The following is a 57,671-nucleotide window of genomic DNA, read 5'->3' as shown; positions in this document are numbered from 1 at the left end:
TCGCCGACCGGTACGGGACGGCCGTGCCTGTCGACCTCGGGGTCGATGGGCATCCGATCAGGGGCCCGGGGCGGCCAGAGCGGCGGTGACTCGGGCACCGGTGAGGACGCCGAGGAGGCGTCCGTCCTCATCGACGACGGGCCACGGGTCGAGGTGTCTGACGTGCATGGCGACCGCGGCGCGGGGCAGGGCCAGGGTCGGCCAGGCGAGCGGGTCGCACCGGCGCATCGCGTCCTGGACCAGGGAACGGGCGCTGTACCAGGTGCAGGCGAGGAACGGGGCGAGCGAAGCGGGGGTGACCAGTCCCTGGCAGCGGTCGTCGTCCGTGCACACCAGCAGGCAGGCGGCGCCGGTGTCGGCGAGGAGGCGTTCGGCCTGTTCGATCCCGGCGTCCACGGCGATGCGCGGCCCGCAGGGCTCCATCGCGTCCGCGACGGTCAGCCCGCGGCCGTCGGCGGCAGCCGGGACGGTCGGGTGGTTCCGGGCAGTCATGGCGTCACCGAGTCCTGCCCCAGCGCCGCGCCCGTCGCCGGTACCTGCGTGCACGGGACGAGGCCGGCATGGCGGCCGGGATCGACGAGCCCCGAACACTGCCACCAGCCTACGCCGCTCCCCCCACCCCGGCCTGCACGGTTCATCGCCTCGGACACGGACGCCGGCAGGAGATCACCCCCCGGGCGCTCCCGGCCGGGGGACTCCGCCCCGCCGACGCGCCGAAGGAGGCGAGGGCAGTGAGGAACGCATGCGCCGGGGCACGCACCGGCGGCGCCGGCGGCCGCCGGTGCGTGCCCCGTGAACGGCCGCGTTCAGGCCGCGATCTCGAACTCCGGTGGCCGGAGACCCGCGAGGCACCGGGTGTCGGGTGCGGTCGGGGTGTCGAAGAAGGAAGTGGTGATCGACTGGGCGCAGGGCGAGTCGGCGAAGACCACGTGTGCGACGTAGGGGACGGTGACCTCGGTGGACCGGCTCAGGGTGCGGGCGGCGTACGGCCCGCTGCTGGGTGCGGTCTGGGAGTCGAAGCCGCCCGACAGGACGAGGGTGGGGATGTCACTGCGCGTCACGTCCCGGACGGAGCGCGGGGCCGCGGGAACGTCCCAGGCCCGGCAGTCCGCGTGCAGCCAGGCGAGCCCCGGTGCGTTGGCGAGCACCGACTCGGGGAAGGACGGGAACGCGCGCCGCCCGGCCCGGATCACGTCGGCCTCGCTCTCGAACGGGGTCCACTCGCTGCAGAAGACGCCGTAGGCGAGCCCGTGCGAGAGCCTGCCCATGGCCTGCGGGCTGAGCCTGCCGCCGGCCAGCTGCTCGGCGATCCGCTGCGGATCGCCGTGGGCCAGCTCGTCGATGGAGCGGGGCACTCCGGCCGCCAGGTGGCTGGCGAAGGTCAGCCAGTTCACCAGGGTGCCGCCGTCCAGCACGACCTTCACCGGATCCGGGTGGTCCGGGAGCGTGACGTCGGTGGTGACCGGCCGGGCTTCCAGCTCGCGGACGAGGCGCTCGAAGGTGGCCTTCAGGTGCGGGTAGCGGGCGTTGCAGGCGGTCTGCTGCGCGCAGGCGTCGAAGATGCCGTCGAAGCCCTCGCGTGCGGCCTTCCAGGTCACGGCTCCGCTGGCGAGGGACGGCGGCAGCACGCCGTCGATGCCGACCGACCGGATGCCCTGCGGGTGCTCGCGCAGGTAGAGGAGCGCCAGGTCGGTGCCGTAGGAGATGCCGAACACGTTCCACTGCCGGATGCCCAGGGCGACGCGCAGGTCCGCGTAGTCGGCGGCGCTCTCGGTGCTGTTGTAGGCGCTCAGGTCGGCGCCGAGGCCCTCCAGCCGGTCGCGGCAGGCCCGCGTCGCCGCGACGTGCAGGCGCCCGGTGGACGGCGCGCCGTGGACGAGTCCGAGGGCGTCCGCGTTGAACCGGTCGATGTTCGGGCAGGTGAGCGCCGGGTCGGCCGAGTAGGTGCCGCGCTGGGACATGAAGACGACGTCCCGGTCCCGGTTCAGTCCGCCGTTGAGCGCCAGCTGGATCTCGGAGTTCGCGTCGTCGCCGGGACCGCCGGCCAGCCACACGATCGGGTCGGGTGCCCGTCGGTGCGCGGCGGGCACGATCGCGACCGCGAGGGTGATCCTCCGGCCGGTGGGCCGGGCGCGGTTCTCGGGCACGGTGAGCGTTCCGCAGCGTGCCGTCTCCAGGGCCGGGGTCGGGTCCGCCGTCCGCGGGCAGGGGCCCGGGGTGAAGCGGGCGTGGCCCGCCGTCCGGGCGGTGGTGCCGAGCGGCTCCTGTGCACCGTCCGCGGCCCGGGCGGGCAGCGCGGCGAGGCCGAGGAGGACGACACCGGCCGTGGCTGAGGCCAGGGTGGTTCGGAGCCGTCGGGCGGTGCTCCGGCGGCGGGTCGGGCGGACGGTCGTCATGGGGTCTCCGGCTCGGGGGTGATGGTGAACGGTCTGGGTGCGAGTCCTGCCACGCAAGCGGTGTCGGGCGCGGTCGGGTGCACCAGGAAGGAGGTCAGGACGGCCGCGGCGCAGGGCGACTGGGGCACCACCCAGTGGCCGATGCCGGGGATCAGCACGGCGGTCGAACGCGGCAGCGTCCGCGCCGTGTAGGCCCCCCAGCTCGCTCCGGTCTTCGCGTCGAAGGTGCCGGAGAGAACGAGCGCCGGCACCCGGCTGGAGGTGGCGACCCGCTGGACGGCCGTGCGGTCGGGGACGTTCCAGACGCGGCAGACGTCGTGCTCGAAGGGGAGCTGCGGTGCCTGGGCCAGGACCGTGTCCGGCCAGCCGGGGAAGGCCCGGCGCCCGGCCCTCAGCACGTCGGCCTCCGAGAAGCCCGGCACCCACTCGCTGCAGGCCACCGACTGCGTCAGGCCGTGGGCGAACTCGCCGACGACCGGCGTCGCACCGGCGGCCTGGGCGCGGGCGAAGCGCTCGGGGTTCCCGTGCGCGAGCTCGTCGAGCGCCGCCGGGACGTCGACGGCCTTGACCGCGTTGGCGACCAGCAGGTTCACCAGCGCGCCTCCGTCGAGGACCACCTGCACCGGGTCACCGCCCGCGGGCGGCTGCGCCGTCAGCCTCAGCGGATGCGCCTCCAGCCGCCGGACCTGTTCCGTCAGCAGGTCCGGGAGGTCCGGATAGCGGCTCGCGCACGGAGACTGCGCCGCGCACGCCGCGAGGATCGCGCCGATCCCCTCCCGGGCGCTGTCCCAGGTCCACGGCAGGCTCACGACCTGCGGCGGCGCCACCGAGTCGATGGCCACCGAGCGGATCCCCTCGGGGTGCAGGCGCAGATAGGTGAGGGCCAGGTCGGTGCCGTAGGAGTACCCGTAGACGTTCCACTGCCTGACGCCCAGTGCCCTGCGCAGGTCGGCGAAGTCCGCGGCGTTCTCGGTGCTGTTGTAGGCGCTCAGCTCGACCCCGTCGGCCGTCAGGCGGTCCCGGCACTCCTTCGCCGCGCGCACCAGCCGCCGCCCCGTGGAGGGCGCGTCGTGGACCAGCCCCACCGCGGTCGCGCCGAACCGGTCGATCTCCGGACAGGCGAGGTTCGGCTGCGCGTGGAGCGTTCCGCGCTGGGCCATGACGACGAGGTCGCGGTCCCGGTTCACGCCGGAACCGATCAGGAAGGGAATGCTGCCGAACGCGTCCCCGCCCGGACCTCCCTCCATGAACACCACCGGGTCGGCGGCCGGCCTCGCCGAGGCGGCCGGGACGATCGCGACGGCCAGCCGGACGGTCCGCCCGCCGTGCCGCTCGCGGTTCTCGGGCACCTCCAGGTACCCGCACCGCCCGGGGACCGGCTCGGGCGTCTCCGGGCAGGCAGCGGGCACGAACCGCGCCGGACGTGCTGACGCGCCTTCACGAACGGCCGACGGCACGGCACCGCCCGGCGCCGGGCCCGCCGCGCCCACCAGGGCCAGTACGCCCGCGACGAGTGCCGCACAGGTCGTCGCACCCCTGGACCGACCCCGCGCGTACCGGTGCTGCGCCCACCGCCGGACCGACCTGCCGGACCCGCGCACGGGCGGCGGGCACCCCTGGTCACCGACCTGTTCCACCATGTGGTTCCGTCCCTCTGACGTCCCGTCCGCCCCGATCCGGCGACGCCGCATGGATGCGTCCGCCACGTGGTTCGGGCGGCCACTGGCCAGCCTGCGTGGGCGGGCAGGCGTCCACCACTCACGGGCTCCACCTGGAGCAGACGGCGACGGAACGGTCCCCCGTTCGGCGCTGCGCCGGGCCGGTGAACCGCTGCGACGGGGGCCGGTGCGCGGAGAGCGGACGAGCTCGGCCGCGTGCCGGCCGCGGCGCACGCCCAGCCGTTCTGCACCGGGCGGTCCGGGCGGGTGTCCGCGCGGGGCTGCTCCGGGCCCTGAGCCACCCCCGTGCCCGCACCCGTCACCGCCGCAGCGTGAACGCGAGGCCTGTGCTGCGGTAATGATCAAGCCCATCGAACTCGTCATATTCGACTGCGACGGCGTGCTGGTCGACAGCGAGCGCATCGCCGCTCGTGTCCAGGTCGCCCTCGGAGCCGAACTGGGATGGCCGCTGACCGAGGACGAGGTCGTGCACCGGTTCATCGGGCGCTCGCACGCCGCCATCCATGAGCAGATCGCCGCCCGACTCGGCCCGGACACGGCCGCGATCTGGTCGGAGAGGTTCGAGCAGCTCCACCGGGAGGCGGTGGACGCCGAGCTCGCCCCGGTCGACGGTTTGCCGGAAGCACTCGACGCGCTCGCTCTGCCGACGTGCGTCGCCTCCAGCGGCTCCCACGACAAGATGCGGCACACCCTGGGCCGCACCGGCCTCTACGAACGCTTCGCAGGCCGCATCTACAGTTCTACCGAGGTCTCCCGCGGCAAGCCCGCCCCCGACCTGTTCCTGCACGCCGCCCAGCAGATGGGCGTCGATCCCGAAGCCTGCGCAGTTGTCGAAGACAGCCGGCCCGGCGTCCAGGCTGCCCGCGCCGCCGGCATGCGCGCCTTCGGCTACGCCGGCGGACTCACCCCGGCCGAACGCCTCGAAGGCCCCGACACCGTGGTCTTCCACGACATGCGCCGGCTGCCGGACCTCATCGCCGAACGGCAGCCGACTCTCCACCAGGCGCTCCCCATCCACAAGATCTGACGGTTACTCACGGACCTTACGGGCAGCTGGAGCCGGACACCCCCGTCCACGCGCAACGCCTGCACTGAAGCGCACACCCACCTGCCGGCGGTGCCTACGGGCGGGCTTTACCGTCAGCCCCTCCGGCTCCCGCAGCTTCTGCTCGGCACGCCGCTGATCGGCGACCGCGTCGATCCCGTGGTCCACCGCCTTCGCGTACGCGGCGCCCCGGCGCCGGGCGAGGCCGAGGAACTGCTCGCGCGGCCAGGGGCTCGCCACGGCCGGCGGCCTGGTCTCCAGGAAGTACCCGGGGTCGCTTCGAGGAGCCGGGCGATGGCTCCCCTCGGGGCCGGCGGGTGTGAGTGGGAAGGGCGACCTGGGCCGATCAGCGGGGACGGCCTGCTCCCGGCGGGGCCGGGCCAATAACGTCTGGCAGCGGACCCCCGCAGTGGGGCAAGGTGCCGGGTGATGAGTGATGACGATGTGATGTCCTACGCCCGCTTCGACTCCGTCGAGGGCCTGCTGCAACGGGGCCGTGGCCTCGGCGCCGTACGGGCGATGCAGGATCCCCGGGCGGCCGCTCCTTTCGTCTACGACGGGGTCCGGCGGGACTGGCGATGGGACGGCACCGACGACCGCTCCCGCTACCTCGCCCGGCTGCTCCGGGACCTGGGACTGCCCCCGACGCCGGTCGTGGACCTGCTGGCCGGGAACGAAGAGCAGTGCGGGCGCGCCGTCGACGTGCTGGCGCTGCTCGCCCTCGGTGGGTGCGACGAGGCCAGAGAGGCTCTTCGCGCCTACGTCCGGGAGGGCGCGCACTGGGTCCCCGCCCTGGAGTCACTCTCCGACCTGTGGCCCCTGGCGTGGTGGGAGGACCTGGAGGAGGTGGCGCGCGTCCGGATCGGCGGGGAGCCGGAGCTGCCGTGGTTCACCGAGCCGTGGACCCGGTTCGGGATCGAGGTCCAGCGGCCGGCCCCGGGCCCGGCCCCTCTCGATCTGACCGGCCTCGCGGACAGCGAACTGCTCGACCTGCTGGCCGGCCCTCGGCCCGGTGCGGCCGGCAGGGTCGACGCCCTGCGCGAGCTGTCCCACCGGGGTCCGGTGGAAGGGCTGATCCCGCTCGTCCCCTCGCTCGGAACCCCGGACGGACTCCGACCCCTTCCACTGCTGAGACGGACTCTCGCGCGCCTCGGCGCCTCGGCCGTACCGGCTGCGCGTCGCTGGGTGTGCGACGAGCGGGAGTGGCTGGCCCGGCTCGGCGCGGATGTCCTCGCCGATCACCTCGGCCCCGAGGTGATTCCGGAGCTCGTGGCCGAACTCGCCGACCAGTGGCGGGCCCGCGCCTGGTGCGGACCCGACACCACGGCCAGGCGGCTGGCCCGCTTCGGTCCTGCCGCCGCCGGGGCGGTCGTGGACCTGCGCCGGTTCTGGCTGCGAACCCCGCACTCGTACGAACGGGCCGCCTACCTGGAGGCGCTGGCCGCCATTGACACGGGCGGGCTCGACCAGGCCCACACCGAGTCCCTCTGGGACTGCGAGGAGAAGGCCCGGCTGCTGGGCATCGCCCACGCCCCGGACCACGCCGAAACCCTGGAGCGGATCGCGGCGCTGCGCGACGATCCGATGGAGGACCCGGAGGTTCGGGCCGCCGCCGAGGCGCGGCTGGCTCCGCTCACTCCTCGGCGGGAGTGACAACGTCCGGCCGGCTGCCTGTCCCGTCCGGCCGACTACCGCGTCGAACAGCGCCGGTACGGCGGTGAGAGCAGTGGACAGCGCACGGTCGCGTACCTGGCGCCCGCCGCACCCGCCCGACCTCACGGCCGTGATCTCGCCGCTGCGCCGCGGAGCAAGCACGGAGTGGCGGGCGTCGCGCACCCCGGCGGGGCTCGGGACGCTGCGGATCGTGGCCCGGCCTGCCGACGGCGCCGTCGCCGCGACCGCGTGCGCCCCGGCCCCTGGCTACGACCGGGTGCGAGCGGGCTGGTGATGGACTCGCTCGTACCGTCCCCCCTCGAACAGAAGGTCACCGTGACCGAGGCGCACCGCGCCCGGCGGTACCTGCTGCGCCGTCACGGACCTGTGGCTGCGCTTCGTTTCGGGCCAGGTCTTCTGGACGGTCGGCCGGGCTGTCCGCACGGCGGGTGACCGGGCGACGTTCGGCAGGAAGTGGTGTCCGGTTCGGTGCCGGCGGGGCCGGAGGCTCTGCGATGGCGAGGCGGCGTCTCACCGGCGCCGAGATGCCGTGGGCCCGGTCGGCGAGATCGCACGGTACGGAGGAACGAACGTGCCCGGGGTCGGCTGCGGTGTCAGTCCTGCTCCGGTGCGAGCGCCAGTTGACTTGATGCGCGGGCCAGCAGGTCGATCAGCAGGGCGCGTTCCCCGGGACTGAAGCCGTCGGCGATCCGTTGTTCGATGGCGAGGGCCTTCGCGTCGGCTTGCGCGAGCAGTCGGCGTCCGTCGTCGGTGAGGCGCACCTCGGCCACCTTGCGATGCCAGGGGTGGGGCTGTCGGGTGATCAGGCCCTTCGCCTCCAGGTTGGCGAGCACGGTGGCGACGGTCTGCGGGGTGACCAGGCAGGCACGGGCGAGCGCGGCGGCGGAGAGCCCCGGCTGGCCGTCGAGCGTGTACAACGCGACGTACTGCGGAACCGTGAGCCCGAGTGGCCGGAGTGCGGCGTGCTTGGCCGCCATCAGCTCCTGCTCCACCCGCTTGATGTGCAGTCCTAGGCGCTCCGTGACCGGCGTGTCCATGAGGGGGATCGTACGTCACCAGCTCGCACCCCGACTGTTAACAGAGCTCTGGCACATAACAGAACTCTGTTATCTTGGGCATTGCTCAGCCACTCACAGATGGAGGCACCCTTGACCAGTCGTGCACTGCTTGACCACGTCGTCGCCGGGTCCGGCCCGGGCCTGGTCCTGATCCACGGCACCGGCGCGGATGCGACCTCGAACTGGGGGGCTCTCATCGACGCGATGCGTGACCGGTACACCGTCGTCGCCCCGAACCTGCCCGGCGCCGGCGGCACCCCGGTCGACCCCGCACCGATCGACCTGGACTCGCTCGCCGACCGCGTCGCCGCCACCGCCCGGTCCGCCGGACTGGAACGGTTCCACCTGGTCGGCCACTCGGTGGGCGCCGTCGTCGCCACGGCCGTGGCCGCCCGGCACCCCGATGCCGTGACCTCGCTCGTCCTGCACGCCGGATGGGTCAGGACGAGCCCGCGCGAGGCGTTCATGTTCGACCTGTGGGCACGCCTGCTGCGGACCGACCCCGCCCTGCTGGCCCGCCAGTTGATCCTCACCGCCATGGGGCCCGGATTCCTCGACGCCCTCGACGACGCGCAGTTCACCGACATGGCCGCGGGTTTCACGGCCATGCTGGACCAGCGCGTCCTCGGGCAGGTAGAACTGGACACCCGGATCGACCTGCGCGGTGCGGTGGACCGGATCACCGCGCCGACACTCGTGCTGGCGAGCGCCGACGATCGGATCATCCCGCCCCGTCACCAGCGCGAACTGGCCGCCGCCATCCCCCGGTCCGACTACCTCCAGGTCCCGGGCGGCCACGGCCTGCCGTTCGAGGACCCGGCGCGGTTCTTCTCGATCATCACCGAGTACGTGGACAAGCGCCAGGCGCAGGGCCAGGCCTGAGGCAACGCAGGACTCGGGCACGCCACCTCGGGCACACACGTTGCGACTGTGCGCTGTAGACGCCCGGTTTCCGCCACCGGCCCACCGGGGCCGACCTCCTGGGCACGGCGGTCACCGCTGTCGCGGCCGCCCGGCCGGTCCGGCCCACCTCGCTGCTGCGCCATGCGTCGCGCCCGCGGTCGCGGCACCGGCGGGGCGCCTTCAGCCGAGAGTGCCTGGACCTGGGCTTGTAACCTCGTTCGGGTGACCGCCGGCCGTTGAGACTACGGATCGACGAGGCGCGGATGCTCGACGTGGACGATTCCTGGTGGGAGCGCAGAGGGGTCGGCAGGCTCAACGGACGAAATCACAGATCTTGCTGGGCGGGCACGGCTCACTGGGGCTGTCGCTGAGCGACCCGAGCAGTAACAACACCGCCGCCAACAACAGCAGAAAGCCGCCAATGATGATCGTTCCCGAATGGCGGCCGTACCGAGCAGCCGACCAAGCCGCTATCTTCTGGCGCCGGGTGCGGCGAGTCGGGCCGGCCGCACCGTGACGGTCACCCGTCATAATCCCCCCAGGATTGCTCGCCCTGCGGACATGAGTACCTGATCTGTTCCCGCCTCTGCCCGACCGCATGCCGGCCTGCTGGGCGGGCCGCCGGAAGCGTGGAGCGGTCGGGCGCTCGTGGTCCTGGGAACGGCTGCGGGGCGGGCCCAGGGTGGCTGCCGGGGGCGAGGGCACCGCGGCTGCCGGCCTGAGCGTGGACTACCTGGACCAGACGATCTGGGCGCGGGTGGAGGCGCAGTCCTTTCCCCGGCGCACGTTCCTGCAGCTGCGCCGGGGCGGCTACAGGGGCCGTCCACGGCAGATCCGCGAACGCGGGCTCCGCGGCGGACACTCGACGCGCACGCCCTACCTGCGAACTCTGAAAGCCGGCACGGCCCCGGCCGTACCAGCGGAAGTCCCGAGCCCGCGCCGGATCACCTCCTGGATCATGCGCAACCGCGAGCGCCCCAGCACCGAAGGGAGCGTCAACCGCGCCAAAACGATCGAGAGGGCAATGTACGGCCGGGCCTCGTTCCGTCTCCTGCGGATCCGAATCCTTGGCCGGCGACACAAGGCCTGAGGGCCACCAGACGTGTGTTCTATGCTGCTGCCCGACATGCCCCCGAGGAGTAGAGATGGCAGACGAGTACGCCTGGCTGGTCTGCGATCAGGGGCCCATTTCAGTGGTTCTGACCGACCCCGGGCCGCGCCCCGTCGAGGCCGTGAAGGTGGTTCGCCGGAGGGCCGGGCTCAGCCTGTGGCACAGCAAGTCCCTCATCAGCCGCCTGCCGGCCATCGTCCTCGAGGATGTGACACAAGAGGTGGCTGAAGCCACGGTGCGCGAACTCCTCGAAGCGGGAGCCCACGCTGAAGTGCGGGAGTAGAAGCGCCCACAGACCGCCGTTCACGGAGGTGCGGCCAGAGCCCTGAAACTCCCCGCTCCCCGCCGGCAGCTCGCCGCCGACAGCAGGGCGCAGCTGCGCCCGACCGCCGCGGTGCTGAACCAGCGGGCCGCGAGCAGCCAGAACGGCGCGCCCAGGCCGGCCGCCAGCACCGCGCTCGCGGCCAGGATCCGCCCGTTGCGCACCAGCGCCGTTCCGCGCCCGGACCCGGTCCCGCTCTGGAGGCGCTCCCGCAGCTGGGCGAGCGGCCCGCCGAGCTTCTCCATCACGACCGCTGTGCCTTCCCGGGCTGCGAGCGGCCCGGGCGGGCCTTGCGACCGGTCGGAGCGGCCAACCGCCCCGGGTGCGGCACGGTCGCCGCCGGATCGTCCGGCCCGTACGGCGGTCGGCCCGTCGGAACCCGCCGCATCGTCCTGCAGCACCTGCAGCACAGCGTGCCGCCGGGCTCCGCCCGCGTGTCCTGGGGGTCGCGCCCACAGGCCGGGCAGCACGGCAGAGCGAACACCGGAAGAAGCGGACCGAACAGTTCAGGCATGGACAGACCCCGCCAGGCCTGGTGCTGCCCGGGCGGGAATCCACGCCCGGGCAACCCGTCCGGTCCGCGAAACGGTGCCCGGTCGATCCCTGCCCCGATCCCCCGGGGCGCAGCCGGCCGGGACGGCGGGCGTGTAACGGCGCCGTCGTCCCGGCCGGCCGGGCGGCGGCCGCACATTGGCGCGACCGCTGGGCACGGTCGCGCCGGCACGGGGGATGAGAGTGCGACCGTGCCGGGAATGGTAGACCGCCTGAACTGCGTGCCGCAGGGCTTTGACCAGGAGGTTCATGGCCGTGCACGGACCGTGCCGGCGGCCTGCGGACGGCACGCGTACGGCCTGGCCGGCACGCGAGGGGGTGGCCGGGGCGGGGGAAGCGGGAACGGCCGGCGAGCCGACCTCTTCGGTCTCGCGGCCGGAGCGTCGGAGGCTCGGCCGGGTCGCGGGCGGGGGAACGGGTTCCGAGTGGGGCGTTAGGGGCCGCAGGGTCAGCAGTTGTCGTCCTGGCAGTCGGGACAGGCGATCAGTCCTCGTCCGTTCGGCGCGACCAGGGTGCCCCAGCCGTTGCAGCTGTGGCAGTCCCGCGCCGGGGCAGGGCTGGCGGGGTTGTTGCTGAAGGCTCGGGTCGCGGGGACGATTCGCATGGATATGACCCTAAAGGTTCCATCTTGGACTAACCAGGACATTAGGAATAAGCGTGGCCTAAGTCATAGGCGATCACGGCCGGGCCGCTTGGCAGCCGTGTCCAGGGTGGCGTACCGGAGCGGGCTGTCGACGTAGTGGGTGTCGTACAGCTCGGAGGAGTCCTTGATCTCCTGCGGGCTCGCCTCGCCGCGCATGACCCGGCCGAGCAGGCGCAGACGGTCGAAGCGCGGCATGCCGGGCGTGAAGGTGAACAGGACGTCGACCGTGGAGCCGGGGGTGCATTCCTGCAGAGCGGTTCATGGGTCGGCCGGTCGGGCGGGGTGGGGCCGGGCGATCGTCTGCGGCGGCTTCACGCGGCGGCGGGCCGTAGCCGGTCGGCGACCAGGGGGCGGACCTTGGTCAGCATGAGGTGCAGGACTGCTCGGGGTGACGGAAGGAGGCGAAGTGGCCGGCGTCCTCGATCAGGGCGAAGTCCCGCGCCGCCGAACCCGAACCACACGCCGGCCCCGCCCCACCTGTCGGCCCGGCCGTATCCGGGAACCGGTGCCGGCGGTGCCGCGGCGGGTGAGAGGATCGTCGCGGCTCCCCGGGCTCATGCCAATGCCTCCCGGGGAGCCGCTGTTCGTTCGCCCTGCCCGGCCGACTGTGGCTGCCGTCGCCCGGGCGCCCTTCTCTGCCGGCGGTGGGGAGTCGGGCGAGGTGCCGGTCGAGGGCCATGCGCAGCAGGGTGAGGGCGAGGGGTGCGTCAGGGGGAGAGCCGGGGTTCGCTGTCGGTGGCGTCGATGACGAGGCGGCCGTCGATGTGGGTGGCCCAGCCGTCGGCGGTACAGGAGATCCGGCCTGCGAGGGTGCGGCCTGCTCGGCGGACCCGCACAGGTACGGGTCCCGGTCCCAGCCCTCGGCGGCCAGGTCGCTGCCGGGGACGGGCCGGGGCCCGTGGCCGCACAGGCCGGTGGCGGTGACGACGGCGATGAGGGTGTCGGGAAGGCGTCGGCGACGGCAGGGCCGAGATGGCCGTCGCGAAGGGGTGTCCGTTCGACGAGAGCGGGCCGGGGCAGCCGGGTCAGGGCTTCCAGGTGCCGGTGCGCTCCGGGCGGCGCGGTTGCTGGGCCGCGGTGGGCACGTCCAGGGCGGTGCCGCGCTCGGTGAGCGGGCGGTGTCGGTGCGGTGCTCGACGGGCCTGTGGTCGTCGTACTTGAACTTCGCCCGCACGTCGGTGACGTACGGGCGCACACCGCGGATGCCGGAACCGAGACCGACCTGGTCCTGCTTGTCCACCCCAGCCCGGAACGCGCTGTGCGCCGCCAGCGCCGGTCACCCGCCGCGTAGGCCCGGTGCTCCTGCTGCAGGCACGGGAAGGGCGCGGCACGGGCACCGGCCCGTGCGGCCGCGCGAGCGGTCGCTGTCGGTGCCACGCTGGGACTTGCCAGGGAGACCTGCCTCTGGAGGAGTCGCAGATGAGCACGCGGATGCGCGACCTGCTGACCGAAGGTCTGGGCGAGCTCCGGCACGAGCCGATCGGCAAGCGCATCCGGGCCGTCCTGGGCGGGCGCACGGTCGTGGACACCACGAGGGCCGTGCTGGTCTGGGAGCCGCGTCGGATCGTGGCGTCCTACGCCGTGCCGGTCGGCGACATCTCGACGGAGCTGTCACCGGCCGGCACGGCGGAGACGGCCGCCGCGGACGGTACTGGCGCGCACATGCCCGACCTGTTCGCCCGGCCGGTGTTCGACCCGCCGGTTCCGTTCACCGTGCACAGCGCCGAGGGCCGCGCAGTAGACCTGAGAGCCGACGGGCAGGATCGGTGCGGAGCCGGGTTCCAGCCCGCCGACCCCGCCCTGGACGGGTACGTCGTCCTGGATTTCCGGGCTTTCGACGCCTGGTACGAGGAAGACGAACGCAACGTCGCTCACCCCAGGGACCCGTTCCACCGCATCGACGTGCTGGCGGCCTCGCGCCATGTCCGGGTGGAGTCGGACGGCGAGGTGCTGGCCGAGTCGTTCCGGCCGACTCTGCTGTTCGAGACCCTGCTGCCAACTCGCTACTACCTGTCCCTCGAGGATGTCCGCGCCGAGCTCACCCCGAGCAGTACCCGCACCTGGTGCGCCTACAAGGGACAGGCGTCCTACTGGTCCGCCGCGGCCGGTGGCCGTGTCCTGCCCGACATCGGCTGGAGCTACCGGCAGCCCCTGCACGATGCCGAGCACATCCGGGGCCTCGTCGCGTTCTTCAACGAGCGACTCGACATCGTCGTGGACGGCGAACGCGCCGAGCGGCCCCGTACCCCCTGGTCTTCCGGCCCCGACGCCCGACGTCCGGTGGCCGGTGGCCCGGACAACTTCTGAACATGCAGCAGCGCCCGGTGTATTGGACAGGTGTTTTGAGAGCCGGTCGGACACCGAGATCGGGAGCCACCGGTTCGGACACCGAGATTGAGAGCCACCCCGAGCAGGGGCGCGACACGCCGCGTTCGCGGATGGTGATCGACTGCTCCAGCTGGCGCTGCAAGGCTGTGGTCCTTGATCACGGTCAGTCAGGAGGCCGGGGTGACTGTTGGTGCGAGGGGTGGTGATGGGGTCAGTGGCGGCGGTGCGGGCGTGGTTCAGGGTGGTGCGGGCGTTGGCGAGACGATGAGCGTAAGCGGAGGAGCCGGGGTGGTAGAGGCGTCCCGACCGGGATCCGGGCCTGGCCTCGCGGCAGGCCCGTGCGTGTCACGTCAGCTTTCGGCAGGACCCCTCCGAAGTGCACAGAGCCATATCGGGGCTGACCTCGACGTTGAAGTCCAGGAAGTGGAACCCGACGAAGGTGACGAATCGGCCGTCGCCGAGGTCGACCGTCCGGTGGTGCACCGGACTGAAGACGTGGAAGCCGTCGCCCTTGATCGTCACCTCGCCCACCGCGCCGGTGAAGACCGCGAACAGGTACGGCGCGCCCGCCGCGCCTTCCTCGCTCGTGAGCCAGATGGGCTCGGGCTCAGCGGCGAGCTCGTCGACCCGGCTGCGCCGGACATCCTGCAATGGCATCAAGGCGCCACCGTAGATGCTCGCGAAACACACCTCGATGTTGTCCACCAGCCAGACCACCTCAGCCCGATCGTGACCACTGGAGTCGAGCACCATCAAGGTCGACAGCGTGGGCGCCGGGCAGTATGACGTCGGCGACAAGGTGTCCAGGACCCATTGAGCCTCCACCGGGGCCGGATCCGGCAGAACCACCGGGTGGGCCGACACCTTGGCTGAATGCGGCGGAACGACCGGGCGGCCCCCGTCGTCCGCCGCACCGCACGCCGCGGCCATGAGCGAAGCAATCAGAAACATGCGAGTGAAGACCCGAGCCACCGTGCCCCCCAACGACGGTCGAGCATCCAGAGTCCACCCTGGGCATGGCCGGAAGCAATGCTTCGAACCAGGCCGCCGGCGATTGTGCCGCTCTCGATCCGCCGTGGCCGCATCCGGGGCGGGGACGCCCGGCCCTCGCTGGCCGGGCCTACCAGGGGCCGGCCCGAGAGGACCTGGGACCGCAAAACTACCCACGCCCGGCCGCTCGGCAGCGGCTGCCATGCCGGCGCGGGCAAAGGTCACTCGATCGGGGTGGCTCCGGAACTCGCTGCCGATCACGAAGGCACAAGCCCCGCACCCGGCGCCTGATCACGCAGTGGCTCCCGAACTCGCCGCCCAGGTGGCTCTCATTCGACCTGTCGAAAACACGCCCGGTACGCATCCACCCGTACGTGCGATTTCCGGGGGCCGGGGATGCCTGCGTGGCGACCTCGGGCTCGACCTCGCGCCACCTCGCACCGGCTCCCGCCGGGCCCGGCGTCACAGGATCAGCGACATCTCCCGTCCGCCCGTACCCGGACAACCGATCAGTTGCAACGGCGCTGTTGCACACCGAAGAGCCGATGTGGGTCTCCGACCAGGGCAAACCGTCCAGCTGCGTCCGACACCGACCCGCAGCACACCCGCGGGATGACGGAGGAAGTGGAGGAGAGGCCGACGGCCCGGCCGATCTCGCGCACGAAGGGCGGGTACCCCCGGCGCCGGGCCGAGTCCCGGATGATCTCGGCGACCGGCGCCGGTGCTCCGTCAGGCCGACCTCGTCGGTGCGGATCCCGGGCGGTGGACCGCGCAGGGAGCGAGTGGGGACGGTTGGAGCGGGAGGGGTCCTCCCGCAGCGCCGGGCCCTCGCGGATCCGATGTCATGGGACGCCCAGGGCCGGCGGGAATCGCCCGAACACCCGGACTGCCGGTTCGCCCCCTCGTGGTGACCGAGGCGTCGGACGATCCGTCAGTCCGCTGACAACGCGGTGCACCCGACCGACAGCGGCGTGCCGGTGATCTGCCGCCGGCCCGTGCGACTTTGGTGCAGCAGGGGCGGGGGACACGCCCCGTCCGACAGAACCACAAGCACAGGAGCCGCAATGGACCAGTCACTGATCACCCGCATGCGCGAGTACCTCGACGCCGGCCTTGCGGTGGACGTCGAGACGCTGGACGAGCTCTACGACCCGTCGTTCGAGAACATCCGCACCGACGAGGCCGGGCAGGTGGTGACGATCACCAAGGAGCAGTTCATACTGCACTTCCGGGCCATGCGCGACCAGGGGAAGCAGGTCGGCGACTCGGTGGACGACGTGCGCTTCCTCGCCACCGTCGTGCGCGGCGACCAGGGCACCGTGATCATGCGCCGCGAGCAGCAGGGCGTGCCGGTGCGTTACTGCTTCGTCCGGCAGCGCGCGGGCGGGCGGTGGACCACGCTGCTGCACGAGGTGAGCTTCGAGCGGGACATCACGCCGCTGATGGCAGCGGTTGAGGCCGCCCGGGCCGGGACGGCGTGAGGGCCGGCCCACTCACGGTTCGACGCCGCGTCAGCGCGTGGGGCGCCGCCCGCGGGCCGTCCCGTCGCCGGAACCGCTCTTTGAGCTCCCGGCCGGGGACGGTACCCATGGCCTGCGGCCCGTGGCGGCCGGGCGGACGGCGTTCAGGACCTGGGATCGGCAGCGGTCACCGGGCCTCGGCGCCGCCGCCGACCGGCCGTCCGGGGGTTGGAGGCGAAGTGCGGCCGGATCTCAGCGGGTGGGCGCGGTCGGCCGGTCGCGGCGGAAGGTCTCACCCCGGGGCAGCTCGCACAGCTCGCCGAGCAGTCAGCCGTTCGACCACCCCTGCATGGACAACGCTCCTGACCCGACGTCAGGTTGCAGTGGAACCGGACGAGATCGGCCCACCGGCCGCCCCGACCCGTAGTCAGATGATCTTGCCCGCTGCTATCGTGCCTGCGGCAAGATCCAGACAGGGATGTACCGAACGGAGATTCATGCGCACGTCACAGCGGACAGCCGCCCTCGCGCTCAGCGCTCTGGCCATGGTCGCGGGAACGGTGTCCGTGGCCACGCCGGCCGCGGCGGCCACCACCCCGAGCGGCGCATGCGGCAGCGGCTACTACCAGATCGACCACCACGCCCTCGGCACGGTGGCCGACATCTACCTGTTCTACAACGGGTCGAGCAACTGTGCCGTCACCTGGGTGCGGAGCCCTAACGGGACCAGGACGTACGACCTGCGGGTACAGATCATCCGCAAGAGCGACATGGTGGAGTCCCCCGACTGGGGCTTCTACAAGTTCTACGCCGGCCCGGTGAAGCTCAGCGCCAAGAACACCTGCATCTCCTGGGGCGGGCAGGCGGAGGGCATCCGCTGGGCGTCCGACTGGGATCACTGCGGCTGATCGGTGAACGACCCCGCCGTCCCGGGGCCCGGGAAGCTGCGCCCGTCGGCGCAGCACTTCCCGGGCCCCACCCCACGGCGGCGGTGGCCGGCGACCTGGACGCCCTGCCCGTCGGCGGCACGGACAGCACCGTCCACCTGCTCTTCCGTACGGTCGCCAAGCTCGCCGCCTCCTCCGCGGCGACGGCCTGCACGCACCCGCCTGCCGCGCCCTCGCCGCCACCAGGGATCCGCGAGCCGTCCCGACCCTGCAGCACCTGATGGCCCACGACCACGCGAGGACCCGCCTCGGCGGCCTGGTGCCGACCGCCGCGAAGCAGTGCCTGAACTCCCGGGCCGCACCGTCGTCGCTCGGAGCACGTGGTGGGCGCAGCCTCAGAGGCACGTCCGGCAGTAGAGGAGTTCGCCGTCCGCCCGGGCGCGCCGAGCGAGGCCGACCAGCCAGGTGACGGCCGGCTGCATGTCCTCGCCGTCGACGCCGTGCAGTTCCTCCGTCCGAGCCCACCGTGCGGCGACCGCCGGCACCTCCGTGTCCGGCACCCCTGCGAGGGTGTCACGGGTGGCGGCATGGAGTTCCACCACCCACGGTCCGGTCGCCCAAGGGTCGTCGTCGTCCACCACGTGCGCGTGGGGCTCCGGGCCGGGCGGCCGGACGGGCGTGTCCTCGACGATGTCGACGTCCCAGGGGACCTCCTGGACGGCCGCGACCAGTTGTCCGAGGACGACGTACGGATCCAGCCCCTTGGACCGGACCCCGTCGAAGGCGGGCTGCCGGCCCGAGAGCGGGGACGAGCCCTCCGTCCGTGCCAGGACCCGCCGGACGGCATCGGCGTCCGGCGCCCGGAAGTAGTCCGTCAGAATGCCCATCGCCTCCGCCTCCCGGCTGCTCGACCTCGCCCGGCATCAGACCAGAGGCCACCGACAACCGCGGAGGGCCGGCAGTTACAGCCGATCGTGCGTCGGGGCAGCACGAACACCGCAGCTGCACGTTGTCGCAGGCTACGGCGGAACGACCCTCCACCCACGAGGGAGTGGGCCGCCGGGGGCCGGACCGGCTCGGGGTCCAGGCTCGCCACAAACACCACCAGGGCCAGCTGCCGGGCAGCATGCAGGCAGCCCTCCGCCGTCAGGCTCGGGTTCCTCTCACGGGCGGCGTCCTGCAACACCAGCAGGGCCGCCACCAGCACGGTGTGGGTGGCCTGGCCGAGAACCTCCGCACCGCTGTGCTCGCCCGTGGCGGTCAGCTCGGCCGGCAGCGCGAACGCCTCCTCGGGATCCTCCAACGCCTCGATGACGTCGGACCCCGCACCGACCAGGCCCACGGCGGCCGTCTGTTCCGCGGTCACCGGCGGCGCCCGCCCCGGCACGATGTCCGTGCCGACCTGCTCGCCGAGCACGGCGCTCTCCGCCCCCGCCAGGGGAGCAGCGGCGCCGGAACATGGTCCGGCCCTGCCCGCCCTCCCGGCCCGCCTCGGCGGGCCGGCGTTCCTCGTCGCGCATCGTCGCATCGTCGCGGCGGACCGATGCGCTCGCGGCGAGCGCGGCGATGGGCCACGGGCTCCCCCGCACGCCCTCCCGCTCGGGCGGGGCGTCCGCGATCGGCCCGTCGACGGCCGCGGCCGCCTGCGCGCACTCGGCCACCAACTCCGTTGCGGTCGCGATCAGACGCGTGTGACGCCTGCGCCTGGACTGGGCCGTCAGGTGCGGTCTTGCTGCCGCGCCGGGAGGCCGCGGGCGCTGCACGCGCCTCCGGCCTCCCGGCCGCGCGTTCAGATGCCGGGGGCGCCCCCTCGGCGGACACGGCGATGGGTCATCATGGGCTCGACCACGACGGCGGCCTGCGACCCGGCCGCCGGCCCGGGCACCGGAGGGGGCGCAGCTCGATGAGTCTGGCCGGCCGGGCACGTCTGCCGATCGACGGCCGGGCCGTTGCCCGCAGCCGCCGCCCCTGGATGCATGCCCGGGAGCTCTTCCGCGGGTCCTTCCCTGCGGAGGAGGCGATCGTCCGCGGGCTGCTGCGGGAGCTGCCGCCCGCGGCCCGGTACGTCTCGTTCAACAGCCACCTCGGCAGGGCCACCGGCGCTGACCTGCTCTGGTGGTGGGTGGAGCCGGGCGGGCGGGGCTTCGGCTGCCTGATCCAGGTCCGGAGCCTCACCCGGCACGCGGGTGTCTGGCGGATCGGCTCGGACCGCCGGGCCCACCCGGACACGCAGCTGACCCGACTGCTGTACACGTCCGAGCACTTCGGTGTGCCCGCCGCGCTGCTGCTCCACCCCGGGGCGGCCACCGCCACCGCCGGCGGGTCTGCAGGAGAAGCGGCTGCCACGGAGGCGGCCGCGGACGACCGGCAGCCGTACACCCGGGCTGCCGGCCTGCTGCCGGCCCTGGCGGTCCGTGCCGACCTCCGGTACCGGGCCGAGGAGGCCGAGAACGCCGGGCTCCGGCTCGGCGGCCTCGACGGACCCGAACTGCTGGAGCGCGCCGTCCCGTTCGCGTCGCTCCTCGCCCCCGGCACCGAGCCGTTCCCGCCCGTCGCCACGGCTGCGGAACTCGCCCGGCAGGGCGTGCACCGCCGGCTGCGGCCGCTGCTCGCCGAACCGCAGTCCGGCGCGGGCGCGGTCGCCCGGATCGTCCACGACGCCTTGCGGCACCAGCCGCCGTGCGCGGCCCGGACCACCGACGGCACCCTGCTCGACCGACCCGGGCGGAGGGCGCGGTTCCATGCCGTCGCCCATCTCGGCCACGTCGCCGCCGGTCTGCGGCCCACGGTGCCCGACGACGTCCACCGGGCACTCGCCGGACACGGCCCATCGCGGCTGGCCCGATACGTCGCCGGCCTCGTCGTCGTCCCGCTGTGAGGTGGCACCCGGGCCGCACCATGGCGGGATCCGGCAAGGATCGGCGCATGGACACACCGCACGGCGAACAGCCCCCTCGACTGCCCGGACCTCCGACTCGCCTTCCCCCAGGCCGAGTTGACCTGGACCTCGGCCTGGATCTCCCGGCACCTGATCGAGCTGCCGGGCCGGTTCACCCCGAAGGTGGCCAAGGTCCCGGCGCCCGGAGCCGCCGTCCTCTCCACCCCGTCGGCGGCACCGCCCACCGCCGTGCCGCCGGCGTCGGAACCTTCCCGCCCCACGCCCCCCCGCCCCGCCGTCCCCCGGCAGCGGCGCAGCCGGTGGACCTTCCGGAGCGGCAGGTTCCGACGCTGACGGCGGGCCGTCAGCCGATGGCGGCTCCGCGGACGAAGCCGGCGAAGCGGTCGGCGAACTCGGCGCTGACGTAGAGCTTGCCGTCGTTCTGCACGAACAGGTCGAGGTTCTTGTCCAGCCAGTCCGTGAAGATCGGCCCCGTCCGGTGGTCGTCGAAGGCCTGACGGCTGGTCCAGGCGCCCATGAAGATCACCTCGCTCGGGGTGGGCGGCGGCAGCGAGCCCTCCACCACGGCGGTGTGCAGGCAGTACATGAGGGTGTCCGGCTCGCCCTCCTCCACCTGTCGCACCAGGTCCTTCAGGGCGTCCACGGCCTCCTGCTCACGGCCGGGCACGCACCACCACTTGGTCACGATGGAGATCATCGCGGCTGTCCTCCTCGGTTGTCGGTGCGGTTGTCGGTGCGGTTCTCGAGCCGCTGGACGAGCTTGTCGCGGTCCCCGCCCGGCGGGACGTAGGAGAACCGGGGGCACAGGGTGTGCCCGGGCTTCGCCGGGTTCGGGGTGCGCATCAGGGCGGTGGCCGCGTTCTTCAGCCCGTACATGGCGTGGACGGCCAGCCGCAGCGCGGGCCGTTCCCGCTCGGCGTGCGGGTCGAGCGGGTCGGTGACCTCCACCGGCCGGCCGGCGAAGGCGCGGTAGATGTCGTCGACGAGGTGCGAGTACGCCAGGTCGAAGGCGTCCAGGGCGGCGCCCTCTGGGCTGCCGTCCACGTCGCCGTTGCGCGGGACGTACAGCGCCGGCCGGACGGCGGAGTAGTCGATCAGCAGCAGCGCGCCCTCGGGGTGCTCGCCGGCCTGCTGGTCGGTGCGGAAGCGGCGGCCGGCCTGCAGTTCGCGGAAGCGCGCGTAGTGGGAGTACATCTGCCAGCCGGAGCCGAGCCGGTCGGCGTCGGTGACCGTCTTGGCGGGCCGGTGCAGGCACTCCTCGGGCAGGCCCTCGCCCTGGTCGATGATCTTCAGGACGGCTTCCCGCGCGGTGGCGCGGTCCTTCACCTCGACGACGTGTCCGGCGCCGCCGTAGTACTCGCTGTCGGGGATCTGGCGGACCGGCTGGAAGGCGCTGTCCGGGCAGATCGCCGGGTCGGCCAGGGCGGCGTCGACGGCGTCGTAGAACTCGCCGATGGTGCGGAAGCCGCCCGGCTGCGCCGGGATGTCGCCGAGGGTGGCGGCGCCGTGCAGCGGGTGCTCGATCCGGACGAAGCCGTCCACGGCGCGGGGCGTGAGCGGGAGCAGCTCGAGTGTGCCGATGCCGGTGACCAGCGGGCTGTCCAGCGGGTAGGCGGGGATCGGGCTGAGGTTGCGGCGGCCGTGGAAGTCGACCGGTGCGGTGCTGGGGATCTCGCCGAGGGCGTTGAGGACGTTGGCGGCGAGCGTCATGTGGAGCATCTCCTCCATGACCACGCTGCGGATCGTCTGCGTCGCGTCGGTGTTGCCTCCCGTGTCGATGGAGTAGAGGCCGGTGAGGTACACCGGGACGGTGCTGAGCTCCAGCCCGACGGCCAGCTGGAGTGCGGCCTTCAGGTCCTTGATGCTGGTGATCCTGGTGGGCTCGGTCATGCGTCGTTCCCCTTCAGCTGCTCGGCGATCCGGTCGCCGGTGCGGAGCGCCAGCGCGGTCATGGTGAGCGTGGGGTTGGAGGTGCCCAGGGTCGCCATGCTGCCGCAGCCGGTGATGTACAGGTTGGGCAGGTCGTGGCTGCGCTGGTGGCTGTCGACCACGGAGGTGGCCGGGTCGTCGCCCATCCGGTGGGTGCCGACGACGTGTCCGGCGCCGCGGACCCAGTAGGTGACGCCGTCGTGGGTGACGGCCGACGGGTCGTCGGCGTCGTAGTGGGTGTAGTCGCCGGGCCGGTACTCGGGGCGGCGGACCTTCTCGCCGATGCCGAGCTGGGCGAACAGCTGCCGGCTGGCCTCGGCGGCCCAGGGCAGTGCGTCCCGCACGTAGGGCGAGAGGTCGTAGTGGATGACGGGCCGGTGGTTGCCGAGCGCGTCCTTGTACCGGTCGTCGATGGTGACGCGGTTGGTGGGCTCGGGGTCCTGCTCCAGCTCCCAGGCGATCCGGAACTGGGCGGGCAGGATCTCGCCGAGCCGCTCGCGCAGCGCCCGGCCGTAGAGGCCGACCTCTCCGCTCTCGCCGCCGCCGACCAGGTCGTGGACGGTGTCGTAGGGGGCGTTCTCGGGGAAGTTCCAGCCCCAGTTGCCGATCTCGACGCGGAAGGCGGTGCGTTCCGAGCGGAAGCCGCCGTCCCGGAAGGCGGGGATGCCGGAGGTGGAGCCGGGGCCGCGGTAGGCGCCGACGCCGTCCTCGAGCAGGCCCCAGGTGAGCAGCAGCGGGTGGTCCATCAGGTTGCGGCCGACCTGGTCGCTGCGGTTGGCGGCGCCGGAGGCGAGCAGCAGGGTGGCGTTCTCGACGGCGTTGGCGGCCAGCACGTAGGTGTCGGCGGTGACGGTGTGCTCGACCGGTGCGCTGCCGTCGTCGAACCAGGTCCGGTAGGTGAGCCCGGTGACGGTGCCCGTGCCGTCCGGCTGCGTGGTGTGCCGGACGCGGGAGACCACGCACTGGCTGCGCACGGCCACCCGGGCCTTGGCGGGGGCGCCGTCCGCCGGGTCGCGGTCGGGGTACTTGACGATCAGTTCGTAGAGCGTCTTGAGCGCGTTGTACTTGGCCTGGGCGGGGCAGATCGGGATGCAGCTGGAGTTGCCCTCGCAGCGCTGGCCCTGGTCGAAGTTGCCGACCGCGCCGATCACCTGGTAGCCGTCGGAGGGCTGGGAGTTGCGGCCGACGGGGGTGTTGCTGAGCTCGATCGGGAAGGTGTGCGGCCGGCCCTGCCGGTCGGTGAGTTCGACGACCAGGCCGGCTGACTTCTTGGCCAGGTACTGGTCGAGGTAGCTGCTGGGGATCCGCTCCATCGGGAAGCGGTAGGCCCCGTCGGGGAACTTCGCGGTGTTCGCGCTCCTGAAGAACTTCGCCGGGTCGCCGCCGATGCCGGGGTAGACCTGGTCCTCGACGTTGGCCGACACCCCGATGATGTCCCACTCGGCGCGCTCGTAGTAGGGCTTCAGCTCCTCGTACGAGAGCGGCCAGTTGACGCTGTGCCCGTAGGTGTCCCGCATCCGGAAGTCGTTGGGGAGCATCCGCAGGCAGGTGCCGAGCCAGTGCAGGGTGGTGCCGCCGAGGGAGCGGGCGTAGTCGCTGCCGAAGGGCAGCGGGCCCATCTGGACGAAGTACCCGTTGTCGCTGGGCACCTTGGTGGTGCCGTCCGGGTTCATGATCGGCCGGCCGATGTCGAGCACGTCCGGCTGGGGCGCCGAACTGCTGGCCGGGTAGGGGGCGTTCGGGACCTTGGCCAGTGCGGCCTGGTAGGCGTCCACGTAGGTGTCGTACTTGTCGGCGCTCATCGCGGTGGCCCGGCCGGCCTCCAGGATGAGGATCCGGGGGTGCCGGGGCGGGCTCTGGGCGGCAGCCTTCTCGATGACGGTCTTGGCGATCGTGGCGGCGGAGATGCCGCCGCCGACGATGACGATGTCGTGGTCGTTGGTGCTCATGGCGCTTCCTCGCTCCTCGTGGCGCTTCCTCGGCTCAGAAGACGGGCATGGACGGCGGCTCCGCCCAGGAGCCGAAGCCGGGCGGCTTGGCGCCCATCGGGTGGGCGCCGGCGGCGACCCAGACCAGGCCCTCGCGGTAGGCCTGCGGGGAGACGACGTGCTCGACGTCCTCGGCGGTGGATCCGTTGACGTCGCGGTAGCCGCCGGAGAGCGGGTACCAGCTGCCGAGGTACCAGAGCTTGATCAGGCTGATGATCACCGGCGCGTAGCGCGGGTTCTCGACGACCCGGGTGCGCAGGGCCTCGCCGTCGTGGTTCCTGCGGTCGGCGGCGAGGGCCTCGGCGGCGGCCAGGAACAGGTGTCCGGCCTCGCGTTCGCCGATGATCCGCAGCAGGGTGGAGTAGTGGCTCTCGATCAGGCCGGTGCCGGCCAGCTCGGCGCGGTCGAAGCCGGTGAGGGCCACCGAGAGCTCGGTGAAGATCTGTTGGGGGCTGGGGGTGGGTGTGCCGTGGTCCGTCATGGCGTGCTCCCGGGGGGTGCGGGTCAGACGAGGGTGCGGTTGATCGGGCTCAGGTCGAGCGGGCGGCTCAGGTCCGGCTCGAAGGCGGAGTCGACCGACTGCTGGAAGCGGAAGAAGCCGCTGGGGTCGGCGGCCGCCTTGATCGCCTTCAGCCGGGCCAGGTTGTCGCCGTAGTAGGCGACCGCCCAGTCCTTCTGCAGCGGGTCGATGTAGTTGACGTAGGCGCCCTGGAAGTCGGCGCTGAGCGCCTCGCCGACGTCGAAGGCCCACTCCACGTTGGTGCGGGTGTCGGCCGGGTCGGTCCAGATCGCCTTGAGCTCGAAGACGTAGCGCTTGTCGCGGTGCGGGTAGGGCCCGTGGTTGTCGCCGTCGGGGTGCATGACCTTGCCGCGGCCGTGGGTCCACACCACGAAGCTGTCCGGCGAGGGGGCGTTCTCCATCGCGTCCTGGAGGGCCTCGATCATGTCGCCGCGCCAGCCGTCCTCGCCGATCACCCCGGAGCGGATGTACGCCTGGCGGTCGCCGACCAGGGTGGAGCGGCCGATGGTGGCCTCCCAGGTGGGCAGCGGCATCGAGTAGACGCTCACGTTGAACGGGTGCAGGCGCAGCATCGGCTGCAGCAGGTCGACGCCGTCGGCGTACTCCCCGTTGAAGACCGGGGTGATCCGGAAGGTGGGAACCTTCCGGGTCGGGTCCGCCGGGTCGGGGTCGCGCCCGACGTAGCCGTAGGCGGCCATCGCCTGCGGGACGTCCTTCGCCCAGGCGTCGTACGCGGCGATCACCTCCTGGGCGCGCTCCAGCGGGTAGGACAGCTCGCCGCCCATCACGGTCGCGGCCGCGGGCGTGTGCAGTTGGAGGGTCATCTCGACGGCGACGCCGAAGTTGCCGCCGCCTCCGCCGCGGCAGGCCCAGAAGAGGTCCCGGTCGGCGGGGTCGGGGGCGTCGGCGGTCAGGGTCCGCAGCCGGCCCGCGGCGTCGACCAGCTTGATCTCGAGGACGTTGTCGCTGCCGAGGCCGTAGGAGCGGGAGACGAAGCTGTAGCCGCCGCCCTGGAGGAAGCCGGGCAGGCCGACGGTGAGGCAGCCGCCGCCGATCGGGATCAGCGGGGTCGCGTTGCGGGAGACGTATCCGTAGACGTCGCTCCAGATCGCGCCCATCCGGACCCGCAGCCGGTCGGTGTCCCGGTCGAGTGCGATGCCCTTCATCAGCCCGAGGTCCAGCACGACGCCGCCGCGGTTGAGGCAGTACCCGGCGGCGCTGTGGCCGCCGCCGCGGACGGTCATCGGCAGTTCGAGCTCGCGGGCGAAGGCGATGGCCCGGGCGACGTCGGCGACCGAGTTGGCGCGCACCACGTAGGCCGGGGGCGTCCGGGTGCGGCCGTTGTCGATCTCCACCGTCCGGGCGTAGTCGGCGCTGCCCGGCTCGCAGACGTAGCCGCTCAGGCTCCGGGCGAGGGCGTCGACGGCACGGTGGTGGCCGCTCACGCCCCGGCTCCGTTCGCGGCCGACTCGACCACCGTGCCGAAGCGCTTCAGCGCGCTCAGGCTCGGCACGAAGAAGTACTCGCCGCCGCGCATGGTCACCCGCTGGCCGACCCGCTTCGGGAAGAAGGGGCTGGTGGGGGCGGGCGGCTGCTGGGAGAAGTCCAGCTGGTTGTGCGAGCCGTACACCTTGGGCCAGGGCTGTTCGAGCGCCTGGCCGCGGGATTCCGACGGCGGAAGTTGGCCGATCACCGCGTCCAGGCCGGTGCCGGGCTCGAGGAACTGCTCGAAGTTCGACCAGAGCGCCTGGATGAACTCGAACTGGTCCGGGATGCTGCTCTGCGCGCACAGGAACAGCAGGCCGACGGAGTCGGTGGGCGCCGGGTCCAGCGTCGCCGGGCCGAAGCTGATGCCGCGCCGGGCGATCCGCTGGGTCCGCTCCTGGGTGAGCGGCACCCCGAACTGGCGCTGCTTGTCGCCGCGCGGGTTGACCTTGCGGACGTGCGAGGCGAGCGGGCAGCGCACCGCGTCGACGTCCCGGTCGTAGCTGAAGTTGTTCGGCAGTGAGGCCAGCCCCGGCACCTGCTGCTCGACCACCGGCGTACCGTCCTTGAACCGGCCGACCATGTACGCGCCGGCCAGGGCGATGTCTGCGTCCGTGGGGTCCTGCGCCTTGGGGTCGGCCTGCTGGGCGATCTCCAGGGCGAGGGCCTTCTCGTCGCCGCGGAACCCGGCCACGTCCTGCTCGAGCTTGCGGTAGACGAAGTAGGAGCCGTAGCCGTCGCCGCCGCCGGCCGGGTCCTTGACCAGCACCTGGTCCAGCGGCGCGCTCGGGTCGTAGACGTCGATGCCGCCGTTGAGCGTCCTGGCCCGTGCGATGTCGCGGGCGAGGAAGAGCGGCTGGCTCACGCCGTCCGCGAAGCCGAAGTGCTCGTGGACGTTCCCGGTCGGGCCGGGGTTGCCCTGCGCGTCGAAGCGCATGGCGGTGCCGGTCTCCTCGGCGACCGTGGCGCCGATGGCAGCGAGCTGCTGCTCCAGCTGCGCCACCAGCGGGTCGATGCGCAGTGTCGGGTCGTCGTCGGCGACGATCACCAGCGCGTGCAGGGTGGCCTGGAAGGCGGGCTCCCAGGCGGTCACCGGCGGGTCGTTGAGGACCGTCACCCGGTTCTTGGCGCCGGCGGCGAAGGACGGGTCGTCCGGTGTGAGGTCGGCGCCGAGCCGCAGGTCGCGGTAGCCGTCGGCGGAGACCAGCGCGCCGACGAAGACGGTGCTGGCGGAGAGGATCATCGCGGTGCGGTCGGCGGCGGTGATCGCGCCGTTGCGGTCGAGGGTCCGCAGCGTGTCGCGGTAGCTGTTCGCCTCCTCGTACTGGGTCAGGGCCGAGGTGATGTACTCGGGCCGGGCCAGCGAGGCCAGCCACTGCCGCGACTTCTGCCGGTCGTCGGCGCCGGCGGTGGCGAAGGTGATGAACAGGTGGCGGCTGTGGTCGCGGCCGTGGCTCTGCAGGATGTTGCCCTGCAGGTCGCCCAGGGCGGCCCGGACGGCCTCCTGGGTGTTGCGGGTCGGGGGGATGGTCGGCAGGTCCGGATCGATCCCGGTCTGCTTCAGGTCGATAGCCATGCGCCCCACCATGGGCCGCCGCCGGGGCGGCCCGCGCGCCGCGACACGCCTCCCGAGGGCCCCGGCGGGGGCTGCAGAATGGTTCCCACGTGCGGGTTTGTTCGGGCACGGACTTGCCGGAAAATCAGCCGCACCACCACTCCGTCGGCGCAGCGCACGGGGCCCGCGGCGGGCCGCGCGCCGCGCCTCGGCCGCCCCCGAGTGAGCGGGTGCGCCCCCGCCCGGACGGCCCAGTGCCGGATCCGCCGATCCGCCCGCGGGACGGCCGGTGCATCGATCGGCCGACACCCGGTGGGGTCAGCCGCGGCCGCGGCGTCCGGCCCGCCCGCCGGTGGCGTGATTCGCTGGGGCCGAGCGCCGCGCGATGGGAACCGGATGAGTCAACTCGACCTTGCCGGACTGCAGTTCGTCATGACCTCGGTGAGTCTCGGCCCAGGTGCGGGCGAGCGCGGGGAGCTGGTGGTCGATCAGGTCGAGGACGTCGCGGCCGCGCGGGCCGAGCGCCGGCCAGGACTCGGCCTCCTCGATGACGCGGATGCGGTGGGTGAGGACTCGGTGCGGGTAGAGGCGGTTCGCCCAGGTGCCGGTGGTGCCGAGCGGCCCGACGACCCACAGCCTCCAGGTCCGGTGGCCGCCCGGGCGGGGAGGCCGGGGAGCCGCGGGACGTGCCCAGGACGCTCGACATCAGCCCCCGGAGCGGATCGATGCGTACGACCGTCACCCTCACCGGCTCCGGATTCATCCGCAACGGGACGGTGAGGTTCGTCTTCCACGCGAGCCAGATGGGCGGGGCCGGCACCGACAGCGAGGGCCGCTTCACCGCGGGGCTGCAACTGCCCAGCCCCGACGTCTACGCCCGCTTCCCGGGCCAGACGTTCTCCATCAGCACCACCGAGTACACCCGGGCGGGGGGATACCGGGCCAACGGACCGTCCGTCGGATTCCACCTCAACTGACTGGTGGCTGACGGCCTCGGCTCCGGGCCTCCAGGTACGGAGGCGGGGGCGGCGCAACCAGCAGCGGGGCCGCACCCACTGGGTCGCTTCGCCGCTCTCGCGCCGGCACAGGCCGCCCAGGGCGAAGTGTTTCGCCCTGGGGCCTGTTTCAGAAGGCGTCGACGCTGCGTCTGCTTGGTCGTCCTGGAAAGCTTCGGGCGGCCAGCCAGAGGATGAGGTCGCGAGCGATTGTGCCGATGCCGGTCTCGGTTGCCACGTCGTGTTCGCGACGGCTCGCGTCGCGGCGGACGATCTCGTAGCCGCCTTCGTCGAAGACAGCCACCGAGACGTACCAGACCGGGTCGTCCTCGTCGGCTGGATGACAACGAACGTGTTGTCGGTGTCGTTGAGGTCGTCGACCAGCATGAAGATGGCGTCCTTCCAGGACAACTGAGATGCCCGCTGCTCGCGCGGACATCAGTTGTCTGCCGCCTGGTGGAGGTTCGGCTGCCAGGACGCAGCGGCCACCATCGGGCCGCGGCGGTGCCGCTCTTGCCGGGCATCCCCCGACCGCCCGGACCGGCGACGCTGCCGTTCCCGGACTTTCCGCAATTGCGCCTCCCGTCACAGGGATCGTCGGCCCCCATCTCCCCATGTGTTGATCAGGTAGACCGGGCGCTGCCACGCGGCATACTGAGCGGGTGAGCTTCGAGGCGGGGGCAGGCGAGCGTCAGTGGGTCAACGGCGTGCTCGGGGAGGTGTTGAGGCGTACGGCGGAGGGCATCGGGGTCGTCCTGCCCGAGCCGGACAGTGAGGTTTCGGCCATCGCGGCGTATGGCGATGAGGGGCTCGGCCGGCGGGTGACGGTGTATCCACCCTACGAGCAGACTGAGGGCTCGCGGCTGTTGTCGGTGTATCCGCCCGGCGAGCAGTGCGGGGGCTTCTGGATGCGCCTGCAAAGCCACGGCGTGACCATGGCCGGTGGGTGGATCGCGGAGCCGGCCGAAGTGGTCAGGGCAACAGCGGCGTGGATCAGCGGTGCGGGGCTGACAGAGACCAAAGCCCTGGCCCCGGGCATCGGGTTCCGCCCGTGGGCCCTGGCGCACGAGCAGGAGCCGTTCGGCGCAGTCGAGTTGGTGTGGCACGTCAAGCTCGACCGCTTTCACACATCGTCGTGGGGCCGGACCCCTCGCACGCACGCGCTGTTGGTGGCGGCGTACGCCCAGCCGGCGCTCCGCAGGCTGACGCCGATCACCAGCCACTTCAACGTATGGTTCTCCACCAGAATCGAGCCTTCCGAGAACAGGCAGGTCGGGTACGGCCACTGGGAGGGGCAGGTCGGGTACGGCCTGTTCCCGCACGACGAGCGGCTGTACGGGGTGCGGCGCCCAGGCGGGGAGTTGGTCGCGCGCACCGAGACTCCGGAGGAAGCCGTCGCCCTCGTGGTGGCCGCCCTCCCGGAGGGCTCGGGCGGGTGAGCTGACGCTGGAGGCGAGTGTGTGTGTGTGGGGGGGGCATCCTGCACACGACGAGGGACTGCTGTCGGTGCTGGGGCCCTTACGGGAGGCCGGGAGAACCCGGCGGACACGTACCGGAAGGTCTCGGCACACTGCGGGCTCGGCAACGGCGGCGCCGCTGTGCGCGGCGGCCGACTGCCCCGCAGACTGCCCGCGATGCGCGGCCCGGCGCGCGGTCTGGTCCCAGTGGGAGCAGCGGTGGACGGACTACCGGCCGGCCTACCTCACCTGGGACGTCCCGCCCTGCGACCACCGGCAGCGGCCCGCCGAACGGCTGCCGGACTTCCACCGCGGCCGGTGCGCAATCTACGGCCGGACCCCGACGTCCTGGCCGCCCAGCGCCGTGAGCACGCCCGCATCCGCAGTGAGAAAGGCATCCGCTGGGGCGGACGGCCGGTGAAAGTCGCGGAACCCGCCGGAAGCATCAGCAACACTGGCGCCATGACCGCTGACCATGAGGCGCCTCAGGCCAGCCGGAATCGGACCTGGGGCCACCTCGATACTGCCCGGGCCCACCGTGCGGGCCTGTCCGACATCGACCTCTCAGCGACTCTCGAGTTCCTGCAGCACAACGAGCCGGGACTCGCCTTCGACTGCCTGGTCGATCTCGGTGACGACCTCTACTTGCCGTTCGCCTTCCGGCAGTACCTGGACCCACGCCCCACCGCACCGCAGGCCACCGCGACGTCTTGCCTCCACCCCGCCGCCGACGAACCCCTCCTGGTCGCCGCCGGCCGCTTCGGCCCCGCGCGCGTAGTGCCCTTCGGGGCGTACGCGCACACCTGGGTGCGCAAGGAGATCCAGCGAGCCATTGACTGTGCGGGTGTCGGTGGCACCGCTCGGAGTCTGCGCCCCGGCGCGCGGCCCTCACGGCTCGGTGGAGCGCGGGAGCATGCTCTGCCCGTAGGCGCGGACGGCGTTGTCGACGGTGGCCGCATTCGAGAGGGCGAGGGCGAGTCACCGGGTAGGCGGACGACCGCCGGGGGGCGGGCCCGGGGGGCTGCCCCCGGCGGTCGCCGGGTTTCCTTTCGTCAGGAGACGTTCAGGGCGGTGTCGTCGATCACGAAGCTGGTCTGGTAAGAGAAGTCCTCGGTGCCGGTGAACTTCAGGGTGACGGTCTGGCCCGCGTAGGCGGAGAGGTCGAAGGTCTTCCGGGCGTAGCCGGTGTTCTTGTTGAGGTTGGAGTAGGTGGCGAGGGTGGTGCTGTTGGCCTGGAGCTTCAGCGTGTCGTAGGCCGAGGTGGTCGTGGTCTCGGCGGTGTCGATGTGCAGCCAGAAGGTGAGGGTCGCCTTGCAGCCGGCCGGGACGCTGACGGCCTGCGACAGGGTGTCGGTGTGGGCGTAGCCGTAGCCGTTCAGCCAGGACTTCCAGGATCCGGAGTGGGCCGCCTCGGACGAGGAGTTGTCGACGACGTCGGCGGAGGCGGTCCACGGCGCGGCGGTGCCGGTCTCGAAGCCGGGGTTGCCGAGCAGCTGGCGGGCGGTGCAGCCGCCGCCGGTGGCGGACTCCGTCCAGGAGAACGACGTGCTGCCGGTGACGTTGGCGATGTCCCTGGCCGTCACCGTCACCGAGGAGGTGCCCGCGGCGGTGGGCGTACCGGAGATCAGGCCGGTGGCGGAGTTGATCGACAGGCCGGCGGGCAGCCCGGTGGCCGAGTAGGTGAGGGTCTGGCCGGAGGCCGAGTCGGAGGCGCTGATCTGCAGGCTGGCCGCGGTGCCGACGGTGCCGCTCTGGCTGCCCGGGTTGGTGACGGTCACGGTGTTGCCGGTCGAGCCGCCGCCCACGATCGGGTGGGAGATGGCACAGGAGTTGGTGTCGTTGGACCAGCTGGCCTGCTCGGCCCAGGTGCCGAAGCTGCCGAAGGTGATGTTGGCCATGCCGCCCGGGGTGCCGGGCGGCAGCCAGACGCACTCGTCCGAGTTCTCCTCGTTCTGGCCGTTGACGAGGTTGGTCCAGCCACCGGACGGGAACTGGTCGGACACCGTCTCGTGCCACTCGTGGCCGAGCGTGATCGTCCAGCCGTCGAGTGTGCCGGGCGAGTTGACGGCGCCGACGCCGCAGGCCGCTCCCCGGTCGATGTTGTAGGGCTGGTTGCTGAACGCGATGTCGCCGTAGGGCGAGGCGGCCGCGCCACCGGTCAGGTCGGTGTCGCCGTTCCAGTCGTGCCAGGCACAGAACCCTGGGTTGACGTCGAGGTAGTTGTCCGGGTTGGCGCCGGGCGGCGAGAGGATCACGTAGTACGCGTCACGGTTCGACGCAGCCGTGGTGTTGCCGAAGTGGGCGGCCGCGCTGACGGCCTCCACGCCGAGCTGGTGACCGGTCGCGGCACTGGGCGACGCGGCCGCGTTGTCGTACCACACGCCGGACAGCACGCCACCGATCTGGTACGGGACGAAGGCGGCGTTCGCCGGGCAACTGGTCGCGCCGGTGGCCACGTTGGGCCCGTCGCACCACTGGGTCAGGTCCGCGGACCAGAGCTCGTTGCCGGTGCCGATGCCCTTGAACATCTGCTGCGCGGCACCCGCCGCCCCGTTCGCGTCGCCGGAGAACTTCGCGTTCCCGTTGGCGTCGACGCTCTGCGCCCCCCACTGGTTGCCGTAGAAGACCAGGTACACCTTGGAGTGGCCGCTCTGCACGCCGACGCCGTGGACACCGCCGCCGTATTTCAGCGTGTTGGGTCCGGTCACGGCGTCGACAGTTGGGTGGCCGGCCGCCCAGGACTGCATCATGGCCTGCTGCGGGATCGTCGGCACCACCCCGTGCCGGTAGGCGTGCTGGTAGGCGGGGCTGTTCGGGTTGGCGGGGTTGTTCGAGTGGGCGACGGAGCCGCTCTGCGACTGCTCCGTGGCAGTGGCGGCCACCGCGTGGGGTGCGGCGGCGGTGAGCAAGGCTCCGGCAAGGAACGAGAGCGACGCGACGCCGGTCAGGGCCGTGCGTGCCGCGGTGCCGGTTCGGACGAAAGCCATGTGTGGGGGGGTTCCTCTCTCCTGCAGATCCCCGACGCCGGTCGGCGCGGGCGGTCCACTGCGTGGGACAGGGGCAGCGAAAGGCACCGGTGGTGCGGAACTTCGGGGTGTCCGACCGTGGGCCCGGCGCTTCGCGTCAGGACGGCAGGTCGGACCGTCGCGCCGTTCCTGCACGGGCGGGGAGTCCGGGCAGGGTTCAACACATGGGGCGCGGCGGAATGGTGTGCGAGGAGCGTTCCGTGCCGGCGTGGGGGTGAGCGTCACCGAGGTGCTGACCGAACCGGGATTCCGACGCTCCGACAGCTGGTGCCGGTCGCTGCCATGAAGCAAAGCAGAGCCCACCGAGAGCGGTCAACGACTCACGCGAACTTTATCTGATCAATCGTCAGAACAGGATAATTATCACGGGAAATGAGTGCGCAGGGATGGGCGGAACACCACGCCGGACCCGTGCGGTCAAGGACGGCGCGAGCAGGTTGGACCCCCTGACGGGCAATCCGCGAACGACATTCGGACCCGCCTCGGACAACCTGATTCGAGCCGCTCGGTCTCCTCACCGGCAACGGCGGCGGCGCCCCACTGCGCCGCCGAACGCCCCCCGAGCCACCGAGCCGCGGCACACCCGGACGAGGCCCCGGACAGCCAGGCCGCCACCACGCGGCCAGGAACGGCCACTCCGAGGACATCATGCTCGAACAACGGAGATTCCCCACCGCGCCCGCACACTGCTCGGCAGGACGGGATGCGGGCCCGCATCCCGTGCGGACACCAACACCTGATGCCAACGGGCCCGATTCGCCCACCCTTCCTTGACCACGGATCGCGCGGCCCTGTATCACCTTCAAAGCCCTTTGATTCCGTTGACTTCCGACGGACAGCGCCCTCCCGACAAAACCTTCAGCCCGCAGGCCCCGCCGCTTGAGCCCGCCCACCCCCTGGAACCCCAATAATCCGCCACCACTCGGCCCCGCACATCGCCGAACACGCGCCGGTTCATCACGCCCAGGCAGCGCAGTGCCGAAATCAGACCGACAATAGAATGGTCCGCCAGCACACGTCGGCGGAATTCCATACACAATTGGATCGTATGCGAGCTACCTTCTCTGTTGAAATTTTCGACTATTCCTGAATTTCACCTCCGGGCACTTGCACACAGAAAGGTCGGGGCGAACGATGGAATACATCATCCGCCTCTCCGAGGAGTTCGCGTTGCGCATCCCCCGTTCGGTCTCTCGCCTCACCGCCCTGGGACTTATGGGCGGCACGGTCGCCGGCATCACCTCCACGACCGTCGCCCCCACCGCCGCTGCCGCCGCCGGAGTACCGCGCCCCGACCACGTGGTGGTCGTGGTCTTCGAGAACACCGCCGAGACCTCCATCATCGGCAACTCCCAGGCCCCGTACTTCAACCAACTCGCCTCCTCCGGCGCCAACCTCACCCAGTCCTTCGCGATCGAGCACCCCAGCGAGCCGAACTACCTGGACCTCTTCTCCGGCTCCAACCAGGGCGTCACGGACGACTCCTGCCCGCACACCTTCGGCACCGACAACCAGGCCGCCCAGCTGATCGCCAAGGGCCTGACCTTCGCCGGCTACTCCGAGGACCTCCCCGCTGCCGGCTCCACGGTCTGCAGCAGCGGCAACTACGCCCGCAAGCACAACCCGTGGGTCAACTTCAGCAACGTGCCGGCCGCCGCCAACAGGCCGTTCACCGCCTTCCCCACCGACTTCACCCAGCTGCCCACCGTCTCCTGGGTGGTGCCGAACCTCTGCAGCGACATGCACAACTGCTCGGTGGCCACCGGTGACACCTGGCTCAGGACTCACCTGGACGCCTACGTCCAGTGGGCCAAGACCCACAACAGCGTCCTCATCACCACCTTCGACGAGGACGACAGTGCCGGGAACAACCGGATCGCCACCCTGGTCAACGGGCAGCCCGTGAAGCCGGGCGCCTACAGCGAACACGTCGACCACTTCGGCGTCCTGCGCACCATCGAGGACATGTACGGCCTGCCGTACGCCGGTTCCGCCGCGCAGGCCACCCCGATCACCGACATCTGGAACACCGGCACCGCCGGAAGCGTCACGGTGACCGACCCGGGCAACCAGGCTGGAGCGGTCGGGACTGCGACCTCGGTGCAGCTGCAGGCGACCGACACGGCCACAGGTGCGTTGACCTGGGCGGCGACCGGCCTCCCGCCCGGCCTGTCGATCAACCCTTCATCGGGCCTGGTCACCGGTGCGCCGACCACGACGGGTACGTACGCCGTCAACGTGACCGTCACCGACAGCACGGGTCCGTCGGGGAGCGCCTCCCTCAGCTGGACCGTCAGCCCGGCACTGGCCGGCACCCGCGTCATCCGGACCTCGGGCAAGGCGCTCGACGACCCGGCCGCCTCGCCCGACGTCAATACCCAGATGATCACCTGGGGCGTCAACGGCGGATCCAACCAGACGTGGGTCCTCACGCGGCAGACCGACGGCAGCTACCAGATCGCCAACGGCTCCTCGAAGCTCTGCCTGGACGTCAGCGGCGGCTCCCCCACGGCCGGGGCCAAGGTGATCCAGTGGTACTGCAAGGGCACGAGCAACCAGCGCTGGGAGATCACCGCCGCCAACGGCGGCTACAGGATCGTCTCGCAGAACAGCCACCTCTCGCTGACCACCGCTTCGACCACCGACGGCGCCCTCGTCACTCAGGAGCAGGACACCGGTTCCACCCTGCAGCGCTGGGCCATCGGCTGAGCGAACGCCCGCACGGGCGAGCCTGACCCGGACGACGGGGCCCTGTGGACATCCACCCCGCAGGGCCCACCGGGCGTCGGGCGGCGAGCCTGATCCGCCCGGTCGCCGACGTGCACGGGAAGGACCACGCGGCAGCACGGTGTCCCGGGGCGTTCGGCCCCGGGACACCGTGCTGCGATCGGAGGTGCGGTTCAGCTGGGCAGCGCCCAGATCTGGTTCGCCTCGTTGCGGCCGGCGCCGGCGCAGGGGTAGACGATGACCGGGTTGACGTCGTCGGTGAGGGCCGCGTAGTCGTCGAGGCAGAGGCCGGGCAGGCCGTCGTTGGACAGGTTGCCGTTGCGCCGGTAGGTCCACTTCTCGGTGGCGCGGCCGTCGCAGGTGCCGATGGCGGCCCAGTAGCCGGTGTACCGGCTGTCGTTCGTCCGGTAGACCGCGTCCAGGCACGCGCCGAGGATGCGGACGGTACCGTCGCCCGGGAGCGTCCAGCGCTGGTTGGCGTTGCCGGTGCAGTGGTAGAGGATGGCGGGATTGCCGTCGCCGGTGAGCGAGCCGCTGTCGTCGAGGCACTTTCCGCCGATGCCGGCGACCTCGCCGGTGGGCTGCCGGCCGCAGCCGCCCGCCGCGATCCGGACGATGGCGGTGCCGTGGGCGGGCACCGTGGCGCTGACGGTCCCGGTGGTGGTGGAGGTGGCGCCGGTCCACAGGTTCTTCACCGTGGCGGTGCAGCTGCCGGTGAAGCCGACAGCGGCGAGCGAGGTGCTCACGGTGGTGGCAGCGGAGCCGCGGTTGAGCACGGCCACAGCCCGGTCACCGTTGGCGAGTTGCTTGGCGAGGATGTCGGTGCTGCCGTTCTGTGCGACCAAGCCAGCCTGCTTGCCGAGGCCGTCCTGGTCGACTGCGATGATGTCGCTGTTGGACAGCGCGGCGAGCGAGGCCGGGGACAGTGCGGTGATGTCCGTGCTGAGGATCAGCGGAGCGGCCATCATCGACCAGAGGGCGATCTGGCTGCGCGACTCGTCGTCGGTGAGGTTGTCACCGGTGACCAGGAAGTCGGGGTCGTTCCAGCTGCCGGGCGCGGCGTACCGCGAGAGCGGCCAGTTGTAGCCGTACTGGGTCAGCACGCTGTTCCAGGCGGAGCCGCCCTGATGGAACATCTGGACGTCGTAGCCCTCCCGCCAGAGCTGACCGTCCTTGCTCGCGGCGTCGATGACGGTGTACCAGTCGCTGAGATCGGTGCTGCCGATGAAGAAGTAGGCGGGCGAGGACTCGGAGTAGACCATGTCACGCCGGGAGGCGTTGTTCTTCATCGCCGCACCGAAGGCGTGGTAGGCGGTGGTGTAGCCGGCGGCGCTGTTGGACGCGGCGGGCATGTTGCAGCCGTCGAGCTTGATGTAGTCGACGGCCCAGGAGGCGAAGAGGTCGACGTCCTGCTGGAAGTGGTTCCAACTGCCCGGATAGCCACCGCACGTGTGGCTGCCGATGTCCTCGTAGATGCCGAACTTCAGTCCCTTGGAATGGAGTTGCTGCCCGAGCCAGACCATGCCGTGCGGGAAGGTGCTCGCGTTGGCGACCAGGTTTCCCGAGGCGTCGCGGGAGCCGGCCATCCAGCAGTCGTCGATGGTGACGGTGGTGTAGCCCTTGGCCGCGAGGCCGCGGCTCACCAGGGCGTCCGCCTGGGCGAGGATCAACGACTCGCTCGGGCCGGTGTCGCCCGGGTACGGATTTCCGGTCGAACACCCGAACCTGGCCCAGTTGTTGAATCCCATGGGCGGGGTCACGGCCAGGCCGTTGCCGTTGGGGCTGGTGGCGGTCGGATCGGCGTGGGCCGGAGCCAGGGGAAGCATCAGCGAGGTGGCTGTGGCGAGCGCCGCGGTGGCGGCCGCCCACAACCTTCGGGGCATGGTCATGACAGTCCTGCCTTCCGGATGGGAGGTCGGACGGTCGCCCGCGGGCACGGCACGACCGGAAGCCGTGCGGTGCCCGGGGGCGCGCGCCGATGGTCCTCGCCGCGATCGCGCCAGCGCTACCGATCTGCAGATCGGCCCACGGCACCGGCGAGGTGTGATTAATTCTGCGCGAAAGTGGCAGCAAGTCAACACAATCACACAACTTCATTTGGCTTTTCCAGGACCCAAGGTGACGATCGATCAGCACATTGGACGTCGCGATCATGGCAGAGTGGCACTCCAGCAGGCCCGTGGAATCGCCTCACCAGCATGTTCGGGGTCGCAGGCCTGACGGTTCACCGCAGGGCGACGGCCCGACCCGAGATGTTGGACCGTGTTGATATCGGGAACTCCCGGCGCCGATCTGCGGTGGACACCGCATCCCGGAGCGCGCCGGGTCCGATCCCGCTTCGCGGCGGCGCGCCGCTCAACCCGAGGACCGGTCGTTCCACCCGAGGACCACCGGCCGGCCGCGGTGTGTGCCCAGGCGGCCGACCGCCGCGGGCGCCAGATGGAAGACAGCACCGCAGGCCGTCGGCAGACCCAGGTGGCGGACGGCCAGGACCCGCAGGAAGTGGCCGTGCCCGACGACGACCACGTCTCCGTGATCGGCGACGAGGTCCGCCCGCAGGTCGCGCAGGAGCCGGTCGGCCCGCTCACCGACCTGGATCGGGGATTCGCCGGGGCGACCCGGCCCTTCGGCCGGCGCACCGTCGCGCCACAGGCTCCACCCCGGCCGCCGCCGGAAGATGTTCGTGGTCCGCAGGCCCTCGTAGCAGCCGTAGTCCCATTCCCGCAGGTCGTCGCGGAGCTCAGGAGCGGGGAGGCCCGCGAGCCGGGCGGTCTGCCGTGCCCGGATGCGCGGGCTGCTGAGGACCCGGCCGAAATGCAGTCCCGACAGGACGACGCCCAGACCCCGTGCCTGGCGCTCCCCTTCCGGCGTCAGCGGCAGATCGGTGTAGCTTGCGTGCTGTCCTGTGATCGTCCAGGCGGTCTCGCCGTGGCGGACGAGGACGAGGTCCCCCATGAGATCTTCCTCCGGTCGGGTGGGCGCAGGTGGTGGCAGGCCGACGACGGTTCGGCGGCCTGATCGTTCACGCGGCAGGTGCGGCAGGGCCGTTGAGGACGGACAGCAGGTGGGCGGTCAGGGTCGCCATGGCGCCGCGTCCGTCCGAGAGATAGCCGCGGGGGTCGACCGCGTGCCGGTCGGCGACGAGCCGGGCACGGACGGCGCCGGTCATGGCGATGTTGAATGCCGTCCCCATGCCGACCTTGGTGATGCCGCCGGCCACGGCGGCGGCGAGTTCGTCGTCGGGCACGCCCGTGGAGTCGTGCAGCACGAGCGGCCGACCGACGCCGGCGCGCAGACGGCCGAGCAGGCCGTGGTCCAGGCGGGTGGTGCGATCGGTCACGGCGTGGGTGCTCCCGATCGCGACGGCGAGCGCGTCGACGCCCGTGTCGGCGGCAAATCTGGCTGCCTCGTCCGGGTCGGTGCGTGCGCCGAGTGCGTGCGCGTCGACCGGGCCCTTGGCACCGACCACGCCGAGTTCGGCCTCGGCCCAGATGCCGTGGGTGTGGGCCCAGTCGACGGCGGCGCGGGTGGCGGCGACGTTGTCCTCGCAGGGCAGGTGTGCGGCGTCGATCATGAAGGAGCTGAATCCGCAGTCCACCGCGCCGAAGAGGAGTTCCGGGCTCCTGACGCGGTCGAGGTGGAGCGCCACGTCGACCTGGGCCGCCTGCGCGGCGCAGAGACAGGCCGCCGTGATCGGCCCCGGCCGCCCGTCGTGGTACCTGATGGCGTTCTCGCTGATCTGGAGGATGACGGCCTGGCCGGCCCGCTCGGCGCCGCGGACGGCGGCCTCGATGTGTTCGAGGGTGATGACGTTGACGGCTCCGACCGCGCCGCCGCGGGCGGCGGCGCGGGTGACGAGGACTGCTGTCGTGGACAGTGGCATGACGGGTCCCGGTGGTGGAGGGCAGTGGTGGAGGGGGTGGTCAGGGGGGGTTCGACCTGGACGGCGGACCGGAGCGCCTGACGGGTGTCCGGTCGAAGTCCCGTCCACACGCTGCTTCCCGCCGACGCAACGGTGCCGCCGAGGGTGGTCCACGGTGAGTGACGTCGCGCGCAGGGCCGGGATTCACACGGACGATCACAGGGAGCGTGCCCCCGTCCTCACCGGGCCGGGGATCAGGTCCAGCGCCTGCAGGCCGGCACCCAGGCAGCCGGCGCGCTCGCCGTGTTCGGCTGCCTCGACCGTGGGGACGGCCGACACGGTCGCCTTGGCGGCCATCGCGGTGCGCAGGGGGTCGAGGAGAAGGTCGCCGGCTTGGGAGAGACCTCCGCCGAGGACGATCAGCGGCGGGTCGAGGACGGTGGTGGTGAGTACCAGCATGTCGGCGAGGGCGTCGACGGCCTCGTCCCAGACCGCCCGGGCCGGTAACTCGCCGGCAGCGGTCCGGGCAGCGACCTCGGCCGCGTCGGCGGTGCGTCCGGTGACGGCGGCGTAGCGGCGGGCGACGGCCGCCGCCGACGCATAGGTCTCGGCGCAGCCACGCGCTCCGCAGGTGCAGGGTTCGCCGTTCGGGCGGATCCGAAGGTGCCCGATCTTGCCGGCACAGTGGTGGGCACCGGTGCCGGCGCGTGAACCGGTCATGATCACCGCGCCGATGCTGGTTCCGATGGGCACGAACAGGAAGTGGTCGTGGCCCCGACCGGCGCCGAGGCGGGCTTCGGCGGTGCCGCCGGCGCGGACATCGTGCGTGACGGCGACCGGCAGGTCGGTGGCGCCGGAGATGATGTCGTGAAAGGTGACGTTGCGCCAACCGATGGTCGCGGAGTGCACGGCGGTGCCGGTGGTCTCGTCGACGATGCCCGGCAGGGCGAGGCCGACGGCCTGCGGGGGTGTGCCGTGGCGGCCGGCCGTGTCGAGGAGTTCGGTGACGAGGGCGGTCACGGTGTCCACGACGGCCCGCGGTCCGCGCTCGCGGCCGGTGGGCCGCCAGGTCGTGTGGCGGACGGCAAGGTCGGCGTCGAGCACGGTGGCTTTGATGCCGGTTCCACCCACATCGACGGCGAGCACACAGGGGGCGGCGGGGCTCATGCGGCGGCGAGGTTCACGGAGCGGGTGAGGTGGCGGGGCCCGTCGGGGTCGCGGTCGCGGGCGGTGGCACGGACGACGGACGGCCAGTGGACGCGGAGGGGTTCGGCGACCGGGTCGAAGCGGCTCTCGACCGGGTGGGCTCCGGTGTCGCGGACCTGGTCGGCGAGGCCGTCGAGTGCGGCGCCGGGCATCCAAGATGCGGTGTCGGGTGCGGCGATGCCGATCGATCCGTGCCGGAACTCCACGGCGGAGTGGGCCTCGCTCCATAAGAGGGCGGCCTTGCGCCTCCTGGGCGCGGCCTCGTTGGCGAGGCCGCCGCTCCATCCGGCGCCGAGGAAGGCGACTTCGGCGGCGTCGATCAGCGCCTCGGGAAGGGGTCCGGTCAGCGCCGTACGGGCGTCCGTCTCGCCCTGCCCGCCGTGCTCGCGCAGCTGAGCTTGGGCCTGGGCCACGTGGAGGGATGTGCCGCAGTCGACGACGGCGGTGCGTTCGCCGGGGCTGGGCGGGCCGCCGGGGTCGGCGGCGACGACGGCAGCCGCTTCGGCCCAGTGGGCGGGCCGGCCGACGGTCTCGGCTTCGACGTGGGACACGCGGTTCTCCATGGTGAATCGGTCGGGCGCTGCAGGTTCCTGCGCTCGCGGGCGTAAGCGCGCTGCGGAGACGGCTATGTGACGGAGCTCGCTGTAAGGCCGGAGACGACCTTGCGCTCGATGAGTCCGAACGGGACGACGACGGGGAGGACGGCGACGCCCGGGCCGGCGGACAGGTAGTTGCACTGGACGGTGTAGTTGCCGATGAAGTTGTTGATGCCGACGGTCAGGGGCTGGCTGTCCGGGGTGGTGGTCAGCTGCAGGCGGGGGTCCTTCATGGAGGGATCCGGGCCCGGGAGCTTTTGGGTCGGGGCGGCCGTCTGCGCCCGGGCCCGGAGTTCTGCGGCCGAGGGGCCGGGACGGCTACTTGTCGGCCTGGGCCTGCTCGGCCTTCTTCTGCAGGTCGCCCGGGACCTGGGCCGGTCGTCGTTGACGGCGCTGCCGCCGCTCTTCTTGATCTCGGCGGAGACGGCGTCCCAGCTGGTGTCACTGAGCGGGTAGAAGCGGGCCTGCGGCAGCAGGGCGAAGAACGGGGCCAGGTCCTGGTGCTTCCCGCCGGTCTTCATCTCCTGCAGGGTGTCCTGGGTGACCGGCATGAGGTTGTAGAGCTCGTCGAACTTCAGCGTGTCCTCCTCGGTGTACGCGAAGCCGAGGAACTTCTTGATCTGTGCGGCGTGCCCGTTCTTCCTGAACGCCATCGCCCGGTCGGCCACGCCGAGGGTGGACTGCGGCGGTGCCGTCCTGCCGGGGATCGGCGCGACGCCCTACTCGACCTTGCCGTCCCTGGACATCTGGATCAGCGAGGGGTGGCCGCTGAGCATGGCCGCCTTGCCGGCGGCGAAGTCGGCGAAGGCGGTCCTGCGGTCGGTGGTGACGGGATTGCCGAGTTCCCACGTCATGCTCTCGCCCTGGCCTCCTCCGGGCCGAGCGGGAGCGCGTACGGGGTCACGCCGGACACCTTGGCCCTGATCAGCTCGGCGTCCTGCTTCACCTCGTCCCAGGTGGTGGGCGCGGCGGTGATGCCGGCCCGGGCGAAGACCGACTTGTTGCAGAAGAACGCGCCGGCCGAGGAGACGACCGGGATGCCGTACCGCACGCCGTCGGCCTGGCCGGCCTCGGTGAAGGCGTCGATCAGGTTGGCCCGGGGGCCGGTGGCGAGCACGTCCTCGACTTGATGGTGGTGCCGCCGGCCGACGGCGCGCCGCCGGGGCTCGAACTGGCCGAGAGGGCGGGGCACCGGTGACGGCGATGGCGGGCAGGCGCAGCAGACATCGCTTCATGACTTTCACCTTTGTGCGCGGACCTGGGGACAGGTCCTGCGAGGGGAGGCGCGACGGGGGCGCCGGTCGAGGGCCGGCCGGACAGGCCGGGGAGGGCCTGGACGCCTGGATCGCTGGATGGGCCGGGGCGCCGCCGCGGTGTGATGGGCGCAAGTCTTGCCCCCGGTCAGCAAGGCATTCCAGGGCGGTTATCGAACCGTTGCCGCATCATCCACAGAAAGCGGTCATCTGGCGCATTAAAACAAGAATTATGCTCGTCAATGCTGCCACCGGCCGCCGATCGCACATAATGCGGCAAGACTGCGCATCTTTGGTGCGCCGACACGCCCGGCGCGGAGTGCGCGGCCCTTCTCACTCGCACGCCGCATCGGCGCACAACGACGACCCCTGGAGAGCGTCATGACGCTACCTCGCCCCGCCGGACCGGTCCCCTGCCGCGACCGCGCAGCGGCCACGGGACCGCACAGCCACCGAACGCGGCCACCGGCCCGGACGAGCACGGCGGACCCGCGGTGGCAGTGATCGCACTTGACCTGGGCGCCGCGTTCGTCACCGGCACCGTCCTGCTGGCCAACAGACCTGTCGACACGGAACGCTGGGCGACACACACCGAGCGCGGCGCCGCCGCCGTGGTGGACACCCTGCTGGCCTGCGGCAACCGCCTCGTGGGCCGCGCCCGGAGCCACGGCGTGCGGGTGAGCGCGGTCGGCCTCGCCCTCCCCGGTTGCGCGCTGCGCTCCCGGTCCGGCGGCGCCTGCTCACCCATCGGCGAAGGGGACGGCACAGCCGTCGGGCCGTGGATCGAGGAGCAGCTCGACCTGCCTGTCGTCGTCAGGGACCGAACCGCCGCGGCCGGCTACGCGGAGGCCCACCTCGGCGCGGGCGCCGGTGCCGCCCGCCTCCTCTATCTGCAGGCGGAGCTGTCCACCGGCACGGCGTTCATCCTCAACGGACGGCTGCCGGCGGTCGACCCCGCGCTGCCCACCCGCGCGGCGAGCCACGAGTGCCACCCGCGCCCCGGCGGCCCCTGCGGCTGCTCCGCACCGGGCCGGTGCACCGCCGGGTGCACGGCCGGCCCCGCGGGCATGCTCATCCGTGCAGCCCGGCACTGCCGACCGGATCGCATCGTCATCGACGCGACCCCGCTGTCCACTCAACGCCTCGGCGCTGCCCTGCGACTCGCCCGGGTCGGCGGCCCGGACAACGGTCCGCCCGCGCCGCTCGCGCCGGCAAGACTGCAGTTCCGCGCCGCCTGTATCGGCGCGGCCCTCGCGGCCCGCGCGGCCGCGACCTGACGGGAGCCCCACGGGCAGCCACCGGCCCCGCCCTTCTGGGAGCTTGCCGGACGGATCGGCAGTCCCCTCTCGCCGCCGAGGTTGACCTGCTCCCTGGCCGACCGCGTCAGCCCGACCGGTGACGCCGAGTCACAAGCCCCTGGGGGAACCGGGGGTGCCGCGCACCCGGGCGGAAGCGGCGACGGGATTCCTGGCCGCTGCCGCAGCCGACTGCCCGCCCGGGCCGGGGTGGTCCGCAACTGCACGGCCGTGGTGGCCGACGCACCGTGGGTGTGACGTGCTGCCGACGAGCGAGCGCGGCGAGAATGTCCGCAGCGAGGCCCGCGCGGGGGCGGCCCGGAGCGCCCGGAGCAGGCGGGTGACCTCGGCGGCCATGGCGGTGCGCCCGGCGCCCAGGCAGTGGCGCGTGTCGACCAGTTGTTCGTCGCCGGTGAGGGCGCCGTGGCAGTGGTCGACCACCTCGGCGGTGGCGCGCACGCCCGGACACCTGGCTGGGCTGTTCGCCGGCCAGGGTGTCGAGGCGCAGTGCCGTTGAGACCGCGCCGCGGTGGGCGGGCAACGGCCCACCGCGGCGCGGGACGGTGTGTCCGGGTGCGGGCGGGGCATTGAACGGGGCGGCCCAGGTTCGATCGGCCTGGATGCCGTCCGGGGCACTTCCGCAGGTCCAGAGGTCGACCGGGGTGCCGGCCGCGGTGACGCCGACCCCTTCACGTCGGGGCACTTGGTGGTACCGGCGAGCTTCAGGTTGCCGTCCCGATGGTGGGTCCAGGCCTGGCAGCGGGGTGCGGAGCCGCAAGTGGCGACACCGATCGACCGGCCCGGCTGACCGTTGACCAGACCCGCGCTCGCAATGCTCCGGGCGGCCAGGCAGAGGTTGGATGTGCCGCCCCCGGCGCAACTGGATCGAGCCGTCGCCGTTCATCTGCCCCTGCCGGCTGGTGGAGCAGAGGAGACAGCTCGGCGAACGACGTGCGGAGCGGGACGAGCGCGACGGCCATCCGGTCGATCAGGGCGGTGTCCGGCTCGTGTCGAGCAGTACGCGTCGGCTCCGGCGGCCGAGGAGGGCGAAGGCACGCCGCCCCGAAACCCCATCTGTGCGCACAGATGATGTGTTGAGCATTTTTTCAAGCAGTATTGAGCATCTGCACGCACCAAGTGACGCTGCCGGCACTGGGACGGCATCCCCTCAGCAGCCACACGCGGCTGCTCGCCGGCCGCAAAGAGAGCCCGCCGAAAGGGATTCGGACACTGCGGCGCGACGGGCCAACTGCCGCTCTGACCTGGGCGTCGTCCTGCCGTGCCACGGCCGGGGCAGCGGCGGCGCCGCCGATGACCGCGCTCCGATAAATCTGCAGAATTTCGCAGCGAGGAAGGACCGCCGATTTTTCCAGACCTCGAAGGAAAACACCGATCCGGAAATCGAAAACGCCCGGAAGCTCCTCGCCCGAGTCGCCGACGGACGACGGATCCATATCCTGCAGACCGACCGGACTTCACGCCCCCTCCCGTGCGGTCGTGCCAGCGACCGGCCCGAGATCCACACGCAGTAACGGGCTCCCACTTGGTCCGGACCTGGCAGGACACTCCGAAATCCGACAGAACGAGGCAATTAAAACGGGTTGAGAACCCTATTGACCCGCCCCCGACCCTTGGGTTCTATAGGGACACTCTCAGGAACATCCCGTGAACGAAAATCAAACCCGGGCCCGACCTCAGGGAATTCTCCACACCGGGCGAAATTCGCCACGGGCATCGCTCCGGGCGACGTGCGGCCGCCCGGGCGGAGTCAGCCACTCTGCCCCTCCCCCATGACCCGAGGCTCCCCCATGCGCTTGCTCAGACTCCTCACGGCCGCCGCCTGTGCGGCCTCCGTCGCCGCCCTGCCGGTCATAGCGGCCGGCGGCCCGGCCGTCGCAGTCGGCACGACACCCCAGACCGTCCCCGCGCTGAGCTCGTGGACGGCCGGCACCGGCACGTTCACCTTCACCAGCAGCAGCCGGATCGTCGTCGACCCCGCCTACAGCACCCAGCTCTCCGACGAGGCCGCCACCTTCGCCGACGACCTCACGACGCTCGCCGGCCGGACGGTGCAGGTCGTCACCGGCACCGCAGCCACCGGCGACATCGCGCTGACCCTGAACGACCCGACCCGGCCCGCCGAGGGCTACAAGATGACCGTCGGCTCGAGCCTCAACATCCAGGCCAAGACCGACACCGGCGCCTTCTACGGCACCCGCACCGTCCTGCAGCTCCTGAAGCAGTCGAACGCGATCCCCGCCGGAACGGCGACCGACGCACCCCTCAAGCCCGAACGCGGACTGATGGTCGACCAGGGCCGGCAGTTCTTCACCGTCCCGTGGCTCAAGCAGCACATCAAGGAGCTGTCCTACCTCAAGCTCAACTACTTCCAGTTCCACCTGTCGGACTTCAACGGCTTCCGGCTGGAGAGCTCCAGCCACCCGGAGATCGTCTCCACCGACCACTACTCCAAGCAGGACATCGCCGACCTCGTCGCGCTCGGCCAGAAGTACAAGGTCGCGATCATTCCCGAGATCGACATGCCCGGCCACGCGACCCCGCTCCTGAACCCGCACCCCGACTACAGGCTCGTGAGCGACACCGGCACCGTCTACAACAGCAACATCGACCTCTCGAAGGCGGGCGCGCGGACGCTGATCAAGGACCTGATCAGCGAGTACGCCTCTCTCTTCCCCGCTCCCTACTTCCACATCGGCGCCGACGAGTACATGGGCGGCAATCTCTCCAGCTTCCAGAACACCCTGGGCGCCTACGCCAGGGCCACCTACGGGTCGAACGCCACGCCCAAGGACGCCTACTACGGGTTCATCAACGAGGTCGACGACCTGCTCGTCAGCAAGGGCAAGACCACCCGGATGTGGAGCGACGGCATCGGGTCCGGCGACGGCATCGTCCCCCTGCACACGCGCATCATCGCCGAGTACTGGGACTTCCTCGGGCAGACCCCGCAGGTGCTGGTGAACGCCGGTTTCACCGTCGCCAACCAGTCGCGCAACATCGGCTACTACACCAACGGCGACTCCAACGAGAAGCCCGACCCCCAGTGGATGTACGAGACCTGGACCCCCGACACCTACCAGAGCAACCAGACCATCACCAACGCGGCCAAGAACCCCGGCACGCTGCTCCACGTGTGGTGCGACGCCGCCAACATGCAGAACGAGAACGCGATCGCCCAGGGCATCGCGATCCCGCTGCGCACCCTCGCCCAGAAGACCTGGGGCTCGCCCAGGCTGACCACGACCTACGCCGATTTCGTCCCGATCATGACGGCCGTCGGCCACAACCCCGCCTGGCCCGGCGCCGCCGACATCGCCCGCAACCGGACCACCACCGCCTCCAGCCAGTGGAACGCCACCGACCGGGCCGCCGTCCTGGCCACCGACGGTGACCCCGGTACCCGGTGGTCCAGCCTGTACAACACGCCGACGATCCCGGCCGACGACCTGCAGTGGATCCGGGTCGACCTCGGCTCCGTCCAGTCGATCGGCCGCGTGGTGCTCCGCTGGGAGACCGCCTACGGCAAGGCGTACAAGATCCAGGTCTCCGACGACGCCACCACCTGGCGCGACGTCTACTCCACCACCAGCGGCACCGGCGGCACCCTGGACCTCACCGGTCTCGGCGCCAGCGGCCGCTACGTCCGGATGAACGGCACCCAGCGCGGCACCATCTGGGGCTACTCCCTGTGGTCCTTCGAGGTCTACGGCGGCGGCCTGAGCGGCACCCACAAGCTCACGACCGGCGCACCCACCGCCGACAAGAAGGCGCTGGACGACCCCGGTGCCTCCTCCAACTCCGGCACCCAGCTCATCACCTGGAGCCCGGGCATCGGCACCAACCAGAACTGGCAGCTCACCTACAACAGCGACGGCACCTACAGCCTGGCGAACGGCTCCTCGCAGATGTGCCTCGACGTCGCCGGCAGCTCCAAGACGGCCGGCGCCGCCGTCGTCCAGGCCACCTGCAACGCATCCTCCGACAGCCAGCACTGGTTCCTCAAGCCCGCCGACGGCAGCTGGACCTTCCCCAACACCTGGACCGTCACCAACAAGAACAGCAGCCTCCTGCTGACCACCGCCTCCACGAGCGACGGCGCCGCGGTCACCCAGCAGACCGACAACGGCTCCACGTTGCAGCGCTGGCAGATCGGCTGACCCCGATCACTCCCGGCGTCCTCGGGCGCTGAACCGACACACCGCCCCTGTGGCCCCGCCGATCGACACTGTTGGGAAGTGGGGTCTGGTCTGAGCTTGACGGCGGTCCTTGCCATCCGGTTGTGGATGGCAAGGACCGCCGTTCGTGTTCGGGGAGGGCTCTGTGTCGGTTCGGAAGTGGGGGCTGGGGGGAGATACCCGCCGAGACGGTGCGGGCAGCGCTGAACGAGCTGGCCGGGCAGGATCCCTGCTGGCTGTCCGGGCAGGTCGGGCCGGAGTGGTTCGACCGCTACAGGCACCAGGTGGAACAGGAACGGCTGCCGCGTGCGCAGGCCGGGCGCCGCGCCTGGGCCGAACAGGTCGGCGCCGACGGGATGCGGCTACTGGAGGCGCTCTTCGCCCGCGACGCCCCGCCGGGGCTGCGGGATCTGGGCGCGGTGGAACTGCTGCGGCAGGTCTGGGTGCACAACTATCAGGTCAGCGAACGAACCGCCCCGGCGCCCACGGCCAAGGCCGCTACCACCAGGACGCCTTCACCATCGACTGGGACACCGGGTCCGTGGCCTGCCCCGGCGGACGGACCAGCACGATCTGGCGCGATGCCGAGAGCCATCGGGGCACCCCGGTCATCCGGGTCCGGTTCCCCGCCCGGCACCCCACCCCGTGTCCGGCGTGCGGCGAGTGCACGAAGAACCGCCTCGGCCGCCAGATAACCCTGCGGCCCCGAGCCGAGGACGAGGCGATCCATGCCGCACGCGCGGCTGAACAGGGCGAGGTCTGGAGGCGCCGATACGGTCACCGCAACGGCGTCGACGCCACCGTCTCCCAAGGGGTCAGGGCCTTCGGTCTGCGCAGTTCCCGCTACCGCGGGATGGGGAAGACACACCCTCAGCACCTGTTCACCGCCCCCGCGATGAACCTCACCCGCCCCGACGCCTGGAACAGGAGCATCCCAGAACCGGCACTCGCATCTCACGCCTCGAAGCACTGCGGCCCGCCGCCTGACGACGACGGGACGCACGCCAGACCCCATTTCCCAACAGTGTCTTCCCGCCGGGGCCACAGACATGTCACCGACGCAGGCCCGTCCGAGCACCCGGCAGCCGCGCCCAGAACCACTACGCCGACGCCGCCCTCCGGTACCCAACCGAACCGGACCCCTGCGAGCCCCACCCTGTCATTCGACACCTGATGCCAACAGGGCTGATTCGCCGAGCCAGTCTTGACCACGCCGCGGGCGGGCATGTATCACATGTTCACGTTCATACGCGTTCGCTTCTGTTTACTTCTGGCGAATTCCGCGTCATTCGCCCAACAGGTCTCGGCACGGACATCCCCACCCCGCGTCCCGGTCCGATCCTGCCGGAAGGGAAGCGGACAAGGCCGGCCCCACACCAGCACCGGCCCCGCCGTGTGAGCCCTCCACCATCCCCGGGCCCCACCCCCAGGGCAGCAGAACACCCCCACCGCGCACGAGCCGTCGTACGACGTGCGCCGCAACGCAAGGGACACACCATGCACCACACCGACCGAGGCCGGCTCCGCGGCCGCCGCACGCTGGCGCTCACCATCGCCGCCGCCCTCTCCGCGTCCGTCGGCCCTCTCATGATCGGCGCCGCAACGCCGGCGGCCGCCGCGCAGACCAACGGCGCCGCGCTGACGCCCGCGATGGGCTGGAGCAGCTGGAGCACTCTCCGAACCAACCCGACGGAGGCCAACATCAAGGCCGAGGCCAAGGCCATGTCCGACAACGGCCTGGTCTCGCACGGCTTCAAGTACATCAACGTCGACGACTTCTACTACCTCGCGCCCCAGACCAACTCGGACGCGTTCGGGCGTTGGAAGATCGACCCGGCTCATTTCCCGAACGGCATGAAGGCCGTCGGCGACTACGTGCACGGCCTCGGCGAGAAGTTCGGCATGTACGTCACTCCCGGTATCCCGGTGGACGCGTACGCGCAGAACAAGCCGATCGAGGGCACCGGCTTCCACGCCCAGGACATCGTCTCCGACACCACGACGTACGCGACCAACTTCGGCCCCGGCCGCAACGGGGGCATGTACAACATCGACTTCAACAAGAACCCGGCGGCCGCCCAGGCGTTCTACAACTCCTGGGCGAACCTGCTCGCCTCCTGGGGCGTCGACTACCTGAAGCTCGACGGGGTCAACTCGGACACGGTCAACGTCAAGCACTGGTCGCAGGCCCTCAACCAGACCGGCCGGCCGATCCACCTCGGCCTGTCGCTCGCTCTGGACCACAACTACGCCACCACCTGGCAGGCGAACGCCAACAGCTGGCGCACCGACGGCGATCTCGAGTGCTACTCGTGCCCGGGCGTGCTGACCAACTGGGCCAACGTCGCGCAGCGCTTCACCAGCGCGCCGCAGTGGGCCGCGTTCAACGGCCCCGGCGGCTGGAACGACCTGGACTCGCTGGAGATCGGCAACGGCCCGACCAAGGCCGGCCTGACCCGTGACGAGATGCAGACCCACATGACCCTGTGGGCCGTCGCCAACTCCTCGCTGATGCTCGGCACCGACCTCACCTCGCTGGACCCGACCGACCTCGCGATGCTGAAGAACGACGAGGTCATCGCGGTCAACCAGGCCGGCCGCACGGCCCGACCGATCGACCAGTCGACGCAGCAGCAGGTCTGGTACACCCCGAACCCGGACGGCACCTACACCGTCGCCCTGTTCAACCTGGGTTCGTCCACCGCCAACGTCACCGTCAACTGGTCCGACCTCGGCATCAGCGGCACCGCGACGGTGCACGACCTGTGGACGAAGACGAACACCACCGGCGTCGCGACCTCCCTCACCGCCTCCCTGCCCACACACGGCAGCCGCCTGCTCAAGGTCACCCCGAACACCCAGGCCGCGCCGCCGAAGCGCATCAGCCAGCTCTCCGACCTGGCCTGGTCCTCCACGCCGCCCAACGGATGGGGCCCGGTGGAGCGCGACCACAGCAACGGCGAGTCCGCCGCCGGTGACGGCCGCACCCTGACCATCGGAGGCACCACCTACACCAAGGGCCTCGGCGCGCACGCCAATTCCGACATCACCTACTACCTCGGCGGAACGTGCAGCGCGGTCACCGCCACCGTCGGAGTGGACGACGAGGTCGGGAGCTTCGGCTCCGTGACCTTCCAGATCCTGCGCGACGGAGCGGTGGTGGCCAACAGCGGAACCCGCACCGGCTCCGACGGCCCCGTGAACCTCACGGCAGACCTCACCGGTGGCCAGCAACTCACCCTGCGCGTCACCGACAACGGCGACGGAAACAACTCCGACCACGCCGACTGGGCCAACCCCAAGATCGCCTGCGGAATGACCGCCCCCACCACTGGCAGCCACGCCCTGTCCGACCTGAACTGGTCCTCCACGCCGACCAACGGATGGGGCCCGGTGGAGCGCGACCACAGCAACGGCGAGCAGGCCGCCGGTGACGGCCACACCCTGACCATCGGAGGCACCACCTACACCAAGGGCCTCGGCACGAACGCCAATTCCGAGATCACCTACTACCTCGGCGGTAGGTGCACCAACCTCACCACCACCGTCGGAGTGGACGACGAGGTCGGGAGCAGCGGCACCGTGACCTTCCAGATCCTGCGCGACGGAGTGGTGGCCGCCAACAGCGGAACCCGCCTCGGCACCGACGGCCCCCTGAACCTCACCGGGGACCTCACCGGCGCCATGGAACTCACCCTGCGCGCCACCGACAACGGCGACGGAAACTCCAACGACCACGCCGACTGGGCCCAGCCCGTCATCACCTGCACCTGACCGTCCCCTCCCGTAGAACCGGCGACTGCCGGTGGCCCCGGCCTCCCCGACACCGCCGGGTCATGGGGTCCGAGCTTGCGTCCCGTCGCCGTCAGGCGGCGGGACGCAGTGCTTCGAGGCGTGAGGTGCGAGTGCGGCTTCGGGAGTACCTCTCGACGCCGTTGCGGTGGCCGTACGGCTCGGGGAGGAGGTGCCGGCCGTGGCCGTCGACGCCACCGCTGTGACACACGCCCACCGGGGTCCCCCTGCGGCCCACCCCGGTCCGGTCGGCCCGGCGAGGGTCTCGGCCTGTTGGTCGGTTGCCGGACAGGGTGGAACAATCTGTGACACGGCTGCGCGAACAGCTCTCCTCGGCGGCTGCGCGATCAGCCCGTCTGGAGATGGCTCCATGCCAGGTGCGCGAACCGACGGACCCGCTCGCGACCGCCGCGCGGGTTTCGCGTTCGTGGGGCGTGACGACGCGCTGCGCTCACTGATGGACGCCCTGCACGAGGGGCCGGCCGTGATCCTCGTGGAGGGCGAGGCGGGGATCGGGAAGTCCCGGTTGCTGAACGAGGCCGAGCAGCGCCTCCGAGCGGGCGGCCTGCCCGCGCTGCGCGGACTGTGCCACCCGCTCCGTGAGCCGCTGCCCTTCGGACCTGCGATCGACGCCCTGCGCGGCGGTTCGCCGCACTTCGGGCCCGAAGTCCGATTCGGCCCGGCGACCGCGGTCCTCGCACCACACGTACCCGAGCTCGCCGACCGGCTCCCCGCCGCCGGTGCGGAGCTCGAAGGCGACGCCCTCAACCAGCTGCTCATGCGCGCGGTGCACGAGGTACTGGGCGCCCTGGGCCCGGCCGTACTGATCGTGGAGGACCTGCACTGGGCCGACGATGCCACCCGTGACCTGCTGCTCCTGCTCGCCCGCAACCCGCCGCGCCGGCTGCGGCTGGTGCTCACCTACCGGGCCCACGACCTGCCCGGCGAAGGGAACGTCCTCGGCTCCCCCTACCGCCGCCCCGTCGGCGTCGGCGGCACCGACATCACACTCGGGCCGCTCACCGAGGCCCAGGTCGGAGAGTTCGCAGCGTCGGTCATCGGCGCGGCGGCGACCGGCCCGGTCTGCCGGGAACTCTTCGAGCGCAGCGGCGGCCTGCCGCTCGCCGTGGAGGAGGATCTCCTCGTCCTGGCCGGCCGCCGCGGTCGGGCCAACGACGGTGCCGCGCCGTCGGCCCTGGACGACGCGGGAGTGCCGCGCGTCCTGCAGGAGGCGGTGAACAGCCGGGTCGCCCTGCTGGGCGAGGACGCGGTGGCCGTGGTGCAGGCCGCCGCGGTCCTGGCCGTACCGGCGAGCGAGGAACTCCTCACCACGGTGGCCGCCCTGACGGAGAACCAGGCCGAGGACGCCCTGACGGAGGCACTCGACGCCGACGTGCTGGTCGAGCGGACTCCCGGCCGGTACGGGTTCCGCCACACCCTGGCCCGCCGCGCCGTCTACGACAGGATCCGCGGCCCGCGGCGGCGTCGTATGCACGCCCGGGCCGTGGCCGTCCTGTCCGCGCAGGAGCCGCCGGCACTCGTCCAGGTCGCCCACCACACCCGCCGCCTGGGCGACACCGCCGCCTGGTTGCCCAGGGCCGTCGCCGCGGCCGCCCACGCCACCGAGGTCGGCGACGACGGCGTCGCCGCCGAACTGCTCCAGCAACTCCTCGCCGAACCCACCCTCCCGGCCGACGACCGCACCCGCACCGCCCTGGCCCTCAGCGCCATCGCCACACATCGGGCCGACCCGGCGGCCAGTGTGACCACCCTGCGCCGGATCCTCGCCGACCCCGCCCTCGCCATCGAGACCCGCGGCGAGATACGCCTCAACCTCGGCCGGACCCTGGGAAACACCAACGTCCATCGGGCCGATCTGCAGGAGCTGGAGCAGGCGGTCACCGAACTGGAGAAAAGACCGGACCTGGCCGCCGTCGCCATGGCGTGCCTCGGGGTCTTCTCCAGCCTGAGCTCGCGAGGCGGCCACATCACCGAGGACCTGGCCCTGACGGAGCGGGCGCTGCGTCTGGTGGCCCGCAGTGACAACGCGCTCGCCGAGGCGGACGTCCTCGCCAACCGGATCACCCTGCTGGAGGTCGTCGGCGACCCGCGTGGCAGGGAGCTCCTGGAACGGCTGCCCCGCCGGACCCAGAACCGTGGCATCCTCCTGCACTGCGCCCGCGCCCTGCACAACGCGGCGTACCACGAGATGTCCCGCGGCTGTGACGAGACCGCCCGGGCGCTGCTCCGCGAGGCCGAGGAACTGGGCCGCCGCGCCGGTTCGCAGATCATTCAGCAGAGCTGCCAGGGCATCCTGGTGCACCTCGATCTCGCGGACGGACGCTGGGCGGGGCTGGACCGCAGGATCGAGACGATGCTGCCGGAGACCGCCGAAGGCAGCACCCTCCGGTTCGGCCTGCTCGTGGCAGGCGCAGCCCTCGACAGCGCTCGGGGCCGGTGGGCCAGGGCACGCCGGAATCTGGCGCCGGTCCTCACCAGCTTCGACGAGAACCCCAACTGGGACCTGGGGCAGATGGGGGTCACCGAGCTCGCCCGGCTCGACCTGCTGGAGGACGACGCGCAAGCAGGCCGGCAGCGGATGGAACGGGCGGCAGCGGCCATCCGCCACAAGGGACTGTGGGTGCGGCCCGTCGACCTGCTGCCGGCCGCCGTCCAGACAGCGCTGGCCTGCGGTCTGCGCGACGAGGCGCAGCAGCTGACCGACGACGCCGAGGGCGGCATCGAAGGGCTGAACGCCCCCGGCGTCGCCGCCGGAGTGCAGTGGTGCGGCCGGAGGCGGCCGTCCGCGACCTCCGGGACGCCCTCGACGTCTTCACCCGCCTCGGCGCCACCGCCGACGCCGCCCGCTGCGAACAGGCCCTGCGCGACAGCGGCCGGCTGCGCCCCGGACCACGAGGCCGCCGCAGTTACGGAACCGACCTCTCCCCCCGCGAACACCAGGTCGCCCAACTCCTCACCACCGGCGCCACCAACCAGGACATCGCCCGCACCCTCGCCCTCTCCCCCGCACCGTCGAACACCACGTCGCCAACGCGCTCAAGAAACTCGGCACCACCCGCAACAACGTCCACGAGGCACTCGACAACAGAGGGGGACCTCTTGCCGGTCGTCGCAGGTGAATGCCCCGGGCATGGCGGACCACCAAGCGGAGGTGGAACAATCGGTGACGGGACCGCTTGATCAGCTCGGAGTGACCATGACTGGTACACGCGCCGACAGGCCTGCTCGCGATTACCGTTCGGGCTTCGCATTCGTCGGACGGGAGGACGAACTCGACTCACTCCTCAACACTCTCCGTGACGGGCCGTCCGTGGTCTTCGTCGAGGGCGAGCCGGGAATCGGCAAGTCCCGGCTGCTCCAGGAGGCAACGACCCGCATGACCGACCATGGCACGCCGGTCCTGCGGGGCGCCTGCCACCCGCTACGCGAGCCACTCCCCTTCGGCCCCGCCGTCGACGCACTGCGCGGCGGAGCATCGCACTTCGGACCCGAGACCCGGTTCGGTCCCGCGACCACCGTCCTGGCGCCGCTGGCGCCGGAACTCGCCGACCGCCTCCCCCCGCCCGGCCCCAACCAGGAAGGCGGCACCCGCAACCAGCAGCTCATGCGGGCGGTGCACGAGGTGCTGGCGGCCCTGGGACCTGCCGTGCTGGTCGTGGAGGACGTGCACTGGGCGGACGACGCCACCCGCGACCTGCTGCTGTTGCTGGCCCGCAACCCGCCCGACCAGCTGCGACTGGTGCTCGCCTACCGGCCGCGCGACCTGCCAGGCAGCGGGAACGTGCTCGGCTCCCCCTACCGCCGCCCGGTCGGCGTCGGCGGAACCGACATCACCCTCGAACCGCTCACCGAAGCCCAGATCCGGGAGCTCGCCACCTCGGCAATCGGCCCGGCGGCCACCGGCCCCCTCTGCCGCGAACTCTTCGAACGCAGCGGCGGCCTGCCACTCGCCGTGGAGGAGGACCTCCTCGTCCTCACCCACCGCCTCGCCCGGGACGGCGACCACATCCCCCGAACCGGGACGGCCGGCGCACCTCTGGCGCTCGATGACACCAGGGTGCCGCGCGCCCTGCAGGAGGCGGTCAACAGCCGGATCGAACCGCTCGACCGCGACGCGAGGGCCGTGGTGCAGGCCGCCGCCGTCCTCGCGGTCCCCGCGAGCGAGGACGGGCTGGCTGCGATGGCCGGACTGACGGATGATCAGATCGAAGAGGCCCTTACCGCCGCGCTGGCCGCCGATGTCCTGCTGGAGCGGGAGCCCGGCCGGTACGGATTCCGGCACGTACTCGCGCGCCGGGCCGTGTACGACAGGATCCCGGACCCGCGCCGCCGCCGCCTGCACGCCCGGGCCGTGGAGGTCCTCGCCACCCAGGAGACGCCCGCCCACGTCCAGATCGCCCACCACACCCGCTGCCTCGGCGACACCGCCGCCTGGCTGCCCGCGGCCATGGCCGCCGCCGACCACGCCACCGGAATCGGCGACGACGGCGTCGCCGCCGGGCTCCAGGAGCAGCTCCTCGCCGAGCCCACCCTCGCGCCCGCCGACCGCGGCCGCACGGCCCTCGCCCTCAGCCGCACGGCCCTGGCCCTCAACCCCCTCGGCGCCTTCCGGAGCGGCCCGGCTGCCGGTGTGGCCACCCTGCGCCGGATTCTTGCCGACCCGGCCGTGGCCACCGAGGTGCGTGGCGAGATCCGCTTCAACCTGTTCCGGATCCTGAGGAACACCGACGTCCACTGGACCGACCTCGCCGAGCTGGAACGAGCCGTCACCGAACTGGAGGGCAACCCGGCGCTGGCCGCCGCCGCGATGGCAAGCCTCGGCCTCTACTCCGGCCTGAGCGCGGACGGCGGCGACATCTCGGAGGACCTGGCACTGGTCGAGCGCGCGGCGCAGCTGGTGGCCCGCAGTGACGACCCGCGCGCGCAGGCGGATGTCCTGGCCAACCGGATCACCCTGCTGGCACTCGCCGGCCGCCCGGAGGGCCGGGCGCTCCTCGAACAACTGCCCCGGGAAAGCACCGACCGCAGCATCCTGCGCCATTGCGCCCGTGCACTTCACAACGCGGCCTGCTTCGAGCTGGCCCACGGCTGCGCCGACCAAGCCCGCTCGCTGGCCGGTGAGGCCGAGGAGCTGGCCCGCCGCGCGGGGTTCGAGCTGATCCAGCAGAGCTGCCGCATGATTGTGCTGGAGCTCGATCTGGCCGCCGGGCACTGGGCCGACCTCGGGCGGACCATCGAGGCGATGCTGCCGGTGACCGCCGAGGACAGTCCGCAGCGGTCCGATCTCCTGCTGGACCGCGCGGCCCTGGACACGGCGCAGGGCCGCTGGGCCAGGGCCCGTGCGGACCTCACCCCGCTCGCCAGCGTCTTCAACTCGGAAGTCGCGCCGATCGCCGTGACCGGGCTCGCCCGCCTCGACCTGCTGGAGGGCGACACGCAGGCGGCCTGGCGGCGCACCGAGCCGGTCGTGGAGTTCATGCGCCGCAAAGGCCTGTGGGCACGGCCCGTCGACCTGCTCCCGATCGCGGTGGAAGCCGCACTGGCCTGCGGCCTGCGCGACGAGGCGAGCCGACTGACCGACGACGCCGAGCGAGGGATCGAGGGCTTGAACGCCCCCGGCGTCGCCGCGGGGGTGCAGTGGTCCCGGGGTCTGCTCGCCGCCGACACCGACACCGAGGCGGCCCTGACGCACCTGCGCCGGGCCCGCGCCCGGTACGAAGCCATCGGCCGCGTGCACACCGCCGCCCTGGTCACCGAGAGGATCGGGCGCCTCCGGCTCACCGTCCGGCCGGAGGCGGCCGTCCGCGACCTCCGGGACGCC

The 57,671-nt window shown here is 72.0% G+C and carries 45 protein-coding genes and 5 pseudogenes; 21 read left to right on the top strand and 29 right to left on the bottom strand.

Annotated elements, in window-relative coordinates:
- Window positions 1-57: 57 nt before the first annotated feature.
- The 3 genes from IE98_RS0118470 to IE98_RS0118460 form a co-directional block, all read right to left on the bottom strand.
- Window positions 58-492: a CBS domain-containing protein gene (locus tag IE98_RS0118470; RefSeq protein ID WP_030270262.1), complete on the bottom strand. Its 435-nt coding sequence runs from the start codon at window positions 490-492 to the stop codon at window positions 58-60.
- Window positions 493-806: 314 nt separating this feature from the next.
- Entirely contained in the window at window positions 807-2,396 is a 1,590-nt protein-coding gene (locus tag IE98_RS0118465) for an alpha/beta fold hydrolase (protein ID WP_030270260.1), read from the bottom strand.
- A complete protein-coding gene (locus tag IE98_RS0118460; RefSeq protein ID WP_043174496.1) occupies window positions 2,393-3,745 on the bottom strand; it encodes an alpha/beta fold hydrolase in 1,353 nt (450 codons plus the stop codon). Before IE98_RS0118460 ends, IE98_RS0118465 begins: the two co-directional genes overlap by 4 nt.
- Before the next feature lie 667 nt (window positions 3,746-4,412).
- Between IE98_RS0118460 and IE98_RS0118455 the strand changes: the two genes are divergently transcribed.
- Window positions 4,413-5,102 carry an HAD family hydrolase gene (locus IE98_RS0118455; protein WP_052390672.1) on the top strand — a complete coding sequence of 230 codons (690 nt, stop codon included), beginning with the start codon at window positions 4,413-4,415 and terminating at the stop codon, window positions 5,100-5,102.
- A gap of 447 nt (window positions 5,103-5,549) precedes the next feature.
- A complete protein-coding gene (locus IE98_RS44750; protein WP_159400967.1) occupies window positions 5,550-6,773 on the top strand; it encodes a hypothetical protein in 1,224 nt (407 codons plus the stop codon).
- Window positions 6,774-7,387: 614 nt separating this feature from the next.
- On the opposite strand, the gene IE98_RS0118445 is transcribed toward IE98_RS44750, so the two are convergent.
- Window positions 7,388-7,831 carry a MarR family winged helix-turn-helix transcriptional regulator gene (locus IE98_RS0118445; protein WP_030270251.1) on the bottom strand — a complete coding sequence of 148 codons (444 nt, stop codon included), beginning with the start codon at window positions 7,829-7,831 and terminating at the stop codon, window positions 7,388-7,390.
- Window positions 7,832-7,942: 111 nt separating this feature from the next.
- On the opposite strand from IE98_RS0118445, the gene IE98_RS0118440 reads away from it, so the two are divergent.
- The 3 genes from IE98_RS0118440 to IE98_RS0118430 all read left to right on the top strand — a co-directional run bounded on the left by IE98_RS0118440 (window position 7,943) and on the right by IE98_RS0118430 (window position 10,149).
- Window positions 7,943-8,734, top strand: coding sequence for an alpha/beta fold hydrolase (locus IE98_RS0118440; protein WP_234443586.1), 792 nt, complete (start codon window positions 7,943-7,945; stop codon window positions 8,732-8,734).
- A 745-nt stretch (window positions 8,735-9,479) separates the two neighbouring features.
- Window positions 9,480-9,845, top strand: a complete 366-nt coding sequence (locus IE98_RS0118435; RefSeq protein ID WP_159400966.1) for a hypothetical protein — start codon at window positions 9,480-9,482, stop codon at window positions 9,843-9,845.
- Window positions 9,846-9,900: 55 nt separating this feature from the next.
- Complete coding sequence (locus IE98_RS0118430; RefSeq protein ID WP_030270243.1) at window positions 9,901-10,149, top strand: ribosomal protein L7/L12; 249 nt, start codon at window positions 9,901-9,903, stop codon at window positions 10,147-10,149.
- A gap of 20 nt (window positions 10,150-10,169) precedes the next feature.
- Here the strand turns inward: IE98_RS0118430 and IE98_RS0118425 are convergent, their stop codons facing one another.
- The 4 genes and pseudogenes from IE98_RS0118425 to IE98_RS51970 all read right to left on the bottom strand — a co-directional run bounded on the left by IE98_RS0118425 (window position 10,170) and on the right by IE98_RS51970 (window position 12,219).
- On the bottom strand, window positions 10,170-10,433 hold the full coding sequence (locus IE98_RS0118425; protein ID WP_159400965.1) for a hypothetical protein: 264 nt from the start codon (window positions 10,431-10,433) through the stop codon (window positions 10,170-10,172).
- A gap of 755 nt (window positions 10,434-11,188) precedes the next feature.
- On the bottom strand, window positions 11,189-11,344 hold the full coding sequence (locus tag IE98_RS49205) for a hypothetical protein (protein WP_159400964.1): 156 nt from the start codon (window positions 11,342-11,344) through the stop codon (window positions 11,189-11,191).
- A 63-nt stretch (window positions 11,345-11,407) separates the two neighbouring features.
- Window positions 11,408-11,620, bottom strand: a pseudogene (locus tag IE98_RS42630) (cupin domain-containing protein); the annotation flags it as partial.
- 470 nt (window positions 11,621-12,090) lie between these two features.
- Window positions 12,091-12,219: a hypothetical protein gene (locus tag IE98_RS51970; RefSeq protein WP_267882346.1), complete on the bottom strand. Its 129-nt coding sequence runs from the start codon at window positions 12,217-12,219 to the stop codon at window positions 12,091-12,093.
- Between the two features lie 583 nt (window positions 12,220-12,802).
- On the opposite strand from IE98_RS51970, the gene IE98_RS0118410 reads away from it, so the two are divergent.
- On the top strand, window positions 12,803-13,690 hold the full coding sequence (locus tag IE98_RS0118410; RefSeq protein WP_052390671.1) for a DUF427 domain-containing protein: 888 nt from the start codon (window positions 12,803-12,805) through the stop codon (window positions 13,688-13,690).
- Window positions 13,691-14,056: 366 nt separating this feature from the next.
- On the opposite strand, the gene IE98_RS0118405 is transcribed toward IE98_RS0118410, so the two are convergent.
- Both IE98_RS0118405 and IE98_RS46415 read right to left on the bottom strand, forming a co-directional pair.
- Window positions 14,057-14,662 (bottom strand): hypothetical protein, encoded by a 606-nt coding sequence (locus IE98_RS0118405; RefSeq protein ID WP_030270238.1) that lies wholly within the window; start codon window positions 14,660-14,662, stop codon window positions 14,057-14,059.
- Window positions 14,663-15,315: 653 nt separating this feature from the next.
- Window positions 15,316-15,542, bottom strand: a pseudogene (locus IE98_RS46415) (repressor LexA); the annotation flags it as partial.
- Window positions 15,543-15,765: 223 nt separating this feature from the next.
- Here IE98_RS46415 and IE98_RS0118400 point away from each other — a divergent pair.
- The 3 genes from IE98_RS0118400 to IE98_RS49195 all read left to right on the top strand — a co-directional run bounded on the left by IE98_RS0118400 (window position 15,766) and on the right by IE98_RS49195 (window position 17,329).
- Window positions 15,766-16,182 carry a hypothetical protein gene (locus IE98_RS0118400; protein ID WP_030270236.1) on the top strand — a complete coding sequence of 139 codons (417 nt, stop codon included), beginning with the start codon at window positions 15,766-15,768 and terminating at the stop codon, window positions 16,180-16,182.
- 476 nt (window positions 16,183-16,658) lie between these two features.
- Window positions 16,659-17,069, top strand: a complete 411-nt coding sequence (locus IE98_RS49200; protein ID WP_159400963.1) for a hypothetical protein — start codon at window positions 16,659-16,661, stop codon at window positions 17,067-17,069.
- Between the two features lie 83 nt (window positions 17,070-17,152).
- Complete coding sequence (locus IE98_RS49195; RefSeq protein ID WP_159400962.1) at window positions 17,153-17,329, top strand: hypothetical protein; 177 nt, start codon at window positions 17,153-17,155, stop codon at window positions 17,327-17,329.
- A 114-nt stretch (window positions 17,330-17,443) separates the two neighbouring features.
- Here the strand turns inward: IE98_RS49195 and IE98_RS0118385 are convergent, their stop codons facing one another.
- Window positions 17,444-17,935 carry a hypothetical protein gene (locus tag IE98_RS0118385; RefSeq protein ID WP_030270232.1) on the bottom strand — a complete coding sequence of 164 codons (492 nt, stop codon included), beginning with the start codon at window positions 17,933-17,935 and terminating at the stop codon, window positions 17,444-17,446.
- Window positions 17,923-18,465, bottom strand: a complete 543-nt coding sequence (locus IE98_RS0118380) for a hypothetical protein (protein ID WP_030270231.1) — start codon at window positions 18,463-18,465, stop codon at window positions 17,923-17,925. The genes IE98_RS0118385 and IE98_RS0118380 overlap by 13 nt, the downstream gene beginning before the upstream one ends.
- A gap of 486 nt (window positions 18,466-18,951) precedes the next feature.
- Here IE98_RS0118380 and IE98_RS0118375 point away from each other — a divergent pair, with 486 nt between their 5' ends.
- Entirely contained in the window at window positions 18,952-19,926 is a 975-nt protein-coding gene (locus IE98_RS0118375; protein WP_030270230.1) for a hypothetical protein, read from the top strand.
- Between the two features lie 364 nt (window positions 19,927-20,290).
- On the opposite strand, the gene IE98_RS0118365 is transcribed toward IE98_RS0118375, so the two are convergent.
- The 6 genes from IE98_RS0118365 to IE98_RS0118340 are packed head-to-tail and all read right to left on the bottom strand — an operon-like array spanning window position 20,291 to window position 27,445.
- Window positions 20,291-20,644, bottom strand: a complete 354-nt coding sequence (locus IE98_RS0118365; RefSeq protein ID WP_030270228.1) for a putative quinol monooxygenase — start codon at window positions 20,642-20,644, stop codon at window positions 20,291-20,293.
- Window positions 20,641-21,837 carry a ferritin-like domain-containing protein gene (locus IE98_RS0118360; protein WP_030270226.1) on the bottom strand — a complete coding sequence of 399 codons (1,197 nt, stop codon included), beginning with the start codon at window positions 21,835-21,837 and terminating at the stop codon, window positions 20,641-20,643. The genes IE98_RS0118365 and IE98_RS0118360 overlap by 4 nt, the downstream gene beginning before the upstream one ends.
- Window positions 21,834-23,825, bottom strand: a complete 1,992-nt coding sequence (locus IE98_RS0118355) for a GMC family oxidoreductase (protein WP_030270224.1) — start codon at window positions 23,823-23,825, stop codon at window positions 21,834-21,836. Before IE98_RS0118355 ends, IE98_RS0118360 begins: the two co-directional genes overlap by 4 nt.
- A gap of 34 nt (window positions 23,826-23,859) precedes the next feature.
- Entirely contained in the window at window positions 23,860-24,345 is a 486-nt protein-coding gene (locus IE98_RS0118350; RefSeq protein ID WP_052390670.1) for a hypothetical protein, read from the bottom strand.
- Window positions 24,346-24,368: 23 nt separating this feature from the next.
- The gene (locus IE98_RS49190) at window positions 24,369-25,829 is read right to left on the bottom strand and encodes an FAD-binding oxidoreductase (RefSeq protein WP_030270219.1); all 1,461 of its coding nucleotides are present in this window, start codon (window positions 25,827-25,829) and stop codon (window positions 24,369-24,371) included.
- Window positions 25,826-27,445 carry a Dyp-type peroxidase gene (locus IE98_RS0118340; protein ID WP_052390669.1) on the bottom strand — a complete coding sequence of 540 codons (1,620 nt, stop codon included), beginning with the start codon at window positions 27,443-27,445 and terminating at the stop codon, window positions 25,826-25,828. The genes IE98_RS49190 and IE98_RS0118340 overlap by 4 nt, the downstream gene beginning before the upstream one ends.
- Before the next feature lie 704 nt (window positions 27,446-28,149).
- Between IE98_RS0118340 and IE98_RS0118335 the strand changes: the two genes are divergently transcribed.
- Window positions 28,150-28,401, top strand: a complete 252-nt coding sequence (locus IE98_RS0118335; protein ID WP_030270216.1) for a hypothetical protein — start codon at window positions 28,150-28,152, stop codon at window positions 28,399-28,401.
- 148 nt (window positions 28,402-28,549) lie between these two features.
- Here the strand turns inward: IE98_RS0118335 and IE98_RS46400 are convergent.
- A pseudogene (locus IE98_RS46400) lies at window positions 28,550-28,830 on the bottom strand (hypothetical protein).
- A 251-nt stretch (window positions 28,831-29,081) separates the two neighbouring features.
- Here IE98_RS46400 and IE98_RS0118325 point away from each other — a divergent pair.
- Complete coding sequence (locus IE98_RS0118325; protein WP_030270215.1) at window positions 29,082-29,858, top strand: DUF6193 family natural product biosynthesis protein; 777 nt, start codon at window positions 29,082-29,084, stop codon at window positions 29,856-29,858.
- Window positions 29,859-30,215: 357 nt separating this feature from the next.
- Window positions 30,216-30,290 (top strand): annotated as a pseudogene (locus tag IE98_RS52595) (integrase); the annotation flags it as partial.
- 638 nt (window positions 30,291-30,928) lie between these two features.
- On the opposite strand, the gene IE98_RS50120 reads toward IE98_RS52595, so the two are convergent.
- On the bottom strand, window positions 30,929-32,863 hold the full coding sequence (locus IE98_RS50120) for an Ig domain-containing protein (RefSeq protein ID WP_078661113.1): 1,935 nt from the start codon (window positions 32,861-32,863) through the stop codon (window positions 30,929-30,931).
- A gap of 1,173 nt (window positions 32,864-34,036) precedes the next feature.
- Between IE98_RS50120 and IE98_RS52265 the strand changes: the two genes are divergently transcribed.
- Window positions 34,037-35,611, top strand: a complete 1,575-nt coding sequence (locus IE98_RS52265) for an RICIN domain-containing protein (RefSeq protein WP_078661112.1) — start codon at window positions 34,037-34,039, stop codon at window positions 35,609-35,611.
- A 191-nt stretch (window positions 35,612-35,802) separates the two neighbouring features.
- Here the strand turns inward: IE98_RS52265 and IE98_RS0118305 are convergent, their stop codons facing one another.
- The 8 genes from IE98_RS0118305 to IE98_RS50885 all read right to left on the bottom strand — a co-directional run bounded on the left by IE98_RS0118305 (window position 35,803) and on the right by IE98_RS50885 (window position 42,485).
- Window positions 35,803-37,518 carry a ricin-type beta-trefoil lectin domain protein gene (locus tag IE98_RS0118305; RefSeq protein WP_030270208.1) on the bottom strand — a complete coding sequence of 572 codons (1,716 nt, stop codon included), beginning with the start codon at window positions 37,516-37,518 and terminating at the stop codon, window positions 35,803-35,805.
- A 466-nt stretch (window positions 37,519-37,984) separates the two neighbouring features.
- Window positions 37,985-38,584 carry a histidine phosphatase family protein gene (locus IE98_RS0118300; RefSeq protein ID WP_030270206.1) on the bottom strand — a complete coding sequence of 200 codons (600 nt, stop codon included), beginning with the start codon at window positions 38,582-38,584 and terminating at the stop codon, window positions 37,985-37,987.
- 67 nt (window positions 38,585-38,651) lie between these two features.
- Window positions 38,652-39,512, bottom strand: a complete 861-nt coding sequence (locus IE98_RS0118295) for a class II fructose-bisphosphate aldolase (protein WP_030270204.1) — start codon at window positions 39,510-39,512, stop codon at window positions 38,652-38,654.
- Window positions 39,513-39,707: 195 nt separating this feature from the next.
- Complete coding sequence (locus tag IE98_RS0118290; protein WP_043174494.1) at window positions 39,708-40,658, bottom strand: ROK family protein; 951 nt, start codon at window positions 40,656-40,658, stop codon at window positions 39,708-39,710.
- Window positions 40,655-41,248 carry a hypothetical protein gene (locus tag IE98_RS0118285; RefSeq protein WP_078661125.1) on the bottom strand — a complete coding sequence of 198 codons (594 nt, stop codon included), beginning with the start codon at window positions 41,246-41,248 and terminating at the stop codon, window positions 40,655-40,657. Before IE98_RS0118285 ends, IE98_RS0118290 begins: the two co-directional genes overlap by 4 nt.
- A 74-nt stretch (window positions 41,249-41,322) precedes the next feature.
- On the bottom strand, window positions 41,323-41,961 hold the full coding sequence (locus IE98_RS50890; protein ID WP_052390666.1) for a hypothetical protein: 639 nt from the start codon (window positions 41,959-41,961) through the stop codon (window positions 41,323-41,325).
- A 51-nt stretch (window positions 41,962-42,012) separates the two neighbouring features.
- Window positions 42,013-42,147 carry a hypothetical protein gene (locus IE98_RS51965; protein WP_267882344.1) on the bottom strand — a complete coding sequence of 45 codons (135 nt, stop codon included), beginning with the start codon at window positions 42,145-42,147 and terminating at the stop codon, window positions 42,013-42,015.
- On the bottom strand, window positions 42,144-42,485 hold the full coding sequence (locus tag IE98_RS50885; RefSeq protein ID WP_234443585.1) for an extracellular solute-binding protein: 342 nt from the start codon (window positions 42,483-42,485) through the stop codon (window positions 42,144-42,146). Before IE98_RS50885 ends, IE98_RS51965 begins: the two co-directional genes overlap by 4 nt.
- 561 nt (window positions 42,486-43,046) lie before the next feature.
- Here IE98_RS50885 and IE98_RS0118270 point away from each other — a divergent pair.
- Entirely contained in the window at window positions 43,047-43,823 is a 777-nt protein-coding gene (locus tag IE98_RS0118270; RefSeq protein ID WP_030270194.1) for an ROK family protein, read from the top strand.
- Window positions 43,824-43,952: 129 nt separating this feature from the next.
- Here the strand turns inward: IE98_RS0118270 and IE98_RS0118265 are convergent, their stop codons facing one another.
- Window positions 43,953-44,300, bottom strand: coding sequence for a hypothetical protein (locus tag IE98_RS0118265; protein ID WP_030270193.1), 348 nt, complete (start codon window positions 44,298-44,300; stop codon window positions 43,953-43,955).
- Window positions 44,301-45,649: 1,349 nt separating this feature from the next.
- Between IE98_RS0118265 and IE98_RS0118260 the strand changes: the two genes are divergently transcribed.
- From IE98_RS0118260 to IE98_RS52575, 6 genes and pseudogenes are all read left to right on the top strand, one after another.
- Window positions 45,650-48,019 carry a family 20 glycosylhydrolase gene (locus IE98_RS0118260; RefSeq protein WP_052390664.1) on the top strand — a complete coding sequence of 790 codons (2,370 nt, stop codon included), beginning with the start codon at window positions 45,650-45,652 and terminating at the stop codon, window positions 48,017-48,019.
- A gap of 145 nt (window positions 48,020-48,164) precedes the next feature.
- Window positions 48,165-49,211, top strand: a complete 1,047-nt coding sequence (locus tag IE98_RS52590; protein WP_420706198.1) for a transposase — start codon at window positions 48,165-48,167, stop codon at window positions 49,209-49,211.
- Between the two features lie 323 nt (window positions 49,212-49,534).
- Window positions 49,535-51,811, top strand: a complete 2,277-nt coding sequence (locus IE98_RS44730; RefSeq protein ID WP_052390663.1) for an NPCBM/NEW2 domain-containing protein — start codon at window positions 49,535-49,537, stop codon at window positions 51,809-51,811.
- Window positions 51,812-52,199: 388 nt separating this feature from the next.
- Window positions 52,200-52,733: pseudogene (locus IE98_RS52585) on the top strand (ATP-binding protein); the annotation flags it as partial.
- Window positions 52,734-54,286: 1,553 nt separating this feature from the next.
- A complete protein-coding gene (locus IE98_RS52580) occupies window positions 54,287-55,030 on the top strand; it encodes a LuxR C-terminal-related transcriptional regulator (RefSeq protein WP_420706202.1) in 744 nt (247 codons plus the stop codon).
- On the top strand, window positions 54,981-57,671 hold a 2,691-nt coding region (locus IE98_RS52575; RefSeq protein ID WP_420706201.1), incomplete at its 3' end, for an ATP-binding protein. The genes IE98_RS52580 and IE98_RS52575, both read left to right, overlap by 50 nt.

Origin of the sequence: Streptomyces sp. NRRL B-24484, from assembly GCF_000717715.1 — a bacterium.
Classification (GTDB): Bacteria; Actinomycetota; Actinomycetes; order Streptomycetales; family Streptomycetaceae; genus Kitasatospora.
This window is presented reverse-complemented; position numbering and strand designations above follow the sequence as displayed.

Coding starts and splice junctions, on each gene's coding strand:
- IE98_RS0118470 (WP_030270262.1), bottom strand. CDS start 492: ATGACTGCCCGGAACCACCCGACCGTCCCGGCTGCCGCCGACGGCCGC.
- IE98_RS44750 (WP_159400967.1), top strand. CDS start 5,550: ATGAGTGATGACGATGTGATGTCCTACGCCCGCTTCGACTCCGTCGAG.
- IE98_RS0118425 (WP_159400965.1), bottom strand. CDS start 10,433: ATGGAGAAGCTCGGCGGGCCGCTCGCCCAGCTGCGGGAGCGCCTCCAG.
- IE98_RS0118340 (WP_052390669.1), bottom strand. CDS start 27,445: ATGGCTATCGACCTGAAGCAGACCGGGATCGATCCGGACCTGCCGACC.
- IE98_RS0118290 (WP_043174494.1), bottom strand. CDS start 40,658: ATGAGCCCCGCCGCCCCCTGTGTGCTCGCCGTCGATGTGGGTGGAACC.
- IE98_RS51965 (WP_267882344.1), bottom strand. CDS start 42,147: ATGACGTGGGAACTCGGCAATCCCGTCACCACCGACCGCAGGACCGCC.
- IE98_RS0118385 (WP_030270232.1), bottom strand. CDS start 17,935: ATGGGCATTCTGACGGACTACTTCCGGGCGCCGGACGCCGATGCCGTC.
- IE98_RS0118430 (WP_030270243.1), top strand. CDS start 9,901: ATGGCAGACGAGTACGCCTGGCTGGTCTGCGATCAGGGGCCCATTTCA.
- IE98_RS0118410 (WP_052390671.1), top strand. CDS start 12,803: ATGAGCACGCGGATGCGCGACCTGCTGACCGAAGGTCTGGGCGAGCTC.
- IE98_RS0118300 (WP_030270206.1), bottom strand. CDS start 38,584: ATGGGGGACCTCGTCCTCGTCCGCCACGGCGAGACCGCCTGGACGATC.
- IE98_RS0118445 (WP_030270251.1), bottom strand. CDS start 7,831: ATGGACACGCCGGTCACGGAGCGCCTAGGACTGCACATCAAGCGGGTG.
- IE98_RS0118375 (WP_030270230.1), top strand. CDS start 18,952: ATGAGTCTGGCCGGCCGGGCACGTCTGCCGATCGACGGCCGGGCCGTT.
- IE98_RS0118305 (WP_030270208.1), bottom strand. CDS start 37,518: ATGACCATGCCCCGAAGGTTGTGGGCGGCCGCCACCGCGGCGCTCGCC.
- IE98_RS0118355 (WP_030270224.1), bottom strand. CDS start 23,825: ATGAGCACCAACGACCACGACATCGTCATCGTCGGCGGCGGCATCTCC.
- IE98_RS0118295 (WP_030270204.1), bottom strand. CDS start 39,512: ATGCCACTGTCCACGACAGCAGTCCTCGTCACCCGCGCCGCCGCCCGC.
- IE98_RS44730 (WP_052390663.1), top strand. CDS start 49,535: ATGCACCACACCGACCGAGGCCGGCTCCGCGGCCGCCGCACGCTGGCG.
- IE98_RS0118365 (WP_030270228.1), bottom strand. CDS start 20,644: ATGATCTCCATCGTGACCAAGTGGTGGTGCGTGCCCGGCCGTGAGCAG.
- IE98_RS0118360 (WP_030270226.1), bottom strand. CDS start 21,837: ATGACCGAGCCCACCAGGATCACCAGCATCAAGGACCTGAAGGCCGCA.
- IE98_RS49200 (WP_159400963.1), top strand. CDS start 16,659: ATGCGCACGTCACAGCGGACAGCCGCCCTCGCGCTCAGCGCTCTGGCC.
- IE98_RS52265 (WP_078661112.1), top strand. CDS start 34,037: ATGGAATACATCATCCGCCTCTCCGAGGAGTTCGCGTTGCGCATCCCC.
- IE98_RS0118400 (WP_030270236.1), top strand. CDS start 15,766: ATGGACCAGTCACTGATCACCCGCATGCGCGAGTACCTCGACGCCGGC.
- IE98_RS0118455 (WP_052390672.1), top strand. CDS start 4,413: ATGATCAAGCCCATCGAACTCGTCATATTCGACTGCGACGGCGTGCTG.
- IE98_RS0118465 (WP_030270260.1), bottom strand. CDS start 2,396: ATGACGACCGTCCGCCCGACCCGCCGCCGGAGCACCGCCCGACGGCTC.
- IE98_RS0118405 (WP_030270238.1), bottom strand. CDS start 14,662: ATGTTTCTGATTGCTTCGCTCATGGCCGCGGCGTGCGGTGCGGCGGAC.
- IE98_RS49205 (WP_159400964.1), bottom strand. CDS start 11,344: ATGCGAATCGTCCCCGCGACCCGAGCCTTCAGCAACAACCCCGCCAGC.
- IE98_RS0118350 (WP_052390670.1), bottom strand. CDS start 24,345: ATGACGGACCACGGCACACCCACCCCCAGCCCCCAACAGATCTTCACC.
- IE98_RS50120 (WP_078661113.1), bottom strand. CDS start 32,863: ATGGCTTTCGTCCGAACCGGCACCGCGGCACGCACGGCCCTGACCGGC.
- IE98_RS0118260 (WP_052390664.1), top strand. CDS start 45,650: ATGCGCTTGCTCAGACTCCTCACGGCCGCCGCCTGTGCGGCCTCCGTC.
- IE98_RS0118335 (WP_030270216.1), top strand. CDS start 28,150: ATGCGTACGACCGTCACCCTCACCGGCTCCGGATTCATCCGCAACGGG.